This is a genomic window from Rhodococcus sp. 06-235-1A (assembly GCF_002258785.1).
GTDB lineage: Bacteria > Actinomycetota > Actinomycetes > Mycobacteriales > Mycobacteriaceae > Rhodococcoides.
This window is the reverse complement of sequence record NZ_NOYI01000012.1, coordinates 56102-113772: the sequence shown is the minus strand read 5'-3', so window position 1 is coordinate 113772 and position 57671 is coordinate 56102. Positions and strand designations below refer to the sequence as shown.

Annotated in this window: 55 protein-coding genes and 1 riboswitch (2 of these 56 running past the window's edge); of the genes, 39 read left to right on the top strand and 16 right to left on the bottom strand. The window is 65.5% G+C overall.

All coding sequences use genetic code 11. The features are described 5' to 3' along the window. Positions 1-63, top strand: partial view of a carboxylesterase/lipase family protein gene (locus CH275_RS10940; RefSeq protein WP_094677977.1) — the 3' end only. 1413 nt of this gene lie to the left of the window's left edge; only the last 63 of its 1476 coding nucleotides appear in the window; its start codon lies off the left edge, out of view; its stop codon occupies positions 61-63. 101 nt (positions 64-164) lie between these two features. Here CH275_RS10940 and CH275_RS10935 read toward each other — a convergent pair whose 3' ends face one another. From CH275_RS10935 to CH275_RS10910, 6 genes are all read right to left on the bottom strand, one after another. Beyond that, the gene (locus tag CH275_RS10935; protein WP_094677975.1) at positions 165-2006 is read right to left on the bottom strand and encodes a flavin-containing monooxygenase; all 1842 of its coding nucleotides are present in this window, start codon (positions 2004-2006) and stop codon (positions 165-167) included. Between the two features lie 134 nt (positions 2007-2140). Further along, on the bottom strand, positions 2141-3463 hold the full coding sequence (locus tag CH275_RS10930) for a PucR family transcriptional regulator (protein WP_094677973.1): 1323 nt from the start codon (positions 3461-3463) through the stop codon (positions 2141-2143). Then, positions 3460-4893, bottom strand: a complete 1434-nt coding sequence (locus tag CH275_RS10925) for a phytoene desaturase family protein (RefSeq protein ID WP_094677971.1) — start codon at positions 4891-4893, stop codon at positions 3460-3462. The genes CH275_RS10930 and CH275_RS10925 overlap by 4 nt, the downstream gene beginning before the upstream one ends. Next, positions 4890-6767 (bottom strand): DUF3556 domain-containing protein, encoded by a 1878-nt coding sequence (locus tag CH275_RS10920; RefSeq protein WP_094677969.1) that lies wholly within the window; start codon positions 6765-6767, stop codon positions 4890-4892. Before CH275_RS10920 ends, CH275_RS10925 begins: the two co-directional genes overlap by 4 nt. Before the next feature lie 89 nt (positions 6768-6856). Then, positions 6857-8353 (bottom strand): class I adenylate-forming enzyme family protein, encoded by a 1497-nt coding sequence (locus CH275_RS10915; protein ID WP_094677967.1) that lies wholly within the window; start codon positions 8351-8353, stop codon positions 6857-6859. A gap of 153 nt (positions 8354-8506) precedes the next feature. Continuing rightward, positions 8507-9622 carry a hypothetical protein gene (locus CH275_RS10910; RefSeq protein WP_094678659.1) on the bottom strand — a complete coding sequence of 372 codons (1116 nt, stop codon included), beginning with the start codon at positions 9620-9622 and terminating at the stop codon, positions 8507-8509. A gap of 182 nt (positions 9623-9804) precedes the next feature. On the opposite strand from CH275_RS10910, the gene CH275_RS10905 reads away from it, so the two are divergent. The 11 genes from CH275_RS10905 to CH275_RS10855 all read left to right on the top strand — a co-directional run bounded on the left by CH275_RS10905 (position 9805) and on the right by CH275_RS10855 (position 19867). Next, positions 9805-10863, top strand: coding sequence for a 2,3-butanediol dehydrogenase (locus tag CH275_RS10905; RefSeq protein WP_094677965.1), 1059 nt, complete (start codon positions 9805-9807; stop codon positions 10861-10863). After that, the gene (locus tag CH275_RS10900; RefSeq protein WP_094677963.1) at positions 10860-11627 is read left to right on the top strand and encodes an acetoin reductase; all 768 of its coding nucleotides are present in this window, start codon (positions 10860-10862) and stop codon (positions 11625-11627) included. The genes CH275_RS10905 and CH275_RS10900 overlap by 4 nt, the downstream gene beginning before the upstream one ends. Before the next feature lie 46 nt (positions 11628-11673). Further along, entirely contained in the window at positions 11674-12966 is a 1293-nt protein-coding gene (locus CH275_RS10895) for a GAF domain-containing protein (protein ID WP_094677961.1), read from the top strand. Between the two features lie 21 nt (positions 12967-12987). Further along, complete coding sequence (locus CH275_RS10890; protein WP_094677959.1) at positions 12988-15045, top strand: FUSC family protein; 2058 nt, start codon at positions 12988-12990, stop codon at positions 15043-15045. A 34-nt stretch (positions 15046-15079) separates the two neighbouring features. Then, positions 15080-15739 carry a HEAT repeat domain-containing protein gene (locus CH275_RS10885; RefSeq protein ID WP_094677957.1) on the top strand — a complete coding sequence of 220 codons (660 nt, stop codon included), beginning with the start codon at positions 15080-15082 and terminating at the stop codon, positions 15737-15739. 9 nt (positions 15740-15748) lie between these two features. After that, the gene (locus tag CH275_RS10880; RefSeq protein WP_094677955.1) at positions 15749-16723 is read left to right on the top strand and encodes a HEAT repeat domain-containing protein; all 975 of its coding nucleotides are present in this window, start codon (positions 15749-15751) and stop codon (positions 16721-16723) included. A gap of 22 nt (positions 16724-16745) precedes the next feature. Further along, positions 16746-17096, top strand: coding sequence for a cupredoxin domain-containing protein (locus CH275_RS10875; RefSeq protein WP_256990973.1), 351 nt, complete (start codon positions 16746-16748; stop codon positions 17094-17096). 9 nt (positions 17097-17105) lie between these two features. Continuing rightward, positions 17106-17516, top strand: coding sequence for a DUF2752 domain-containing protein (locus tag CH275_RS10870; RefSeq protein WP_094677953.1), 411 nt, complete (start codon positions 17106-17108; stop codon positions 17514-17516). A 108-nt stretch (positions 17517-17624) separates the two neighbouring features. Beyond that, positions 17625-17822, top strand: a complete 198-nt coding sequence (locus CH275_RS10865; protein ID WP_094677951.1) for a hypothetical protein — start codon at positions 17625-17627, stop codon at positions 17820-17822. A 138-nt stretch (positions 17823-17960) separates the two neighbouring features. Continuing rightward, complete coding sequence (locus CH275_RS10860; RefSeq protein WP_094677949.1) at positions 17961-18617, top strand: GntR family transcriptional regulator; 657 nt, start codon at positions 17961-17963, stop codon at positions 18615-18617. Further along, entirely contained in the window at positions 18614-19867 is a 1254-nt protein-coding gene (locus CH275_RS10855; RefSeq protein WP_256990972.1) for an MFS transporter, read from the top strand. Before CH275_RS10860 ends, CH275_RS10855 begins: the two co-directional genes overlap by 4 nt. 52 nt (positions 19868-19919) lie before the next feature. Here the strand turns inward: CH275_RS10855 and CH275_RS10850 are convergent, their stop codons facing one another. Further along, positions 19920-20522: a DUF6518 family protein gene (locus CH275_RS10850; RefSeq protein ID WP_094678653.1), complete on the bottom strand. Its 603-nt coding sequence runs from the start codon at positions 20520-20522 to the stop codon at positions 19920-19922. 99 nt (positions 20523-20621) lie between these two features. Between CH275_RS10850 and CH275_RS10845 the strand changes: the two genes are divergently transcribed. Beyond that, positions 20622-21242 (top strand): hypothetical protein, encoded by a 621-nt coding sequence (locus CH275_RS10845; protein ID WP_094677947.1) that lies wholly within the window; start codon positions 20622-20624, stop codon positions 21240-21242. Positions 21243-21330: 88 nt separating this feature from the next. On the opposite strand, the gene CH275_RS10840 is transcribed toward CH275_RS10845, so the two are convergent. Further along, positions 21331-22668 carry a M1 family metallopeptidase gene (locus CH275_RS10840; protein ID WP_094677945.1) on the bottom strand — a complete coding sequence of 446 codons (1338 nt, stop codon included), beginning with the start codon at positions 22666-22668 and terminating at the stop codon, positions 21331-21333. A gap of 6 nt (positions 22669-22674) precedes the next feature. Beyond that, positions 22675-26604 (bottom strand): Pls/PosA family non-ribosomal peptide synthetase, encoded by a 3930-nt coding sequence (locus tag CH275_RS10835; protein ID WP_256991000.1) that lies wholly within the window; start codon positions 26602-26604, stop codon positions 22675-22677. A gap of 196 nt (positions 26605-26800) precedes the next feature. Continuing rightward, a riboswitch (SAM riboswitch) is annotated at positions 26801-26916 on the top strand. Positions 26917-26970: 54 nt separating this feature from the next. Here CH275_RS10835 and CH275_RS10830 point away from each other — a divergent pair. Continuing rightward, entirely contained in the window at positions 26971-28302 is a 1332-nt protein-coding gene (locus CH275_RS10830; protein WP_094677943.1) for an aminotransferase class V-fold PLP-dependent enzyme, read from the top strand. 155 nt (positions 28303-28457) lie between these two features. Next, positions 28458-28958, top strand: a complete 501-nt coding sequence (locus CH275_RS10825) for a hypothetical protein (protein WP_094677941.1) — start codon at positions 28458-28460, stop codon at positions 28956-28958. Positions 28959-28977: 19 nt separating this feature from the next. Here the strand turns inward: CH275_RS10825 and CH275_RS10820 are convergent, their stop codons facing one another. The 3 genes from CH275_RS10820 to CH275_RS10805 form a co-directional block, all read right to left on the bottom strand. After that, the gene (locus tag CH275_RS10820; RefSeq protein WP_094677939.1) at positions 28978-29451 is read right to left on the bottom strand and encodes a YbaK/EbsC family protein; all 474 of its coding nucleotides are present in this window, start codon (positions 29449-29451) and stop codon (positions 28978-28980) included. Positions 29452-29600: 149 nt separating this feature from the next. After that, positions 29601-30575 carry an allantoicase gene (gene alc / locus CH275_RS10810; protein ID WP_094677937.1) on the bottom strand — a complete coding sequence of 325 codons (975 nt, stop codon included), beginning with the start codon at positions 30573-30575 and terminating at the stop codon, positions 29601-29603. A gap of 4 nt (positions 30576-30579) precedes the next feature. Continuing rightward, positions 30580-31584, bottom strand: coding sequence for a hypothetical protein (locus CH275_RS10805; protein WP_094677935.1), 1005 nt, complete (start codon positions 31582-31584; stop codon positions 30580-30582). Between the two features lie 137 nt (positions 31585-31721). Here CH275_RS10805 and CH275_RS10800 point away from each other — a divergent pair, with 137 nt between their 5' ends. Together CH275_RS10800 and CH275_RS10795 are read left to right on the top strand one after the other, a co-directional pair. Continuing rightward, complete coding sequence (locus CH275_RS10800; RefSeq protein WP_094678649.1) at positions 31722-32300, top strand: TetR/AcrR family transcriptional regulator; 579 nt, start codon at positions 31722-31724, stop codon at positions 32298-32300. A 28-nt stretch (positions 32301-32328) separates the two neighbouring features. After that, on the top strand, positions 32329-32553 hold the full coding sequence (locus CH275_RS10795; protein ID WP_094677933.1) for a DUF6480 family protein: 225 nt from the start codon (positions 32329-32331) through the stop codon (positions 32551-32553). A 13-nt stretch (positions 32554-32566) separates the two neighbouring features. On the opposite strand, the gene CH275_RS10790 is transcribed toward CH275_RS10795, so the two are convergent. Beyond that, the gene (locus tag CH275_RS10790) at positions 32567-33064 is read right to left on the bottom strand and encodes a 2-oxo-4-hydroxy-4-carboxy-5-ureidoimidazoline decarboxylase (protein ID WP_094677931.1); all 498 of its coding nucleotides are present in this window, start codon (positions 33062-33064) and stop codon (positions 32567-32569) included. Positions 33065-33183: 119 nt separating this feature from the next. Here CH275_RS10790 and CH275_RS10785 point away from each other — a divergent pair, with 119 nt between their 5' ends. The 3 genes from CH275_RS10785 (at position 33184) to CH275_RS10775 (ending at position 35633) form a co-directional block, all read left to right on the top strand. Next, on the top strand, positions 33184-34011 hold the full coding sequence (locus CH275_RS10785; protein WP_094677929.1) for a crotonase/enoyl-CoA hydratase family protein: 828 nt from the start codon (positions 33184-33186) through the stop codon (positions 34009-34011). 1 nt (position 34012) lies between these two features. Then, positions 34013-34477, top strand: a complete 465-nt coding sequence (locus CH275_RS10780; protein ID WP_094677927.1) for a MarR family winged helix-turn-helix transcriptional regulator — start codon at positions 34013-34015, stop codon at positions 34475-34477. A 139-nt stretch (positions 34478-34616) separates the two neighbouring features. Beyond that, positions 34617-35633, top strand: coding sequence for a GGDEF domain-containing protein (locus CH275_RS10775; protein ID WP_256990971.1), 1017 nt, complete (start codon positions 34617-34619; stop codon positions 35631-35633). A 39-nt stretch (positions 35634-35672) separates the two neighbouring features. On the opposite strand, the gene CH275_RS10770 is transcribed toward CH275_RS10775, so the two are convergent. Further along, the gene (locus CH275_RS10770; protein WP_094677923.1) at positions 35673-36131 is read right to left on the bottom strand and encodes a PAS domain-containing protein; all 459 of its coding nucleotides are present in this window, start codon (positions 36129-36131) and stop codon (positions 35673-35675) included. A 63-nt stretch (positions 36132-36194) separates the two neighbouring features. Next, entirely contained in the window at positions 36195-36686 is a 492-nt protein-coding gene (locus CH275_RS10765; RefSeq protein WP_032380124.1) for an inorganic diphosphatase, read from the bottom strand. Positions 36687-36830: 144 nt separating this feature from the next. On the opposite strand from CH275_RS10765, the gene dacB reads away from it, so the two are divergent. The 19 genes from dacB (at position 36831) to CH275_RS10670 (ending at position 57148) form a co-directional block, all read left to right on the top strand. Beyond that, positions 36831-38234, top strand: a complete 1404-nt coding sequence (dacB, locus tag CH275_RS10760) for a D-alanyl-D-alanine carboxypeptidase/D-alanyl-D-alanine endopeptidase (RefSeq protein WP_179276104.1) — start codon at positions 36831-36833, stop codon at positions 38232-38234. Continuing rightward, positions 38219-39316 (top strand): zinc-dependent metalloprotease, encoded by a 1098-nt coding sequence (locus CH275_RS10755; RefSeq protein WP_373453698.1) that lies wholly within the window; start codon positions 38219-38221, stop codon positions 39314-39316. Before dacB ends, CH275_RS10755 begins: the two co-directional genes overlap by 16 nt. Next, the gene (tilS, locus tag CH275_RS10750) at positions 39316-40278 is read left to right on the top strand and encodes a tRNA lysidine(34) synthetase TilS (protein ID WP_094677917.1); all 963 of its coding nucleotides are present in this window, start codon (positions 39316-39318) and stop codon (positions 40276-40278) included. Before CH275_RS10755 ends, tilS begins: the two co-directional genes overlap by 1 nt. Positions 40279-40289: 11 nt before the next feature. Next, on the top strand, positions 40290-40841 hold the full coding sequence (gene hpt / locus CH275_RS10745; RefSeq protein WP_094678647.1) for a hypoxanthine phosphoribosyltransferase: 552 nt from the start codon (positions 40290-40292) through the stop codon (positions 40839-40841). A gap of 303 nt (positions 40842-41144) precedes the next feature. Beyond that, positions 41145-44012, top strand: a complete 2868-nt coding sequence (gene ftsH / locus CH275_RS10740) for an ATP-dependent zinc metalloprotease FtsH (RefSeq protein ID WP_094677915.1) — start codon at positions 41145-41147, stop codon at positions 44010-44012. A gap of 148 nt (positions 44013-44160) precedes the next feature. Beyond that, positions 44161-44829 (top strand): GTP cyclohydrolase I FolE, encoded by a 669-nt coding sequence (folE, locus tag CH275_RS10735; protein ID WP_094677913.1) that lies wholly within the window; start codon positions 44161-44163, stop codon positions 44827-44829. 19 nt (positions 44830-44848) lie between these two features. Next, positions 44849-45697 carry a dihydropteroate synthase gene (gene folP / locus CH275_RS10730; protein WP_179276103.1) on the top strand — a complete coding sequence of 283 codons (849 nt, stop codon included), beginning with the start codon at positions 44849-44851 and terminating at the stop codon, positions 45695-45697. After that, positions 45694-46098 carry a dihydroneopterin aldolase gene (gene folB / locus CH275_RS10725; RefSeq protein WP_094677911.1) on the top strand — a complete coding sequence of 135 codons (405 nt, stop codon included), beginning with the start codon at positions 45694-45696 and terminating at the stop codon, positions 46096-46098. The genes folP and folB overlap by 4 nt, the downstream gene beginning before the upstream one ends. Beyond that, entirely contained in the window at positions 46095-46604 is a 510-nt protein-coding gene (folK, locus tag CH275_RS10720; protein ID WP_094677909.1) for a 2-amino-4-hydroxy-6-hydroxymethyldihydropteridine diphosphokinase, read from the top strand. Before folB ends, folK begins: the two co-directional genes overlap by 4 nt. After that, positions 46601-47071 (top strand): DUF3180 domain-containing protein, encoded by a 471-nt coding sequence (locus CH275_RS10715; protein ID WP_094678643.1) that lies wholly within the window; start codon positions 46601-46603, stop codon positions 47069-47071. Before folK ends, CH275_RS10715 begins: the two co-directional genes overlap by 4 nt. 90 nt (positions 47072-47161) lie before the next feature. Next, positions 47162-48451 carry a DUF6779 domain-containing protein gene (locus CH275_RS10710; protein WP_179276102.1) on the top strand — a complete coding sequence of 430 codons (1290 nt, stop codon included), beginning with the start codon at positions 47162-47164 and terminating at the stop codon, positions 48449-48451. Between the two features lie 114 nt (positions 48452-48565). Then, a complete protein-coding gene (locus CH275_RS10705) occupies positions 48566-49480 on the top strand; it encodes a Rossmann-like and DUF2520 domain-containing protein (protein ID WP_094677907.1) in 915 nt (304 codons plus the stop codon). After that, on the top strand, positions 49477-50379 hold the full coding sequence (gene panC / locus CH275_RS10700; RefSeq protein WP_094677905.1) for a pantoate--beta-alanine ligase: 903 nt from the start codon (positions 49477-49479) through the stop codon (positions 50377-50379). Before CH275_RS10705 ends, panC begins: the two co-directional genes overlap by 4 nt. 9 nt (positions 50380-50388) lie before the next feature. Beyond that, positions 50389-50820: an aspartate 1-decarboxylase gene (gene panD / locus CH275_RS10695; protein WP_032380718.1), complete on the top strand. Its 432-nt coding sequence runs from the start codon at positions 50389-50391 to the stop codon at positions 50818-50820. Positions 50821-50824: 4 nt separating this feature from the next. Further along, positions 50825-51625: a type III pantothenate kinase gene (locus tag CH275_RS10690; protein ID WP_094677903.1), complete on the top strand. Its 801-nt coding sequence runs from the start codon at positions 50825-50827 to the stop codon at positions 51623-51625. Between the two features lie 159 nt (positions 51626-51784). Next, entirely contained in the window at positions 51785-52354 is a 570-nt protein-coding gene (locus CH275_RS10685) for a cysteine dioxygenase (RefSeq protein ID WP_094677901.1), read from the top strand. Next, the gene (locus CH275_RS10680; RefSeq protein ID WP_094677899.1) at positions 52351-52773 is read left to right on the top strand and encodes a rhodanese-like domain-containing protein; all 423 of its coding nucleotides are present in this window, start codon (positions 52351-52353) and stop codon (positions 52771-52773) included. Before CH275_RS10685 ends, CH275_RS10680 begins: the two co-directional genes overlap by 4 nt. A gap of 36 nt (positions 52774-52809) precedes the next feature. Further along, positions 52810-54333, top strand: coding sequence for a lysine--tRNA ligase (lysS, locus tag CH275_RS10675; protein ID WP_094678641.1), 1524 nt, complete (start codon positions 52810-52812; stop codon positions 54331-54333). 274 nt (positions 54334-54607) lie between these two features. Next, a complete protein-coding gene (locus CH275_RS10670; RefSeq protein WP_094632504.1) occupies positions 54608-57148 on the top strand; it encodes an ATP-dependent Clp protease ATP-binding subunit in 2541 nt (846 codons plus the stop codon). A gap of 199 nt (positions 57149-57347) precedes the next feature. Here the strand turns inward: CH275_RS10670 and CH275_RS10665 are convergent, their stop codons facing one another. Then, a protein-coding gene (locus CH275_RS10665; RefSeq protein WP_094677897.1) for a serine hydrolase domain-containing protein crosses the window boundary here: on the bottom strand, positions 57348-57671 show its end. 999 nt of this gene lie beyond the right edge of the window; the window shows 324 of its 1323 coding nt (coding positions 1000-1323); the start codon falls outside the window, past its right edge; the stop codon is at positions 57348-57350.

The following is a 57671-nucleotide window of genomic DNA, read 5'->3' as shown; positions in this document are numbered from 1 at the left end:
GAGCCGGGAGTCGTTCTGGACCCGAGGTCGGCGACACGCGAGGTATGGGACGGGGTTAGGTGAGCACCTGAGCGGCTGCGCCGCACGTGCACGCGGAGCCTGCGGTCGTTCCGCAGGCTCCACTCCGAACCTCGTATCAGGCTACGAAGTTCCGTGCACATGGGTCACCGAAGGTGATGCACTTCCTGCAGCCCGTAGACCGGGGTGTCGATGCCCTCATAGCGCGCCTTGATCTGCAGGGCCAGGTAGAGCGAATAGTGCCGTGACTGATGCAGATTGCCACCGTGGAACCAGAAGTTCTCCTGTTGCGTCGGCTTCCACATGTTGCGCTGCTCGCCCTCCCACGGACCGGGATCCTTGGTGGTGTCCGAGCCGAGGCCCCAGCACTTGCCTACCTTGTCGGCGGTCTCCTGATCGATGAGGTCGGCGACCCAGCCGTTCATCGAGCCGTAGCCGGTGGCGTACACGATGAGGTCGGCCGGCAGCTCGGTACCGTCTTCGAGCACGACGCCGGTCTTGCTGATCCGCTCCACCTGCCCGGCAACGAGTTTGATCTTGCCGTCCGCGACGAGCTCGGATGCGCCGACGTCGATGTAGTAGCCCGAGCCGCGGCGCAGGTACTTCATGAACAGTCCCGAACCGTCGTCGCCGAAGTCGTGTTGGAAGCCGGCCTTCTCGAGCCGATCGTAGAAGTCCTTGTCCTGCTCCGCGATCTGCTGATACACCGGAATCTGGAACTCGTGCATGATCCGGTAGGGCAACGACGCGAACGTGAGATCTGCTCTGCCTGTGGTCATCCCGGACTCGACGGCCCGCTCGGAGTACAGATCGCCGAGCGCGATCTCACACAGCGAATCGGACTTGACGATATGCGTCGACGAACGCTGCAGCATCGTCACATCGACGCCCGTCTCGTACAGCGCCTTGCAGATGTCGTGCGCGGAGTTGTTGGAACCGACCACCACCACACGCTTGCCGACGTATGCGTCGGGACCGGGGTGTTCGCTGGAATGGTGCTGCTCGCCCTCGAACTCGTCCATGCCGGGGAAATTCGGGACGTTCTTCTTGCCGGACATCCCGGTGGCCATCACCAACTGCTTGGGCCGCAGGATCACTTCTTCACCGTCGCGATCGACGACGACCGTCCACTCCTTCGCCGTCTCGTCGTAGGTGGCGGACTTCGCGGTGGTCTTGCTCCAGTACGGAACTTCCATGACCTTGGTGTACATCTCGAGCCAGTCGCCGATCTTGTCCTTCGGCGCGAACACCGGCCAGTTCGGCGGGAACGGCAGGTAGGGGAGATGGTCGTACCAGACCGGGTCGTGCAGGCACAGTGACTTGTAGCGCCCACGCCACTGATCGCCGGGGCGTTCGGCACGATCGACGACGATCGCAGGCACTCCCAGCTGCCGGAACCGAGCGCCGAGGGCGATACCGCCCTGGCCGCCACCGATCACGAGGGCGTACGGCTGCACGCTGTAGCCGAGTTCCTTTTCCTCGATCTCCTTTTTCTCCGCCCAGTTCTGGGTATCGGCGTTCGAGCCGTGCACCGCGCCCTTGATCCGTGATGCACCCTGGCGCTCCTCGTGCCCCTTGAGCTCCTGCATGGTCGTCAGCAGTGTCCAGGCCACGTCGTCGCCGGTGTCGGCGTCGACCGTCAAGCGCAGATGTCCCTTGCCTCGGCTCGTTGCGGTCTCGAAGTCGATCCACGCGGAGATGACGCCGTCGGCTTCGTCGGGAACCTCGGTGGTGTGAAAGCCCGTCGGATCGGTGTCGTCGAGCCGCTCGGAGAGCATGTCGCTGACGCCGTCACGGCCTTCGACGGTCTTCAGGTTCCAGGTGAACGTGACGAGGTCACGCCAGAAGCTGCTGACGGCGAACATGCCGGCCACGCGCGGAATGTCACGTGCGACCAGGGCCTCCTCGAACGACGACAGCCAGGCGTCGACCCGTTCCTGAGGGCTGCGCGTGCGGGTGATCTCGATCGGCTCGATGGTCTGGGTCATGGAAACTCCTCGTGGCGAAAGTGTGCTCGTTGTGTGACCCAGCACACTCCCGCGCCGTGGCGAAGTCGAGAGTTGCAGTGGGTTGCAGCGCGCCGAGGTATCGACCGCGTCGAGAAGGAACTCGGGTGACCTGCCTACGTCTGAGTGGGCCGGAGAACCAGGGCTCCCAGAAACTGACACACCTGCAATGCCAGCGCGAGATCGAGCTTGTCCCCGGTGGTCGTGTGTAGTTCGAGCGCTTTGGTCACTCGATACTTCACCGTGTTGCGGTGGACATTGAGTTCCTGGGCCGCGTGCAGATGACTCTCGTCGTGCGCGAAATATGCATGCAGGGTGTTCCTCAGCACGGCCGCGTTGGGCGTGTCGTCGGCGAGCGTGCCCAGCGTCTCCCAGACCCAGTACCGGGCCGAATCGAGATCCTGGGCGAGCAGCGACACGATGGCCACATTCTTGTCGCCGTAGCCGAGAACCTCACGCACCGGTGTCCCGGGTATCGACGCGATGGAGTACGCGGCGCGTGCCTGCTCGTGGGTCCGGCGGAACCCGTCGACGCCCTTGCCCGGTAGGCCGACGGCCATGCGGGTGGAGTGGTCGAGGCGAAGGGCCGCAGCAAGCTCGGGCGTATCGACCGTCGGCGTGCGGGTACCCAGGGGGATCCAGGCCCACGCGGTTCGGCGATCGATCGCGGTGACGATCGGCGGACCTGCGGAACGCATCGCTGCGGCGGCGCGGCGGGAAATGACGTCGATCGATCCGAGGGTCGTCGTCGAGTCCGATCCATCGCTCCACACGACGACACCGAGATGATTCTGGTTCAGCAGGTAACCGGTATGGGCCTCGAACGTCGTTGTGGTTCCGCTCCGGTCGGCCAGCAGTGTGTGAATGGTCGACGAATGAACGGTTCCCTTGGCACCGATCCACCGAATGCGTTCGGTCTCGTATGCGTCGAAGACGAACAGCGTTATCCAGTCGATGTAGTTGTAGACGACGTCCGAAATATGTTTCAGGACAGCGAAATCGAGCTCCGAATCGTGCGAGTTCTTCTTCACTTCCTCGAAGCAGATACTCATCATTTCGTTCTGGCCCAGGTGATAGGCCCGCACCAGCGAATTCGACGGAACGTCGCGTTGAGCAAGGCGCAGTGCGTACTCGACGGCTGCGGTGGTCGGCTGCAGGCGGTCGACCGGAATGTCGTTGGCCAGTACATGCACGATCGTCGAGATGTTGCCGTGGACAGAGGCTTCGAGAAGCTGCACGAGGACGGGGTCGTCGTCCAGATGATCGATATCGTGCGCCATGAGCGAGGTCATCGCCCGGACCATGTCGAGTTCTCGTGCCGACAGTGACCGCGCGACCTGTGCGACGGCGGCGAGAACGTCCGCGTGGGCCGTCGCAGGCACATGGGCAAGCCGGCTGCGGGCAACCGCCCGACGGTCCTCGGGTTCGAGGTTCGTCACCCCATGTCCTTCTTCTGCCGCCGTAGGTGCCGCAACGCGGACTCCGCTGCGTTGTACCCACACATTCCGTGTGCGCCGGCACCCGGGGGAGTCGACGCGGAACAGAGATACACGCCGGGAACTCCGATACTGTACGGATCCAACGCAATTCGAGGTCGAAGTACCACCTGAAGTTCGGTGTTCGCGCCCCCGATGATGTCGCCGCCGAGGTAGTTCGGATTCGAGGCCTCCAGTTCGGCGGGGGAGGTGACGACGGTGGCGACGACGATATCTCGGAATCCAGGTGCGAATCGTTCGATCTGGGCGATGATCGCCTCGGTCGCGTTGCCGGTGAATCCGTTGGGCACATGGGCGTACGCGTACAGCGGATTGATCGACCCGGCAGATCGCGTCGGGTCGGCCACGTACTGCTGGCCCACCAACACGAACGGCCGATCCGGCATGACGCCCAGATTGATCGCCTTCTCGCTCGCCGCGATCTGCTCGAAGGAACCTCCCAGATGAACGGTGCCGGCCCGCCCGCATGCGGCGTTCGTCCACGGTACGTGTCCGTCGATCGCGAAATCGATCTTGAACGCGGCCGGAGCTCGACGAAACTTGCGGTAGGAGCGCGCGATACGAGAGGGCACCGCATCGCCGTAGATGTCGAGAGCGCCGCGCGGTGATGTATCGAGCAGCACCACGTCGGATCGGGGAATGTCCGAGGCCGTCCGTACCCGAACACCGGTGTCGATCTTGCCGCCGTGATCGACCAACATCGACGCCAACGCCTGCGCTATCGCCCCGGAACCGCCCTCGGCCACCGGCCAGCCGTAGCGATGACCCGAAGCCGCGAGCATCAACCCGACGGCCGACGTCGCGGGTCGGTCCAATCGGTAGTAGGCGTGAGCCGCCAGCCCGCCGAACATCGCTCTCGCCTTGTCCGTTCGCCACCACTTCGCCGACACAGTGGCCGGTAGCAGTGCGCGTGGGCCGAAGGCCGCAAGGGCCAGCGGGTGCCGCGGCACGTTCGCGATCGGGCGCATCAAGTCGGCAGCGAGGACGTCGAAATTGCGGGCCAGGTCCCCGAACATCCGGTTCCAGCGCACCCCGTCGACACCCAGACCGTCGGCCGTTGCCTCTATCGACCGGTGGATCGATCCCGCATCACCGTTGTCGAGCGGATGTGCGCAGTCGATGTCCGCCAGTTGCCACCGCAGGCCGTAGCGCTCGAGGTCGAGCGTGCGCAGATACGGCGAACCCGCACCCATCGGATGGAACGCCGAACACAGATCGTGTGTCACACCCGGCACTGTCATCTCGGCGCTGCGCGTTCCCCCGCCGATGGTGTCCGCGGCCTCGAGAACATGAACATCGACCCCGGCGCGGGCGAGGCGTACCGCGGCAGCGAGCCCGTTCGGCCCGCTGCCGACGACCACTGCTGTGGTCATACCTGCTCGCCGCGTTGCGGATGGGGCGCGATGATGGAGTCGCCTGCGGGGCGTGCAGTGTTCTCGCGCATCTTCGGTTCCTTCACGGTGCCGGGATCGGTGGCGGCGCGGTTCGCGTCGATGTCCAGTGTCCATGTCACAGTCACCGGAATCGGGCCGTTCGGCAACCACGGCTGCTGCTCGATGGCATCGGAGACCTTGTACGTACCGCGTTCGATGACTCCCAGAGCCGCATCGATGACCTGATATTGCTGGTAGTTCCTGTGAATGGGCTGCGACTCGATCCAGACCACGAGAAATTCTCCCGGCGCGAAATTGCATCGGCGTTGGATCGCCGCGATCAGCTTGGCGTCGTGCAGATGGCCGTCACCGAAGTTGAACGCCACGATCGAATTGCACGAGAACTCGGCGTCACGCAACGTGTAGGTGTCGATGTCCTCGCCGAGGTGATTCATCATCAGAGAGAACAGTGCGCGACCCTGGCTGTGCATCGAACGCCAGCCGAGCAGCTGGTGCATCACCACGTCGGCGACATCGGCCGGATAGGTCGCCAGCAGTTGAGTGCGAGTGTTCTGGCTCGGCCTCTTGATGAACTCGTCGATCTTGTCCTCGCAACCGGGAGCGAACGCCCACGTCGCCGACGCCCAGTTACCGGCGTACTGACGCATCGACGGCAGGAACGAGACCAAATCGGGTCGGAGGTTGCCGACGATCGGGAAGAACACGAGCGCAACCACGATGACGGCCAGCAGCACCGGAGAGGAGAAGTTCCATACGGCGAAACCGTCGGCGTTCGGGAATCCGAGGAAGAGGAACACCGCCGCGAACGCGAAGAACAGATTCCATTCCAGCGGGACGGCGAGCGGGAACGTCGAGGTGATGAACAGGTGGAACGCGACCATCAGTGCGGCGGCAGCGAGAGCGACGACGGCATTGGTGGTGAAGAGCAGGACCAGCGGCGTCGCGACCTCGACCAACGTTCCGAGGACGTGACCGATGCCGCCGGCCATCGTGGACGGGCGAAGGTCGTCCGGGAAGTTGCGGTAATGCGCGCGCTTGAGACGGGTCGAGGTGATCCACGGGGTGTTCGAGAGCATCGGCGGAATGACCATCGAGAAATGGTGGCCGAGCTTGGAGATTCCGGCACCGACCCACACCGAGACCATCAGCAGTTTGAGGGCGATGATCATGTCGACGAACGGCAAAAGGCCGAAGAACAGCACGGCTGGGAAATACTGCTCACCACGGGCGGCGATGAAGATGACCTTGTCGCGCAACCCGATCACGACGAGAAGGGCTGCGAGGGTGATCATCAGTGCGGGCCGCACCAGGCCGTTGTTGTCCGCGATCGCAGCGTCGACAGAGCTGCTGTGCACGCCGGGAAGGATCAGTGCCGCAACGATGTTGACCACGATCGCGGCGTAGACGATGACATCGAAGACCGTGCGGCTGTCACCGGAGGTGAAGGGCACCTTTCCGGGCCACGGTGGCAGACGAATCGTGTTGGGGCGCAACCAGAAGAGCGCGCCGCCCATCATCGGCTCGAAGTGACCGGCGAGCGGGCCCCACGATCCGCCCAGGCCGAGCGTCTCGAGGAGCAGCGTCCACAGCAGGATCTTCTGGTAAACGATCGGTTCGTTCCACCACGCCGAGAAGTCGAGAGGATTGTGCCCGGAGGTCAAAGTGGCTATCGACACGCCGATGGCGAGGTAGAGGACCACGAGTTTGAGAATGTAGATGGTGTGCACCATCTTCGGGGTTCCGAAGCCGTGGTCGGCCCAGTGGGTCGACATCGCCCGCAGTCGGTCGCGGAACGGTAGATCGAGGAAGGTGGCCGGGTCGACCGGCGGGAAGCTTCCTTCTTTGAATCCCATGTCGTTACTCCTGTGTGGGTGGTGTGGGTACGGGTGATCGCCTCACCGGCATCGGACGCTGGTGAGTGAGATGTTCGGAGCTGGAAATGTCAGCCGACGGGTGCGGCGGTGGAGCGGAGTTCGGTGCGCAGACGGGCCTTGTCGATCTTGCCGACGGGGTTCTTCGGGAGCGCCTCGACGAAGTTAATCGCAACGGGCAGTTTGACTTTCGCGACGAGATCACGGAGGTGGTCCAGAAGGTCGGCGGATCCGACGGTTGCGGCCGGGTAGGTCACCACGTACGCGACGGGGACTTCGCCGTACACCTCGTCCGGTGCGCCCACGACGGCAACTTCGAGCACGTCGGAATGGGTGGCGAGGGCATTCTCGATTTCCTTCGGATAGATGTTCTCCCCACCGCGAATGATCATGTCCTTGATGCGATCGACGAGGGTGAGGTAGCCATCGACGTCGAGGTGTCCGACGTCGCCGGTGTGCAGCCATCCGTCGACGACGGTCCGCTTCGTCTCCTCCGGGCGACCGAAATAGCCGCGCATGACGTTCGGGCCAGAGATCAGCACCTCACCGACGGTTCCGACGGGCAGGTGGTGGCCGTCCTCGTCGACGATGGCGATGCTCTGGCCCGGCAGTGCCGGACCGACGGTTCCCAACTTGCGGACTCCGGTGGGGGGATTGCACGCCGATGCGCAGGTCCCCTCGGTGAGGCCGTATCCCTCGACGAGGGCGAAACCGAATCTCGACTCGGCGCGGTCGAGAAGTTCCTTGGAGATCGGTGCGGCCCCGCACACGCCGAAACGGACGGACGAGAAGTCCGACTCGAGGTCCGGTGGCTGCGCGGCCAGCAACGCGTAGATCGTGGGGACAGCCGAGAAATAGGTCGGGCGAAGCTCTTTCACGTCCTCGAAGAATCTCGTTGGACTGAACCGTCCGGTGATGCTGACCTGGCCTCCGGCGATCAATGGAGCGAGAATGCTGACGCAGATGGCATTGACGTGGAAGAGCGGCAGGACGAGCAGGCAGTGATCGTCGGCGGTCAGATCCAGATGTAATGCCATCGCCGACGCCATGTACTGCAGATTGGCGTGGGTCAGCTCGACGCCTTTCGGGCGCCCCGTGGATCCGGAGGTGTAGATCAGTAGCGCAAGGTCGTCGGACTCGGGTTCGACCGAGCCGAGATCATCGAACGATGGTGTGGTGGAGCCGAGTTCGTCGCCCGAGATGTCGTCGACGGTGAGGCAGACGATGCCGTCGAAGCGCGGACGGCCGCTGTCGGTGATCGCGATGACCGCACGCGAGTCCGTGATCTGATGATGGGCCTCGGACGGCGTCAAGGTCGGGTTCACCGGAGTTGCGACCGCACCGATACGCCACGCGGCCATGATTGCGATGATCAGTTCGACTCGATTGGGAAGTATCACGGCAATCACGTCGCCCGTTCGTACCCCGTGTGCAGTCAACTGTGACGCGAAAACATCTACGCGCCCGGCGAATTGGGCGTATGTCAATTCGGAGTGATCGTCGCGGACGCACGGTCGATCTGCTCTTTCGGCCGAAGAACGCCACGGGAAGTACCCGATGACCGTCATGTGTGGATCCCCTCGCTAGTGCTGTGATCCACGACACTAGTGACGGAAGATGGCTGTCGATAGAGCTCGCGAGGCCAGAGATCGGCTCATCTGTTGTTCTCGGAGCATAAACACGACCGACGTCGATCGCCGGTCGTGTCTCGGCTGTTCGTCTCAGGCCGGCGAGAGCTTCCTCAACCCCAACGACTGGAATCCGACGACGTAGATCAACGTCCACAGCACCAGCCAATCGATGAATCCCAGTGCGTTCCCGGAGATCCCGGCCGCAACGACGGGCTCGTGCAGCAGGTGGTCTGCGACGAAGAAGTAGTAGGCCAGAAACGTCCCGATGGCCAGGGCGAAGGTCAGTAGCGCACGCGCCGCCGCCGGGAATCGATTGCCGAAACCGTTGGCCCAGAAAATCATCCAGAAAGCCCAGCAGACGCCGATCTGAGCGGGGAACTGGTTGATGACGCTACCGAGCTCTGCGGTGGCGTCGGAGCCGACGAGCAGCTTTGCCAACGGCACCAGCAGGAAGTAGATCGCGGTACCGACAACCGCGTTGCCGATGGTCGCCGCCAGTGCGGTGCGACCACCACCGCCGGCCAGTTTCCAGGGCCAGTTGTCGAGGGTCTGGCCGGTGAGGATCACCGAGACGACGATCGAGTAGAACCAACCCAGTGCGGTGTCGACGGACATGAGCGGATCGGTGGCCGAGAGCGAGACCGACGGCAGGCCGAACACGAAGTACAGCGCCAACGTAGGTACGGCGACGAAGGCGATCTCGCACAGCCCGATCAACGGTTGCTTCATGCGCAGCACGGTCCACGGCCAGTGCTGCCAGTTCAGGACCACCATGACCCAGGTTCCGAAGCCGAACAGCACGAACAGTGCTCCGGCGAAGTAGCCCAGTCCGCCCTCCCGGGAGCCGGCGAAATCCGGATACAGCGCACCGAGGCCGCTGCCGAGTATCCAGGTGACGGAGACGGCGAATACAGCGGTCGAGACCAGAATGGCGAGCCCGCGGACCGGTTGCTTCAGAGAATCGAATCCAGCGAATTCGCAATCGAATCCGATGAACACGATGAACAGAATCGCCCAGAACAGCGCGGCATCGAACGGCAGTGGATAGAAGCTCCACGGGCTGATGGTGGGGTCCGCCAGCAGATACCAGGTCGCCAGAGAAACGACGACTACGACGGCGAGGTTGGCGATTCCGAACAGGAGCCAGTTGCCCTGTGGGGTATCGATTTTCGGCTTGCTCACAGGTCGATCTGCGGTTGCGGTCATGTGGTGCTCGTTTCCGTGAGGCGACAGTGTCGCCGTCACTATGAGCTCGATCACAACCGCGCGTCAGGGTTGCGGCAGGTTGCAGCTCGGCCGCGGCACTGCAACGCGCTGCAACCCTGGCGCTTGTGCTCCGGGTCACATAGACCTGTGTGCATATCCGATCCAGTCAGGAGTGAGAACCGATGCGCGCAGCTGTGTATTACGGCCCCAACAAGGTGGAGATCACCGACGTACCCGAGCCGAATCCCGGTGAAGGCCAGGTCAAGATCAAGGTCGGGTTCAACGGAATCTGCGGAACAGACCTGCACGAGTACTACGCGGGCCCCATCTTCATCCCCACCTCGCCGCACCCTCTGACCGGTCAGGAGATGCCGCTGGTACTCGGCCACGAGTTCTCGGGAACCGTCACCGAGCTCGGGAAGGGCGTGACCGGCATCGCGGTGGGCGACCGCGTTGCCATCGAGCCGCTCTACCGCTGCGGCCACTGTGGACCGTGCCGGGCGGGCAACTACAACATCTGCGCGCAGATCGGCTTCCACGGACTGATGTCCGACGGCGGAATGGCCGAGTACACCGTGGTCCCCACCGACATGATCCACGCCTTGCCCGACAACGTCTCGCTCGAACTCGGAGCCCTCGTCGAACCGATGTCGGTTGCCTATCACGCTGCGACACTGGGCGAGCCGAAACCCGAGGACACCGCGATGGTGTTCGGAGCCGGCCCCATCGGTATCGGCCTGTGGTTCGCGTTGCGAGGCAAGGGGCTGGACAACGTCTACGTCGTCGAACCGTCGCCGACGCGTCGGGCATCGATCGAAGCTCTGGGCGCGAAGACTCTCGATCCGACGGCCGTCGACGTCGCTGCGTTCATCGCTGACCTCACCGACGGCAACGGTGCCGACGCCATCTACGACGCGGCCGGTGTGCAACCTGCCGTCGAGACCGCGCTCGGGTGCATCGGTGCGCGTAAGCCGTTGGTCAGCGTCGCGATCTACGAAAAGCCTTTGACCACACCGCTGCAGAAGCTCGTGATGAACGAATCCCGGATTCAGGGCTCGCTCTGCTACACCTCCGCCGACTACGAGGCCGTCATCGATTTGATGAGCCAGGGCCACTACGACACGACGGGCTGGGTGGACAAGATCACGCTCGACGGCGTCATCGACGACGGATTCGAGGCGCTGCACGCGGGCACCAAGATGAAGGTCCTGGTCGACCCTTCCACTGGAGCAGCATTGTGAGCGCGGTACTGGTGACCGGGGCGGGTCAGGGCATCGGCCGGGCGATCGCGTTGCGGTTGGCGAACGACGGTCATGACATCGCGCTGGCGGACCTCAACGAGGACAAGATTGCCGGCGTCGCCGACGAGGTGCGTCGAACGGGCTCGAAGGTAACGACATTCGTCGCCGACGTCAGTGACCGCGACCAGGTGTTCGCGGCCGTCGAACACACCCACGAGGCACTCGGCGCCTTCGACGTCATCGTCAACAATGCGGGAATTGCGCAGGTGGCCCCACTCGACGATGTTCGCCCCGAAGACACGAAGAAGATCTGGGCCGTCAACGTCGACGGTGTGCTGTGGGGAATCCAAGCTGCCGCAGCAAAATTCAAGGCACAGGGCTCGAAAGGCAAGATCATCAACGCGTCCTCGATCGCCGGTCACGACGGGTTCGCAATGCTCGGGGTCTACAGCGCAACGAAATTCGCGGTTCGGGCACTGACCCAGGCTGCGGCCAAGGAATACGCATCGGACGGCATCACCGTCAACGCCTACTGCCCCGGAGTGGTCGGTACCGACATGTGGGTCACCATCGACAAGCGATTTGCCGAGTTGACCGGTGCCGCGGAGGGCGAGACGTACGACAAGTTCGTCGGCGGTATCGCTCTCGGTCGGGCGCAGACGCCCGAGGACGTGGCGGCGTTCGTCTCGTATCTCGCCGGACCCGACTCGGACTACATGACGGGCCAGGCACCGTTGATCGACGGTGGTCTGGTCTATCGGTAACCCCCCCGTCGACGCTGATCTGTGAGCTGGAGCACAATTGACTGTGATGACGCAGTCGACAGGTCCTGAACCTGCGCTGGCGGCCGGCGAAGACCCGCGCCGCTACGCGCAGATTCTCACTGCCGTGTACGACGCGACCATGACCGGAGGTAAGTCGCCCGCGCGTCCCCGTGAGGTGATCGGTGACTCGTGGCGACGGTTGCAGACCCTGGGTATCGACCCCGAACTGGGCAACCCCGCCGAGACCCAGATGGATGTCTCCGACCTCGAGCTCACGCGTCGAGAATCGGGTTTGTTCGACATCCTCGACGACCTGGCCCGGGGCCTGGAATCGGTGGTGCAGGACGGCGACAACATCCTCGTCGTCGCCGATCGGCACGGCCGGGTGCTGTGGCGCAGCGGATCGACGGCTGTCCTCGACCGCGCCGACAACCTCGGATTCGTCGAGGGTGCCAACTGGGCCGAGGATTCGGTGGGCACCAACGCCATCGGAACGGCGCTGGTCTCGGGACGCGCGGTGCAGATCTTCTCGGCCGAACACTATGTGCGGAGCCATCATTCGTGGACCTGCGCCGGAGCACCCATTCGTGATCCGCGAACCGGTCAGGTACTGGGAGCCATCGACGTCAGCGGTCCGGCCAAGACGGTGCACCCCACCACCATCGCGCTGGTCGACGCCGTCGCGAGACTGGCGGAATCCCAACTGCGCGAACTGCATCGGAGCACCCTGGACCGGCTGCGGTCGGTGGCCGCACCGATGCTCGCGCGGCTGCGTTCGCCGGCACTGGCAGTCGACGCGAACGGCTGGGTCGCGGCCGTCGAATCGGTGGCGCTGCGCAATCGCATCCTGCTTCCCGAGGACCTGGCAACGGGACGCTTCTGGCTGCCGACCCTCGGCGTGTGCGACTTCGAACCCCTGCCCGGTGGATGGCTCGTCCGACCCACCAGCACAATGGATTCCGGCGTTGCCGAGGTCGGATCGACGAGAGTTCGCATCGACCTGCGCAATTCACAGAAACCGCGCATCGAGGTGCGCAGCGAAGTGGGGGAGTGGACCCACGAGCCGACTCCCCGGCACGCCGAAATTCTGTACCTGCTCGCCACCCATCGCCAAGGACGCACCGCGGCCCAGATGGCCGCAGATCTGTTCGGCGACGACGGCCGTGCGATCACCGTGCGGGCCGAGATGTCGCGGCTGCGCAAACACCTCGCCGGCATCATCTCCACGCAGCCGTATCGGTTGGACGAATCCGCGACCGTAGAGGTGATCACGCCGTCGGACATGAGTCGGTTGCTACCGCATTCGTCGGCCCCGGCGATCCGAGCGGCACGCGGCTGAGCCGTAGCGCAGAATCGTGGAATGAACCGCCTCGCCCGAATCCTCGACGCCTCGGATCCGGGGCAAGTACGGCTCCGCAGCGCGTCGGCGACCACGCTGACGGTGCTACTGGCGATGGTGACGCTGGTGTCGATCACGCGCGCCATCGGGCAGCCGGTGACCGTCGCAATGCTCGGAACCGTCGTGGCGATGCAGGCATCGGCGGCGGTGAAGGACAAGGACCAACACAGTCGGCTCATCACCACTGCACTGATGGCGCTGCCGGCCTCGGCGGCAGTGACGTTGGCGGCGTTGCTCTCCGAGCTCGGCAAGGTGGCCGACGTCGGCTTCATTGCGGTGTTGTTCGCGGCCGTGTGGGTCCGCAGATTCGGTCCTCGCGGCACGGCGCTGGGGATGGTGGCGTTCATCTCGTACTTCTTCGCACTGTTTCTGCGCGCGACCCCGGGGCAGCTGCCGATGCTCATCGCGGCGATCCTCGGCGGTTTGGCGATCGCGCTGTTCGTGCGAGCGGTGATCTTCCCGGATCGGCCGATCGTGGAAGTCCGTCGGTTGCTGTTCGCCATGCGAGCGGTGTCGGTATCGGTGTTGGAGGCGGCGTCGAGGCGGGAAGACCGTGACTTGAACCTGTTGCGCCGCAGACTCGACCGGCTCGGCACCACCGCGCTGATGATCGACGACTGGCTCGACCGACACGACGCCGGTCAGTTGCTCAGTGTCACCAGCACCGATCTGTCGCTCCGCGTGTTCGATGCCCAGATCGCAACCGAACAACTCGTCAGCTCTCTGTGGGCTCTGGATCCGGCCAAGCCATGGCCGACAGCGCTGGGCCAGGCGACAACGGCACTCGGGTCGGTCCTGCAGAACACGCCGTCCTCGGAACAGCTTCGAGCCGCCCGTCGGATGGCCGCGACAGCCGCCGAACGTGCCGATCCGTCGACCCCCACAGGCATCGCTACGGTCTCCGCGCAGCGAGCCGTGCAGGCGCACATCGCTATTCATCACATCACCACCAACGCAGTCTCGGTTGCTGCGAGCCCCGCGCCCGAATCGACCGAGCCCGCGACCAAGGACGAGCCGAGCGGACTGAACCCCAGCACCAAGGCCGCAATTCAGGTCGCCGTGGCCACCAGCGCGGCGACCGTGCTGGGTGAACTGGTCTCGCCCGACCGCTGGTACTGGGCGGTGCTGACGGCGTTCCTGGTGTTCACCGGGGCGTCGACCCGGGGCGAAATCCTCACGCGCGCAGGCCAACGCGTCCTCGGAACCATCGCAGGCGTGCTGGCCGGAGTGGTGATCGCCGCACTGGTGGGCAACAACCAACCCTTGCAGTTGGTGTTGATCGTCGTCTGCGTCTTCTTCGCGTTCTACTTGGTGACGGTGGCGTACGCGTTGCTGTCGTTCTTCGTCACCATTCTGCTCGCCATGCTCTACGGGCTGCTGGGCACCTTCAGTATCGAGGTGCTCGAGCTTCGTATCACCGAGACCGCCGTCGGCGGCGTGGTCGGCATCGTCTCCGCCTACTTCATCTTCTCGACCGGAACTCGAAAGACGATGGTGGACAAGGTAGATACCTACCTCGAACAGTTGGACGCGTTGATTCAGGCCAGTGTCGAATCGGTTGTGGCACCTGGAGGAGAGACCGACCTGGTGGCGTCGACCCGCGCGCTCGACAACGCGTTGAAGGACGTCGTGACGGCCGGAAAGCCACTCGTACTGGGGCCGACGACCCGCAGCAGGCGAGGTGCGAAACGACTGCTTCGAGTGTTGGCCGTCAGTAGCCGATCTGCCCATGCATTGGCCCGAGCAGGCGTGCTGGCCTCTCGCGCCGATACGCGGACGGCCCCCTCGGACGACACGGCCCGGGCTCTGCGCGATGCTGCGGCTCTGGTGCGCGAGACCGTACGACACGTCGAGGCGGCCGCGGCGGGCAAACACGTCGAGCCGCCGGAGAAGGTCACCGAGACGACGGTCCTGGATGTCATGCTCACCTCGACCAACGCGCCCGGTCCACTGCGGGGTGCGGTGCGCGCACTGAACACGATGAACCGAACTCTCGCGGACGTGCTGAGTCGGGGTTGACCTTCACACGGTGACAAGGTCTTGGCTGGGCCGCATGAACTCGATGAATTCGGTAAACGGGGCACTCCAACACAGCAATCCGTCGGCCCGGCTGCGGGCCGCGCTCGATCTCGGTACGACACCGGATCTGCAGTTCCTGGACACACTGCTGCAGCGATGCGCCGTCGAACCGGATTTTCAGGTGCGGGAGATGTTGACCTGGGCCCTGATACGGCTACCCGCGTCGTCGACGGTTCCGCGGTTGATCGAGGAAGTGCGATCCGGCGGGGCACAGGCTCGCAGCCAGGCGTTGCACACGTTGTCCAAGATCAAGGATCGGGCGGCATGGCAGGTCATCACCGAGCCGTTGATCTCCGATCCCGACGACGAGGTGGCGCGCAGCGCGTGGCGGGCCGCGGTGGTTCTGGTTCCGACCGGAAGCGAAGGGCAGCTGGCCGCATTGCTGGGCACGCAACTCGGACGAGGTGGGTTCGAGGTGCAGCGCAGTCTCAGCCGCGCGCTGGTTGCGCTCGGATCGGTGATCGAGCCGATGCTGCTGCGGGGCGCGTCGAGCAAGGATGATTCCGTTCGTGTCCATGCGCTGGCCACCGAGGCTCTGCTCCGAGACCCGGATGCCGGGTTCGCGGCGCTCGAAGCCACACGAGCCGAGGCCAAGCGTGTCGATGCCCTTGGCGTAGTCGACACGGCGGGGTGAGATAGGACGATGTTGATCGGTGAGGTGGCGCAGCGCTCGGGAGTCAGTGCGCGCATGCTCCGGCACTACGACCGGCTCGGACTGGTGCAGCCCACCACGCGGAGCAGTACCGGCTACCGCGAATACTCCCCGGAGGACGTTCGACGCCTGTTCCACGTCGAATCCCTGCGTTCGCTGGGTCTGTCGCTGAACGATGTCGGGCGCGCGCTGGACGATCCGAGTTTCGCGGCGTCGGGACTCGTCGACCAGCTCGCGGCACGAGCCGAGGAGCGCATCGCGCGAGATACCGAGTTGCTCACCCGGCTTCGTCGCATCGGCAATGCCCGACCCGACGATTGGGAGGACGTACTCGGCACTGTCGCGATGCTGGGCGATCTGCAGTCGGTGAGCGCAGGAAAGCGGCAGTCGGCGGCGCTGGCGTCCGTCGGAGATCGAACCGTTCCGGCGGACGCGTTGGCCGAAGCAGTACTGCGCGAACCCGCAACCAATGTGGCCGGCGCGCTTCGATGGGCACTCGCCCAGACAGGCGGCGAAGCGATGGGGCCGCTGCGGGAAGGTCTGCGTTCACCGGACTCCGATGTCCGACGCCGCGCCGTCGACACCGTCGTCGAGATCTCTCACCCCGACGCCACCGACCTGCTGGCAGAGGCGTTGGTCCACGACGACGAGCAGGTCAGGCGGGTCGCTGCGCTGGAACTCGCGGCCCGGGGAGTGGCCGACGCGTTCCCGACGCTGATCGAGATGGTGCACGACGGAACGAACGACGTGGACGCCGCAGATGCACTCGGGATGCTGGGATCCGACTCTTCTACAGTGGCGGATCTGCTGGACGGGCCCGACGACGTCGCTGTGAGACTGCGAGTGACGCAGGCGTTGGCGAGCATTCCGGGTCCGGCAGCATTGCAGGCGCTGCAGGAACTGACCCGGGACTCGGACCGGTCGATCGCCCTGACGGCCCAGTACATCCTCGGCCGGAGGGAATGAGCCCTTTCGGTACCGTCGAGGTATGAAGGCATTCGGAATGTTCGCGGCACTGATGATCACGTTGACTGCCTGCTCCACCGCCACCACTCCGGCCGCGTCCACCGAACCCGTTGCCGAGAATCAGGTCACCGTCGCCGACCGGATGTACTCGCCGAAAACGCTGACGATCTCCGTGGGAGACACCGTCACGTGGGTGTTCGCCGACCGAGGCATGGCCCACAATGTGGTCGCCGACGACAAGTCGTTTCGAAGCGAGCTGATGGAGACCGGACAGTTCACCCACACCTTCGACACCGCGGGCACCTTCACGTATCACTGCACGCCGCATCCGGACATGACGGCAGCTATCGTCGTCGAGGCCCCGACCTCCTAGGCTCATGGCATGACGGCACCGCCCCGATCGCCCAGCATCGCCGCACCCCTCGGTGTGGCCGCTGCGGCTCTCGGTGGTGCAGTGCTGCTGCACGTTCGCGACCCGCGGACCTCGATGTACCTTCCCTGCCCGTTCCACGCTCTCACCGGACTGTGGTGCCCCGGATGCGGAGCGACCAGAGCTTTCGGTGACCTGACCCGCGGAGACATCGCGGCGGCCGCGTCGAGCAATGTCCTTGCGGTTGTCGTTGCCGCGGGTGCCGTCGCAGTGTGGGCGCTGTGGCTGCGAGCTCGCTGGACCCGCCGGCCGCTGTCGCTTCCGCGATTCAACCGTCCGACGGTGATCGTCCTCATCACTGTTCTCGCCGTATTCACCGTGTTGCGCAATACCCCGTGGGGCAGCGCAATCGCCCCGACCTGACCAGGGAGTGCCTGTGCTGCTGGAAATCTTCTCGATCATCGTGCTGCTGGGCGTGCTCATCGCGCTCATCCCCACGGCCCGCCGCGTCTTCAAGAAGGGTGACGACGAATGAGCGACACACTGAAGGATCGAGTGCGAGCCAAACTCCTCGCGCAACTGGCCGACGACGGTGGCACCGCCGCCGAACAGGCCGAGGGTGACGACCCACGGCTCAACGCCCTGCGCGACGACCTGGAGGCACTGGAGGCGGCGCAGGACGGGGATCCGGTGGTCGACGACATCGCCGCGAGGCACTGGGTGCCCTGACCGACCCGCCACCCTCCCCGCCCCTCGGGGGAGTCAATGTGACGTTCGGTGGCCTTTTTGGGGGTCGATGTCACGTTGAGTGGACTTCTTCAGGGTCCGGAATGCAGAGACAGTTGAGGTGCATCTAGTATCTATGTTGTGTCCGAGATCAGATCTGCCGCCGATACGGCGTACGCGACGGTCAAGGAGCTCATCGTCTCGGGGGAACTTCCCGGCGGTGAGCTCGTCAGTGAGGGCGAGATCGCGTCGCGCCTCGAGATCAGTCGCACTCCTGTCCGTGAGGCGTTTCTGCGGCTTCAGGTCGAGGGATGGATGCGCCTGTATCCCAAGCGAGGGGCGCTCGTGGTGCCGATCGCGGTCGGCGAAGCCGAGAGTGTCGTCGACGCTCGCAGACTGGTCGAATCGGGCAGCGTCCGTGCATTCGTAGACAACGCGAGAGCCCGAGAATCCGTGGTGGCCGCCCTGCGGGAGAACCTGCAGCTACAAGAACGACTGGCCGTCGACGGCACCGCCGCACAATTCAGCGCCGTCGACGCAGACTTCCATCGCACCGTCGTCCATGCCGGCGGCAACCCATTGCTCGACGCGTTCTACGACGGACTTCGCGAGCGTCAGCGCCGGATGACCGCGGCGTCCGTGACGCGTGATCCGGGCCAGATTTCGCGCATCGTCGACGACCATCGCCGACTGACCGACCTGATCGAGGCCGGCGACGCAGACGGATTCGAGCGGGCCGTCGAACAACACATGCTCGGCGTCCACGGACTACGACCGGACAGAGGGGGAACACGATGACCGAACACGCGGTGGTCAACGATCGAGACATCGAGATGACGGCGCGACGCTGGCTGCTGGTGGCGTCGGGCATGTTCGCCGTGGCCTGGGGCGGTAACGAGTTCACGCCGTTGTTGGTGATGTATCGGCTCGATCATGGCTTCTCGGCCGTGGTGGTCGATACGTTCCTGTTCGCCTACGTCCTGGGCATCATTCCGGCGATGCTGATCTGCGGGCCGCTCTCGGATCGACTCGGCCGACGCCCGATCATGTTGCCCGCTACCGCAATTGCCGCGGCGGGTTCCATTCTGATCGCACTCGGACCCGACAACGCCTACATGCTCTTCGGTGGCCGTGTGCTCAGCGGAATCGCACTCGGAATCGGCATGGCCGTGGGCGGCAGTTGGGTCAAGGAACTCTCGAGCCGCGACGCCACCGCCAAGCCCGGTGCCGGAGCGCGCCGTGCCGCGATGTCGCTGACGGCGGGCTTCGCCCTCGGTGCCGGAGTTGCCGGTGTGCTTGCGCAATGGGCCCCCTGGCCGACGCACCTCGCCTACGGCGTGCACGTGCTCATCTGCATCGTCGCCGGCGTCGGCATGCTCTCCGTGCCCGAAACACGCCCTGCCACAGCAGCATCGAAGAACAAGCGGTTGCTCGACGATCTGAGGATTCCGTCCGCATCCCATCGCCGGTTCCTGTTCGTCGTGCTGCCGTTGGCACCGTGGGTGTTCGGTGCCGCGAGCGTCGCTTACGCGGTGCTGCCGTCACTGATGGCCGACGCATTGGCCGACGAGCCCGGTGGCGGCTATCCCGTCGCGCTCTCCGCGGCGATGGCGGTGATCGCACTCGGCTCCGGCTTCGCGATTCAGGCCGTCGGGCGACGGATCGACACACCCGCCAATGCGCGAGGCGCTCTGGTTGCGCTGTCCCTGTTGGTGGTCGGCATGGCTGTCGCGGCGTGGGCTGCATCGGTGCTCACCATTGCCGCAGCGCTGATCGCGGCGGCAGTGCTCGGATGCGGGTACGGCATGGCGCTGGTCTCCGGTCTGCAAGAGGTGCAGCGCATTGCGGGCCCCGACGATCTCGCGGGCCTCACCGCGGTGTTCTATTCGCTGACGTACCTTGGCTTCGCGGTGCCCGCCGTTCTGTCGGCGCTCACCGAGACCTGGCCCGGCGTGGTGACCTATCCGATCATTTTCGGATTCGGCGCGGTGATGGCCGGAATCTGCGGCCTGGTGGTGCGGTCGAAGACGTCAGCGCACCTGCCCTAGGGTCGTGCGCGTTTTGCGTAGGCCTGAGTACGCAAAACGCGCACGACGGGGGTCAGGACCGAGTACGCGGTCCGAGTCGCTGTCGTCGCTGGCGGGTCATCACCGCGGCACCGACAATTCCCGCTGCGACGAGGACCACGCCTGCGGTGCCACTGGCGACGCGCTCGGGCCACGGCAGTGTCGTCGGCACGCTGAACATGCCCCGAAAGAACGGCTCGAGCATCGCCCCGGCGGGCACGACCAGACGCGCGAGCAGGCCTGACGGGCCGCCGCCTCGCGCTACCACCCCGACCAGACCCAACGGGCCGCCCATGACAAGGGCGAAAGCGAACCACATCCGGTTTGCCGCCCACACGGTCTCGTCGAACATCCCGAAGAGCTGACCGACACCGTAGTGCACCACCAACGCCAACAGTCCAGCGACGATCCCCGCCGCGAATGCGTGCAGCGGACGGCGGACCAGCCAGCCGGACAGGATGGGCAGGCCGGCCCACACGGCACCCGAATTCACCAACTTGCTGAAGGTCGAGCGGACGGCCAGCAACGTGTTTGCCTCGGCGGACAACTGGCTTTCGCTCGTGACGTTCGAGGCGAGCGACACGAGAGCGACGGTGATCGCGGCTGCAATGACAAGTCCCCACCACCGTTTCGCCATCAGTGGATGGTACGCAGGCATCGCGCCTTTCTCTGCAAAGGCAGAGCTCTCCGCGAGTGGGTGCGCGCCGACCGGTTCGGCTCTAGGATCAGCGGCATCATGCTGCAGTCCGCGCGCATTGCCCCGCCGCACCGAGTTCCTCCGACGGCGGCGCTCGCGGGTGCAATCGTGTGGAACCGACGCGAGGCGTACTGGTTTCTGATCGCCGTGATCGTGCCGGCTGCCTGCTGGTCGAGGTACCCGGAGCTGGTGCCGTACATGTTCGTGATCGTTCTGCTCGGGGCCCTAGGGTTTCGCTGCCGACGGATTGCCCAGTGGGTGTCGATGCTGCGCTGGGGAGTGATCGCAGACGTCGAGACCGTGGACACGGCACTGCGCGGCGACCGCAACCTTCGGCTGGCGCACGCCGCCGGATGGAACGTCCAACGGCGTTGGTACACAGGGGTTGTCACCGAATCTGCGGTGCGGTACCGGGCCGGGGAGGCGCGCGGTCACCTGTTCGTTCGGGGTCTGCCGTTCACCACCGGGGTGGTGCTCGCCCACTCGAAGCAGCCGTCGTCTGCCATGGCGATCAGCGATTTCCCCTGCGATCTGCAACTGGACGGACGAGGACGTTGGGCGGCGTCGTTCCCGCAAGGTTTCTGGCGACAGGCGTTGGCGACGGTCGCGCTGTACAGCTACGCGATCGCTGGGTTGTTGGTATCGCTGGGGTATCGCTGACGACGGCAATCGGCTCCCCGGACTTGGAAATACGCCTCCAATCGGAGGCTGGAATCCGAAACTGGGGAGCCGATTCGCGACGCTGGACCTACGGCAACGACGGCAGCTGCGTGTCGATCAACCATGCGTCCCACAGATTTCGGGGGCACCCGAAGCGGGAGGCGAGATCGGTGAAGTCCGCGGTTGCGACCGTCGAGTAGCGGTACTTGGAGGTCCATTCCTGGATCAGTCCGAAGAATCGCTCGTCCCCGATGGTGCGCCGCACGGCGTGCAGTGCGAGTGCACCGCGCTTGTAGACGCGGTCGTCGAAGATGCGTGCCGGCCCGGGATCGCTGAGCTGTAGGTCCATGGCCAGCCCGCGCTGAATGGTGTGCGCCCGCTTGGCCTTGTCGTGAGCCGTTGCGCCGCCAGAGTTCTCGGCCCAGATCCACTCGGAGTAGCAGGCGAATCCCTCGTGCAGCCAGATGTCGGCCCACTTGCCGAGGGTCAGCGAATTTCCGAACCACTGGTGCGCCAACTCGTGCGCGACGAGGCGCTCGTAGTACCGGGAACCGGAACAGTGGTTCGCTCCGAAGATGGACAGCCCCTGCGCCTCGATCGGAATTTCGAGATCGTCGTCGGTCACCACCACGGTGTACGACGCGAAAGGGTAAGGGCCGTAGAGCCGTACGAACGTATCCATCATCTGCGGTTGACGACCGAAGTCGTGATCGAATTGCGTGCGTAGCCGCGGCGGAGTGATGGCCTTCATCGGCACCGGACCCGGGCTGACGATGCGATGCTCGTACGGGCCGATCTGGATGGTCGCGAGGTAACTGGCCATCGGCTCGGGCTGCTCGTACACCCAGGTGGTGCGGCTGGCGCGAGTCTGCTTGCGCACCAACGTTCCGTTGGCCACCGCGTAGTACGGCGAATCGGTGGTGATGGTGATGCCGTAGCTGGCCTTGGACACCGGATGGTCGTCGCACGGGAACCACGACGCGGCCCCGTTGGGCTGGCTCGCGACGATCGATCCCTCGGTGAGCTCGTCCCAGCCGACCTCACCCCAGAAACCGTTGATGGGCTTGGGTGTTCCGCCGTACGCCACCGTGACCACCAGTGCCGCGCCCGACGCGATGGGCTTGGCGGGCGTGATCTTCAGCTTGCCGCGCTGGTGGCTGAACTTCACCGAACGTGAGCCGTTGACCGACACCTTCGACACGTTCATCGCCGGTCCGAGATCGAGAGCGAACTTCGACACCGTCGCGGTGGTGACGGCCGTGATCTTCGCCTTGCCGGTCAACCGGTTGCTCTCGACCTTGTACTCGAGATCGAGTTCGTAGCGCGAGACGCGGTAGCCGCGGTTACCGTTCTGCGGGAGGTATGTATCGATCGGATTGTCGCTGGCATCGACGTCGAACACCGGTGCCACCAGCCTGTCTGGCACGAACGATCACCCCTCGTTTCGGTCGTCGCGGATGCGGGGAAAGGGGTCACCCTTGGCCCAGGGCGCGATCGGATTGCCCTGCCAACGAGTATGCGCGGGAACCGTATCGCCGCGCATCACCAGGGAGGCAGGCCCCACTGTCGCACCGTCACCGATTCCCGATGCCGGCAACGCGACACAGTGTGGTCCCAGTGTTGCGCCTCTGCCGAGATCGACCGTGTCCATGGACATGATCCGATCATGGAACAGGTGCGTCTGCACAACGCACCCTCGATTGACGGTCGCACCGTCGGCCAACGTCACCAGATCGGCCTCGGGAAGCCAGTACGTCTCACACCACACACCTCGGCCGATGTCCGCGCCGAGCCACCGCAGCCACATGTTCAGCACCGCGGTGCCCTCGGCCGCGCGCGCGAACCACGGCGCGGCGACGGTCTCGACGAACGTGTCGGCCACCTCGTTGCGCCAGACGAACGAACTCCACAGCGGATGGTCGGTCTTGCCGATCCGGCCCACCCACAGCCACTTCGCCAACGCCGACACCGCCGCAGCAACGAATCCGGCGACGAGCAGCACCAGGCCGCTGACCAACGCCGCCAACCAGTATCCGACGGCGTCGGCGACGGCGGTGAGTGCGAACAACACGGCCAGACCGATACCGAACGTCACGACGACGGGAATCAGCCGGCAGGTCTCGACGAGCGACCGGGCGATCTTCAGCTTGCGCGGTGGGTCGAACGTGCGCGACGAATCCGCACTACCGGCGGCCCGGCGCAGCCGCACCGGCGGACTGCCGAGCCACGACGAGCCGGATTTGGCTTTGTCCGGCGTAGCCGACAGCACTGCGACGAGGCCGTTCTTCGGGACGGTTCGCCCCGGACCGGTCATACCGGAGTTGCCGAGGAACGCCCGCTTGCCCACTTTGGCGTCGCCCAGATGCATCCAGCCGCCGCCGAGTTCGTAACTGGCGACCATCGTGTCGTCGGCCAGGAACGCGCCGTCGGCGACGGTGGTGAACTTGGGGATCATCAGCACCGTCGACGCCTCGACGTCCTTGCCGATCTTCGCGCCCAGCAGCCGCAGCCAATGCGGAGTCAACAGCGATGCATAGAGCGGGAACAGGAACGTGCGCGCCGAGTCCATGAGGCGTTCGGTGGCCCATACCTGCCAGCCGATGCGGCTGCGCACCGGGTGGTAGCCGCCGACGAGTCCGATGCTGAGCAACCGCACCGCGACGACGGTGATCAGTGCGAACACCGCCAACGACACCAATGTCGCGACGGGCAACATCACCAGGCCACGTTCGAAGGCGTCGAGCACGGAGTCCGCGGTGTGAATCCACCAGCCCATCAACACCAGGCTGACGCCGATCGAGAACAGCGCCATACCGGACAGGAACAGCGACGCGACGCCGTACGCGAAGACCCAGTGGGTGGCGCGCGGCGGCGTCTCGGCCGGCCACGGATGATCTGCCTTGCCGACCTTCTGCGCGGGCGAGCCGGACCACATCTGGCCCGCTTTCACTCGTCCGACGACGGCGGAGCCTGCCGTGACGACCGCGTTCTTGCCGACCCTGGTGCCCGGCAGCAACGTCGAGCGGGCACCGACGGTGGCGCCGGCACCGATCTCGATGCCGCCGATGTAGACGAGGTCGCCGTCGATCCAGTGCCCGGACAGATCCACCTCGGGTTCGATGGAGCAGCCGTCGCCCAGTTCGAGCATGCCGGTGACCGGCGGCAGGGTGTGCAGGTCGACGCCCTTGCCGATTTTGGCACCCAGAGCGCGCGCGTAGTAGACCATCCACGGTGCACCCGACAGGTTGGACGCGCCACTGGCATCGGTCAATCGCGTTGCGGCCCACAGTCTTATGTGCATGCTCCCGCCGCGCTCGTACGCGCCGGGTTTCAACCCGGCCAACAGGATGCGCGATCCGATCACCGAGATCGCCATGCGTCCGACCGGAGTGATGAACAAGACGAAGGCCAGAAGGATCCACCACCACGACAGCGTCGGAGCCCAGGCGACGTCGCCGAACCAGGCCATGACGTTGAAGAGCAGTCCGAGCCAGGTGACCCACTGCAGTCCGGTGAGGGTGGTCAACGGAACCGTCGCCAGGATCTGCGCCCATTGCGCGGTGCGTGAGGTGGGGGCGACCTCGCGGGGAACGGCCTCGACGACCGGCTTCAGGTCGTCGAGATACTGCGCGAGCGAACCCAGCCGCGGGTGGTCGTACAGCTGCGCGACGGTGATCTCGGGGAACCGTTCGCGAAGTGCCGTCACCAATTGGGCGGCCGACAGTGAACCGCCGCCGTTGGCGAAGAAATCGGCGTTCTCGTCCGAGACCTGCGCCCCGAGGATGTTGGTCCACAGCTCGGCAACCCAGCCCGCCGTCCCACCGAGCGAGGACGCTCCGGCCATGCCGGGCAGGGGCCACGGCAGCGCGTTGCGGTCGACCTTGCCCGAGGTGCGCGTGGGCATCTCATCGACCAACGCGAGGCGGGGGACAAGAGCCGCGGGCAACTGTTCGGCGAGCAACTCGCGAGCGGCTTCGAGATCGAAATCGGGGTTGGTGCTGGCGAGATATCCGACCAGCACGGAGTTTCCGGCAGCCGTCTTGCGGATGGCGGCCGCCGCACCGCCGACGCCCGGAAGTGCTTGCAGCGCATTGTCTATCTCGCCGAGCTCGATGCGTCGACCGCCGAGCTTGACCTGATCGTCCGCGCGACCCTGGAACAACAGTCCTTCCAGCTCCAGCTTGACCAGATCGCCGCTGCGGTACGCCCGGTCCCACCCGAGAGACGGCATGGGCGCGTACTTCTCGGCGTCCTTGGCCGGGTCGAGATACCGTGCGAGTCCGACGCCGCCGATGACCAGCTCACCGACTTCACCGACCTGCACCGGGGTGCCCGAGCCGTCGACCACCGCCAGATCCCACCCGTCCAACGGCAATCCGATGCGGACGGGACCCTTGCCGTCCATGATCGCCGCACAGGCGACGACCGTTGCCTCGGTGGGGCCGTACGTGTTCCACACCTCGCGGCCCTCGACCGCGAGCCGCTCGGCCAACTCCGGCGGGCAGGCTTCGCCGCCGAAGATCAGCAGTCGCACCGCTTCCAGAGCCACCGCGGGCCACAGCGACGCGAGCGTCGGCACCGTCGAGACCACACTGATGTCGCGGGAGACGAGCCACGGACCGAGGTCGAAACCGGACCGCACCAACGACCGCGGCGCGGGCACAAGGCACGCACCGTGCCGCCACGCCAGCCACATCTCCTCGCACGACGCGTCGAACGCCACCGACAGGCCGGCGAGCACTCGGTCGCCCGGACCCAGCGGATCCTTCTGCAGGAACATGCGGGCCTCGGCGTCGACGAACGCCGCCGCATTGCGATGGCTGACAGCGACGCCCTTCGGAGTGCCCGTCGAACCCGAGGTGAAGATGACCCACGCATCGTCCTGCGGGGTGGGTAATTCGGCGTCGTGCTGCGGTATGTCCTGCTTGGGGGCGGTACCGGCCGCGATACCGCCGGCAGTGACGATGGCCGTCACCTTCGCCTCACCGAAGACCAACTCGGCCCGCTCTTCCGGATCGTCCGCATCGACCGGTACGTATGCGGCACCGACCTGCAGGATCGACAGGATTGCGACGTAGAGCGAGAAGGAGCCCGACGGCATGCGGATGCCGACGCGATCGCCGCGCCGGACACCGGCGTTGGCGAGCCACTGAGCGCCCTCGGCGATGTCGTCCAACAATTCCGAGTAGCTGACCGACACGGCACCGTCGTCGATGGCGGGGGCGTCGGGGAAACGACGGGCTGTCTCCTGCAGGACATCGATCAGTGTGCGGGCCGGTGCGGCCAGGGGCGAGCGAAGAAACGCCGCCGGTGCAGGTGCGCTGTGTGCGCTCGAACCCGGCAGATCGTTCTCGTGATGCACAGACAACCGGGCGTCCTTATCGATTCGTTGGCAAATGATTCTGTGGTGCTGGCGAGCAGCAGCGCCGTTGGTTATCTCACGTTCTGTTTGCCAGCAGGTGAACGAGCGCGCCTTCCCACCGCGGAAATCCTACTGCTGCCGACGGTCGAGATTCGGCTTGACAAAACCGCGGCGGGTTTGAAAGTGTCTTGTCCACGGTCACGAGTACCAGCATCGAGCCCCGGCTTGCTGGTCGGCAACCCTCCTTCGCGGTGGGGTGCTCCGGGTGACGACCAGGCTGACGCCGGAGATCCGGCGCGGCAAGCGCGGACTCGTTCACGAACCTCTTCGGTTGCGGGTCCCTCGAACGTGAGGGCTTGATCTGTCATGACATCTGTACTGTCCCGTCCCTGTGCTCCTTTTGCCCCTGTTTCGGGCACGGAGTTACAGGTTCCGCTGGTCCACGGCGGCACGTGCACCTACGCCAACTTCGATTACGCGGCCAGTGCGCCTGCGTTGGCCGCGGTGACCGATCGGATCGCAGAGCTGCTGCCGTTCTACTCGAGCGTGCACCGCGGGGCCGGCTACGCCTCTCGGGTCTCGACGGCGGCATACGAGAAGGCTCGGGTGACCGTCTCCGATTTCGTTGGTGCGCAGACGGATTCGGTGGTGGTGTTCACGCGGAACACCACCGACTCGCTCAACCTGTTGGCCGCATGCGTGCCGGGGGAGACGGTGGTGCTCGACATCGAACACCACGCGAACCTGCTTCCGTGGCGTGATCGCCGAGTTGTGGTGGCGGCGTCGACCCTGCCCGAGACCATTGCGCGTCTCGACGCGGAGCTTGCCGCGAAACCTGCTGCGCTGCTGGCGATCACGGGCGCATCGAACGTCACCGGCGAAGTTCTGCCCATCGCCGAACTCGCAGCACTGGCGCATCGGCACGGCGCGCGCATCGCGGTGGACGGAGCCCAGCTGGTTCCGCATCGACGGGTCGACATCGCCGCTCTCGGCGTGGACTACCTCGCGTTCTCGGGGCACAAGCTGTATGCCCCGTTCGGTGCGGGAGTGCTTGTGGGAAAGCGTGATTGGCTCGACTCCGGTGAGCCGCACCTGGCCGGCGGCGGCGCCGTGCGCAGCGTGAGCATCGACCACACCGACTGGGCTCCGGCGCCGCAACGGCACGAGGCGGGCACGCCCAACGTGCTCGGGGTCGCCGCGCTGGCCGCGGCCTGCGAGACCATCGCCGGATTCGACGACGCAGAGCTGCAGCAACACGAGTACGAACTGTCGTCCCGCTTGCGCGACGGTCTGGCCGCACTCGATGGCGTCGAGCAGCTACGGGTGTGGGACGACGCACCCGACACCGTGGGCATCGTGACCTTCACGGTGGCCGGACGCGACCCAGGCGAGGTGGCCGCGTACCTGTCGGCCGAACACGGCATCGGTGTGCGAGACGGAAAGTTCTGCGCGCACCCACTGCTGAGCAGGCTGGGGCACGCGGCAGGAGCGGTTCGAGCCAGCATCGGGCTCGGCAGCTCCTCGGCCGATGTCGACCGACTCGTCGACGCCCTCGCCGCCCTGGTCGAGTCCGGGCCGAACTGGCACTACGAGGAGGATGCAGGCTGGTGGAATCCCGTGCCGGACCCGCGCCCCTTCCCCGAGCTGGCCGATGGCACCGCCGGGGTTGGATCCCCGTGCGCCCCCGCAGACAGTTAGCATGGCGTCATGACCGTGAGTGTCGTGTGGACGGGCAACCGCCACTGGTGCAACAGATACGTGGATCTGTGCCGCACTGCGTCCGGGTCGTGTTCGAGTTCGGCTCCGCTCCGACCGAATGCGTTCACCGACTTCTAGAACCAGGACCACCACTCATGTCGCACAAGCACACCCGCGTTGCCGTCGAATTCGATGCCGTGTGGACCGAACTGACCGTGGCACCGGACGCGGAGCCGATCCGCATCCAGGCCTCCGACCTGCGGGAAGCTCAGCAGCACACCGCTCGACTGCGCGCCGAAGCAGTCGAGCGGGGCGAATCCGCAGACAGCACAGCAGTATTCCTCGACCTCGAGATCCACATTGCCGCAGATGCCAGAACTGCCCGTCGTGAATTTGCCGGACTGGACGCGCCGACCAGCCCGTCGTCCATCCGCTACGTCGGTACCCCGGCGGGCCTGGCCAGTTTGATCTCCGACGTCACCGCAGCCGATGTCGCCGACGGCGTGACGTTGCAGGTCCACGACGATGTGGCTCGCCAGTCGACGTTCTTGAGCTCCGGGGTACTGCCGCTGCTGGGATCGCGCGGCACACGGTTCGACATCGATGCCGTCGACGAGGTCCTCGGCGCACCGATCGCGCCGACTCTCGCGTCCTGAGCCCAGCGGTGAGGCGAGGTCAGGTGACGTCGATCGCCAGGCCCGCGGTGATCCGCAGCAACTCGGTGAACGTCGACCGAAAAATGGTGTTCGTGTGACCCGCGGCCGCCCACACCTCTGCATGGCCGGCCAGATCCTGGTCGACGAACGTATCCAGATTGGTGGGGTGGCCGACCGGGGCGATGCCACCGATCGGCTGCCCGGTCGCATGCTTCGCGGTGTCGAGGTCGGCACGCATCAACGTGCCGCCCAGACGAACACCGGTGTGCTCGAGATGAACGTTGTGCGCTCCCGACACCAGGAGCAATACCGGCTCGTCGTCGAGGAGAAACACCATCGACTTCACGATCGCACCCACATCGACGCCGAGCGCCGCGGCGGCATCGGCGGCAGTGTGCGTGCCCTCGGGGCTGTTCACCACCACCCCGTGATGACCACGAGAAATCAGAGTGTCGGCAACATGGGCTGCATTCGGATGAAGTAGCCGGGACATGGACCAACCCTATTGCCCCAGCCTTGTTTACGCAGATACTTGCTCATCTGGTCATTCCGCAGGCTCCACTCCCGCCCTACTGGGTCATTCCGCAGGCTCCACTCCCGCCTATTGGGTCATTCCGCAGGCTCCACTCCCGCCCTACTGGGTCATTCCGCAGGCTCCACTCCCGCGAGATCACCGAACAGTCTCAATCGCGCCATGCCGCCGTCGGGAAAGATGTCCATCCGTACTTCCGAGACCGGGGTGTCGTGGTCGAGCACGAAGCGATGACGCGTGTCGGGCTGCAGCGTCGTTCGCGGCAACAGCTCGATCCACTCGCCGTCACCGAGCCGCCCACGCAGCGATGCGGCACCCGGCGCGTTGCCGAGGAAGCAGGTGGTGTCGAGCTCGGCCAGACGGATGTGCCCGGCACCCGCCAACTGAACCTGCACCCAGTCGTTCGCGTCGTTGCGTCGACGTGAGGTCTCCCAACCCTCACCCATCGACCGCGGAGGGCCGGGGAACAGAAGATTGTTGGGGGAGCTGTAGAACATGTTGGAGCACGCCGAGACGTGGGCACCGTTCTCCAGCGCAGCCAGATCGACCGGCCCGGCAGCGAGGAACTTGGGGTCGGGCTTGCCGCGGCCCAGTACCCGCAACCGCGCCACTCCGCCGTCGGGGTAGATCGACAGCTTCACATGCGTCCAGCGCTCGTCGGACGCGACCTGGAATCTGTTCTCGCTGTCACCGTTGACCGGACTGCGGGCGACGATGGTGGTCCACTCGGTCTGCGTGCGCAACTCCTCGGGGGAGGGAAAGCCCTCCACCTCGGCGGCCTCGACCGAAATCTCCGGCGGGTAGTTTCCGGTGAACCACGAGGTGTCGACGACGATCGCCGAGACGACGCCGGGTGCTCCGAGACGCACGATGGCCTCGTCGTACCCGTCTTCGCGTCGGCGTCGCGTCTCCCACCCGTCGTAGATCTGACCTTTGTGCCCGAACGTCGCCGTCGAATAGTCGGCCTTGCCCGGACTGACGAGATTCTCCTTCTCCGCGAACGTCTCGTCGTTCGCCCACACGACTGCGCCTCCGAGCGTGCGGACGGCGAGATCGGGCAGTGGCAAGGGGAAGTTGGCGGTCATGGAATCACACTTTACTGGTTGCACGTGGGGCCACCGGGTTGTGCGCGGACCGACGACGCAGGGCTGCCGCGCCCATCAGCAGTGAACCGATCAGGATGTAGAGCGCGAGTCCGAGCGCAGGCTGGCCCAGCCCGGTGCCGGAGAAGTACACGATGCTGCGCACACCTTCGGTGCCGATGCCCGGGGTGATCCAGCGACCGATCGAGGCGTAGAGCGACGGGAGGACGTTCGTCCCGAAAGCGCCTCCAGCACTGGGATTTCCGAGGATCACGAACAGCACGATTGCGGCCGGCACCGCGGCGACACCGATCAGTGCCCGAAGGCCCATGGTGAACAGTCCGGTAGCGAAGACCACGCCGGTGCCCAGCAAGGTGAGCGGAAACCAGTGGCCGGCAAAGGTTTCCAGTACATGTGTGGTGAGGAAGGCACCGAGTGCACCCGAGGCGACGGCGTAGGCAGCAAGAATTCCGACGTGCGAACAGGTTTCGCGACGCGACTGTGGCGCCCCGATCAGCAGTCCGAATGCTGCCGCCAGCAGGTAGCCGCCGACCACCCAGCCGACCGAGAGGTAGAAGCCGGACAGCCCTCGATTGTCGTGTACGCCGACCGGGATCTCGTCGCGCACCACGAACTGGCGACCCTGCGCGGCGTCGACCTCGGTGAAGATCGATTCCAGCGCAGTGGCCACGGAACTACCTGCAGCACTCGCGGTGATCAGGGTGTCCGTTCCGTTCGCGCCGACGACGTACGCCCCGAGAATGTCCCGATCGCGGAGCAGCGAACGGACCTCAGCGGTATCGGCTGCGGTGCGCGCGTCGAGCGGGGTGCCGTCGATGGCGTCGAGGCGATCGACGGTCTGCTGGTCCAGTCCCTCGGGGAGTCCGGCCTCGGTCACCACCGCGATCGGGATCGCGTGCGGCGTCGGCTGATGGAACGCCGAGACGTAGCTGAGGATGAAGCCGAGCTGCAGTACCAGGACTGCGGCGGCGAGCAGTGACATCTTGCGCATGGGTGACTCCTGAACCTTGTCGATCCCCGTGAGTCTTGTCGATACCCGAGGTATTCAATACTCTAGGTATCGTGAATGCCGAGGAGCAAGAAAAGTGGGGGTCGACACAGTCGCAGCGGCGACCACAGCGCGCCGATGTGCGAGACCGACTGCTCGGTGCCGCCGCCGACGAGTTCACCGAACGTGGTTATGCCGCAGCCAAACTGACCGACATTGCGGACCGCGCAGGCTTCACCAAGGGTGCCGTCTACTCGAACTTCGAATCCAAGCAAGCGCTGTTCGCCGAGTTGCTGGCCAAGCGTTCCCTCGACCTCGCGGCCCGGGTGCTGGCGCACATCTCCGATTTGGACCCCGGCGCGGCAGCAGGAGCAGGCGGCGGAGAGATCGCGTCGTGGGTGGTCGCCGAACCCCGCTGGCCGCTGTTGACAGTCGAGTTCGGCGTCCTGGCCGGACGCGACCCGGCCGTTGCCGAGCGCTATCGAACCGACCGTCGAGCACTACGGCGCGAGCTCGAACGCCTCATCGCCGAGCGTGCGCACGACTGGGGTGTCGGCGAGAAGTTCGATGCCCGACGCCTCGCGACGTCACTGGCGGCGTTGATCTCCGGATTGGCCGTCGAACATTCGGTGGATCCGGAGGACATCGACGAGGGAGTCATCGCGGACGCGGTGTCCGAACTGTTTGCGGGAGCGATAGCTAGAGCACATCTCGATTGAGGGACACCGCACCGGGTAACCGCAGAAGATGAATGCTCAGAATCCGGATCCGGACGTCACTGCAGGACTCGAAGCGGGAGGCGGCGTCACGCCAGGAGACACCCCGCCCGCCGAAACCGGAATCGGCGGCCCGAACCACGAGCCCCCGCAGCGCAGCCGGGTGATGCCGATCGTCGTCATCTGCATCGTGGCGTTGCTGGCGATCCTGATCGCCGGTGGATTGATCGGTCGCGTCGTCGGCCTGTTCGGCTGAACTGCGGTCGGTGTCAGTACGGAGGCCAACCACCCTCGGGACCCAGAAGTCGGTTCAGTCGAATGTGGTTGATCTCCGCCAACTCGTTCCGCATGACCTTGCGTTCGGTCCGGTCATCGTTGTCGAGTCTGTGGCCCAGGTCTACCAGAATCTCGCGCGGATCGAAGCCCTCGGCCTCGAACAACCGGCTCGCCACGTACGGATAGTCGAACCGCTCGCAGTACGCGCGTGCAGCGGTCCCCAGAGCTCCTCGGGTGTTCGCGTCCATGGCGGCGCACACCTTGCTCGGCTCCGGGAGCGTCGCGGCAAGAGCATCGATGTCGCCGTCCGACAGCTCGGCCAGTTCGGCGTCTGCTGCGCGGAAGAGCTCAGCGCGGGAGCGATAGCTGCGGCCGTCGGCGACCCGTGACGCCCACGCCACCGAGCAGCAGCATTCGTACAGTGCGTGCACCGCTTTGCGACGCGGCAGGTCGTTGAACGTGTCGAGTCCGAGCCCCTGATGCATCAGCATGTGTCGATGATGGGCCCGGTCCGTTGTATGTACCAGAGCTGAGCGGGGTCTTAGCGCAGACGTTACGAGCCGTAACATGCGGTGCGGCCATCGGTGTCGCTGCCGCTAGGCTCGCAGGCATGACGGAACGTACCTGGAATGCTTTCTCCGTGGAGATCGCGGACCACATTGCGCATGTGACACTCCTCGGACCCAACAAGGGCAACGCCATGGGCCCGGACTTCTGGAGCGAGAGCCCCGAGCTGTTCGCGCAGCTGGACGCCGATCCCGAGGTTCGGGCAGTCGTGCTCGCCGGCTCCGGCAGGAACTTCACGTACGGACTCGACCTGGCCGCAATGGCAGGCACGTTCGGTCCGCTCATGGCCGACCAGGCGTTGGCCGCTCCTCGGACGACATTTCACGACACCATCAAGACCATGCAGAAGGCGATCAACGCGGTTGCGGACTGCCGCAAGCCCGTCGTCGCAGCGGTACAGGGCTGGTGCATCGGCGGCGGCGTCGATCTGATCACGGCCGCCGACGTGCGATACGCCAGCGCCGACGCGAAGTTCAGCGTGCGAGAGGTGCGGGTCGCGATCGTCGCCGACATGGGTTCCCTGGCCCGACTCCCCGCGATCATCGGCGACGGACATCTGCGTGAACTCGCGTTGACGGGCAAGGACATCGACGCGGCCCGCGCCGAGAAGATCGGCCTGGTCAACGACGTGTTCGAGGATCACGAAGCCACTCTCGCCGCCGCCCGCGAGTGCGCAGCGGCCATCTCTTCGAATCCGCCGCTGGTGGTGCAGGGCATCAAGACGGTGTTGGACCATTCCCGCTCCTCCGGCGTCGACGACTCGCTGCGGTACGTCGCGGCGTGGAACGCCGCGTTCCTCGCCTCGCACGATCTGACCGAGGCGGTCACCTCCGTGTTCGAGAAGCGGCCGGCTCAGTTCACCGGTAGCTGACGTGGTCGAGTTCGCCGAGGAGTTGGGCACGCAGCTGGTTCGATTGCAGCGCCTACGCGAGCGGAACATCGCTCAGATCTCGTCGTCGGGAGGTGTCGACGGTGCTGCTTACGTATGCTTGTTCCGCCTGCTGCGGGACGGGCCGATGAGGTCGAGCGAGCTGGCCACCGTGGTGAACTCGGATCCGTCGACGGTGAGCAGGCAGGTGGCACAACTCGTCGACCGGGGGCATGTCGAGCGTGTGCCCGACGAGAGAGACGGAAGGGCCTTCGTTCTCGCCGTGACGCAGTCGGGTCAGGACGTGGCCGCGGCAATTCAGCAACGCCGCACCGAATCTCTCGGTCGAGTGATCGAGGGGTGGGATCGCGAGGATCGGGCATCGCTGGTGGCATTGCTCGATCGTTTCTTGACCGATTACGAACAAATGAGACCGGACATTCCAGGCCGACGCGCAGGTAGCGTCTGAGCAGCCGACAATCGACAACGGATCGTGTCGTCGAGGTGCGCGACGAGTCGGATCAGCCAGTTCGGACGGAGGGGGCGCGGTGTCACACGATCGCGATCGACCGCCGCACAGTCGAGCGAGCGGGCCGCGAACAGGCTCGGTGAGGCTCGAACGTCGCGTAGCCCTCGGGATCGCTGCCTTGGTTCCCTCGTTCGGTCTGATCGGGGCCATCGCGATGTTCTCCGCCGACGGACCTGCATGTACGACGGCGAAGGTCGTCTGTTTGCTGGTGTTGATCTCGACCGTCCCAGTGGGGGCGTGGTGGCTTCGTCGTTCGCTGGATGCATCGCACATGCCCGGGTGGTTCGTGGTGTACGCCGATGTGGGCGTTGCATCGATGCTGCTCACCTTCGCCGGCCGCGACCTGGCTCTGAACGGGGCGGCTCTGTTCGCGGTGATCGGCATCTACATCGTTTACTTCGCCCGGCGGCGAGTGCTCGGATTCCACATGCTGTTCGTCAACGTGGTGGTCGTGGTTCTGGCGGCGCTGGCATTGGCGGAGGACTCGCACGATCTGGCGTCGACCGCCGCCAGGACCCTGGTGACGCTGCTGGTGGTGAATTCCGTGCTGGTGTTTCGCGCAGTGATTCAGCGCCAGCTCGATCTCGCCAACACCGACTCGCTGACCGGCCTGCTCAACAGGCGCGGCCTGGAACTTCGGCTCGAACGCATGATGGCCTCGCTCGATTCGGAGCATTCGGTGGCGTTGATGGTGGTCGACCTCGATCAGTTCAAACAGGTCAACGACACGTACGGCCACGCGGTGGGCGACCACGTGCTGCGGCGCACGGCTCGTCGTTTGAAGACCGCCACGGGCACGCGGCCGTGTGTGGCCCGCACCGGCGGTGAGGAGTTCACCATCGCGCTACCGGTCACGGAAACCGCCGCGCACCGAATTGCCGACGACATCCGCGGATCCGTCCACGATCCGGTCGACGAGGTGCCGGTGACGGTCAGCGTCGGCGTGGCGATGATCGACGGCGGCCGCTGGTCGGCAGCCGCGGTGTCAGGTTGTGGTGCGGACCTGCTGCACAACGTTCTGCTCGATGCCGACACGGCGATGTACGAGTCGAAGAACGCGGGCGGAAACAGAACGACGGTGTATGTCGGCAACTGATTCGCCGACATACACCGTGTCTCGTCCGGGGAGAAACGATCAGCGCAAGGCGCTCTTGGGGTCGTTCCACAACTGATCGGTGAAATCCTCCAGCGCGACCAGCACGATCGTGTCCTCGGTGCGCCGCAGAATGGACTTGCTGGCACGCACCTGAACGACATCACCGGTCTTGTCGGTCATCCGCCACAGGGAATCCGCGCGGGTGGCCACGGTCGTGAGGAACATGTCCGCGACATTGACACCCTCCGGTGCCCGGTCGGGAAAGATGTCGTGCAGGTGGAAGTCCACGCGTTCCGTGCGGTCGAGACCGAACAGGTCGTCGAAGGCCTCGTTGGCGAACACGATGACACCGCCTGGGTCGACAGCGAGGATCGGCACCGGAATCCGGTCGAGCACAACCGTCACCGGCAGATCGGGAAACTGCGTCGGATCCGAGATCGGCCGCGAGTCGAGATTGCGCCGATCACCGGCGGTGCCGTTGGAACTGCTGTCGGTCATAGGTCTCCCCAAGCTGTGTTTCGTCGGCGCGTGGCCGAGACGAGTTGTGTGGTGCCGAAACGATCAGTGACCCGGATTGTCCGTCAAGCGCTTGAATGATGCAGCGATTTCGGCCTCGGCTTCTGCACGCCCCACCCAGTCTGCCCCGGTGACGTGCTTGTTGGGTTCGAGATCCTTGTAATGAACGAAGAAGTGCTTGATCGCGTCGAGCTCGAACGTCGAGACGTCGCTCAGATCCTGGATGTGATCCCAACGGGTGTCGCCGGCCGGGACGCACAGCACCTTGTCGTCGCCGCCTGCCTCGTCGACCATCTTGAACATCGCCACTGGGCGTGCCTCGACGATGACACCCGGGTAGACCGACTCGGGCAGCAGGACCAGTGCGTCGAGTGGATCGCCGTCCTCGCCGAGCGTGTTCTCGATGAAGCCGTAATCGGCTGGATACGCCATCGCGGTGTAGAGGTAGCGGTCGAGTCGAACACGTCCGGTGACGTGGTCGACCTCGTACTTGTTGCGCTGCCCCTTGGGGATCTCGATGGTGACGTCGAACGGCACGTGCAGTCCTCACTGTCTTCGTCCGAGCCCGATCGGGCCCGAACCGTTGCGAATGTGTCGATGGTGGCGGCGCAAGGCTACCGGACCCGAGGATACTGTTGACTGAACGATCGTGGGTACGACCACGGCAGATACGGAGGAACAGTGGCGGGGCTGACACGGCGGTTCCTCGGCCCCACAGCGGGCCGACGGCGCAGGAAGAAGCGCGTGATCCTGACGTTGTGTGCCCTGTTCGTGGTGATCCTCGCCGCGACGACCGCCGCGCTCGTACTGCCGTCGGTATCCGACGGTGCCGAGACCGCGATCGAGCCCCCACCCGAGACGGTGATGCCGAACCCGTTGATCACCCCGTTCCCCGAGACGGCCCCATCGCCCAGCTCCGCCGGTCTGGCGGGTGCCCTGGCCCGAGTCATCGACGATCCCGACCTCGGCACGTTCACCGGAACCGTCGCCGATGCGCAGACCGGCGAGGTCCTGTGGTCCCAGAACCCCGATACGCCGATGACGCCCGCCTCGACCACCAAGGTGCTCACCGCGGCGGCGGCAATGCTCGAGCTCCCCGCAGACCACCGCGTCACCACCCGCGTGGTTCGCGGCAGCGGTGAGGGCAACATCGTGCTGATCGCCGGCGGCGACCCGACTCTGACCGCCCTGCCGGTCGGTACCGACGGCTTCTATCCCGGTGCTGCGCGTATCGACGACCTCGTGGAGCAGATCCGCCGCAGCGGAACCGACGTGCGCAGCATCAGCGTCGATACCTCGATCTACTCCGGTGACACGATGGCGCAGGGCTGGTTTCCGGCGGACATCGCCGCCGGATCGATCACGCCGATCGAACCGATCATGCTCGACGGCGGACGGTCACAGCCGCTCGTCGACGAGTCGCCGCGCAGCACCACCCCGGCACTGGATGCGGGCCGTGCACTGGCCGCGGGCTTGGGCGTCGACCCGGCCGCGGTGACGACGGGCACGGCCACCGAGGGGGCCGACCAGCTCGCCTCGGTGCAGTCCGCTCCTCTGCGAAATCGCCTGCAGCAGATGATCTATCGCTCCGACAACGTGCTGGCCGAGGCCGTCGGACGTGAACTCTCGATCGAGATCAACACGGCGGCAAGCTTTTCCGGAGCGGTCGCGGCGATCGGTCAGACCCTGTATTCGGCCGGCTTCGACATGTCCGGTCTGATGCTGCAGGACGCCAGCGGCCTGTCGGTGGACGGCAAGATCCCGGCCAGACTGCTCGATCAGGTACTGACCTCGGCTGCCGGAACGGAGCAGCCGACGCTACGTCCGATGCTCGACTATCTTCCTGTCGCCGGTGCGACCGGAACGTTGTCGGATCGGTACGCCTCGGGGGATCGAACCGGAGCGGGTTGGGTGCGGGCCAAGACCGGAACCCTCTCTGCCGCAAGCGCACTGGCGGGATACGTCGTCGATGTCGACGGCCGTGTACTGACCTTCGCGCTGATGTCGAACGACCGGCCGCCCGAGGCCAGTCGCCCCGCCCTCGATGCCGTGGCATCGACCTTGAGATTGTGTGGTTGCCAGTGAACTCCGCAGCAGCAACGAGCGCCGACGAGAACGAAAGCACGTCCGGCTTTGCCGGTGCCGTCGATTGGGCTGTTGCGGCCAAGACCGGAGCCAAGCTGGCCCGCAAGGGTCCTGCCACCTCGCGCTACACCGCCGACGCCGCCGTGGAAGAGCTTGCTGCCGCATCGATTCGAGCCGAGGGGCCGGTTCGCGAGACCACCGGTCTGGCCGACGGACTTCCCGTGCCCGACGCCCAGGTGGTCGATCGCGCAGGGTGGATCGCCGCGGCTGCGGCGTCGATGAAGCACCTCACCGGAGACAAGGACGGTACGCCGCCCACCGGGCTGCTCGGCGGAAAGCCTGCGGGATTGCAAGCCGGAGCGATGCTGGCGTTTCTCTCCAGCGCCATCCTCGGACAGTACGACCCGTTCACCGGCGAGAACGGAACGTTGCTCCTCGTCGCTCCGAACGTGATTGCCGTCGAACGTGCACTTCGGGTGTCGCCCAGCGACTTTCGCTTGTGGGTCTGCCTGCACGAAGTGACGCATCGAGTGCAGTTCTCCTCTGCGCCGTGGCTCGGCGGCTACATGCGCGAGAACGTGGGGGTGCTCTCCGCCGGCACCGACGAGCCGCTCTCCGAGGTCGCCAACCGCCTGACCGGTGCACTGAAGGCCCGCAAGAATCCGAGCGGGACCTCCAGATCCGAGGATGCCGGCATCGTCGGCCTCCTGCGGGCCACCCAACCGCAGCCGCAGCGCGACGCCATCGACCGGCTCCTGGTGCTCGGCACCCTGCTCGAAGGCCACGCCGACCACGTGATGGACGCCGTCGGACCGGCCGTCGTGCCGACCGTGACGCAGATTCGCAGCGCGTTCGACCAACGGCGTCGACGCAAGGTCAGCCCGCTCCAACGCGTCATCCGGGCATTGCTGGGTATGGACGCCAAGATGGCGCAGTACGTCCGCGGCAAGGCGTTCGTCGATCACGTCGTCACCGCGGTGGGGATGGAACGGTTCAACACCGTGTGGACGGGCCCCGACACGCTGCCGCTGCTGTCGGAAATCGAGGACCCGGACGCCTGGATCGCCCGAGTTCTGGGCTGATGCCCACGCTGCTGCCCGAGGGCCCCGCGCTGCTCGAGATCCGGCACATGGTGCGGGCGTGGCTGGCGGCCCATCCCGGTCCGGTTGCCGTCGGGCTGTCCGGCGGCGCGGATTCGTTGGCCTTGACGGCAGCCACGGTGGCCGAGGCTCCGAACGTGCGTGCGCTGATCGTCGACCACGGCCTGCAGGACGGCTCGGCCGAGGTCGCCGCAACCGCCGCGGTACGAGCTCGCGATCTCGGCGTCGAGGACGCTCGCGTGCTGCGGGTGCACGTCACCGGTTCGGGTGGGACGGAAGCCGCCGCCCGCAGGGCCAGGTACGACGCCTTGAATCGCGCGCGCGGCGACGCGTCGGTGCTGGTGGCGCACACCCTCGACGACCAAGCCGAGACGGTGCTGCTCGGGCTGGGCCGCGGATCGGGGCCGCGGTCGATTGCCGGTATGACGGCATTCGACGCCCCGTGGGGACGGCCGCTGCTCGGAGTTCGGCGAAGCGTGACCAGGGCTGCCTGCGCCGAGCTCGGGCTGGAACCGTTCGAGGATCCGCACAACACCGATACCGATTTCACCAGGGTGCGGTTGCGCCACGAGGTGTTGCCGTTGCTCGAGGACGTGCTCGGCGGTGGCGTCGCCGCTGCGCTCGCGCGAACGGCGGAGCAGCTGCGTGAGGACGGTCGGGTGCTCGACGCGCTCGCCGAATCCGTCGTCGGGGTAGGTGCATCGGAACTGGAGGTGTCCTCGGTCGACTCGCTCGACACCGCGATTCGCCGCCGCGTGCTGCGTCGTTGGTTGCTCGGCCGAGGTGTGACGTCGCTGACCGATCGGCAGATTCGAGCCGTCGACGCCCTCGTCGGACGGTGGACCGGGCAGGGCGGAGTCGCGCTGCCAGGTGGAACGCCCGACGCCAGGTTGGTGTGCTCGCGTCGACATGGCAGGCTGAGCGTCGGCCTGGAGAACGAATGAAGGGAAACCCCGTGTACGAGGGCGACATCGAATCGGTTCTCATTTCCGAGGAACAGATCAAAGCGCGCACTGCGGAACTCGCAGAAGAGATCGCCGAGCGGTACCCCGAAGGTGCGCCGGAAGGCGACCTGTTGCTGGTCGGCGTCCTCAAGGGCGCGATCATGTTCATGACCGACTTCGCCCGGGCCCTGCCGATCCCCGCGCAGCTCGAGTTCATGGCAGTCAGCTCTTACGGGTCGTCGACGTCGTCCTCCGGTGTCGTCCGGATTCTCAAGGACCTCGACCGCGACATCACCGGACGCCACGTGCTGATCGTCGAGGACATCATCGACTCCGGTCTGACGCTGAGCTGGCTCAAGCGCAATCTCGCGACCCGTTCACCTGCCTCGTTGTCGGTGGTGACGCTGCTGCGCAAGCCCGACGCCATCAAGGTCGACGTCGAGGTCGCGAACGTGGGCTTCGACATCCCCAACGAGTTCGTCGTCGGATACGGCCTCGACTACAACGAGCGTTACCGGGATCTGCCGTACATCGGCCTGCTGGATCCCAAGGTCTACAGCTGAGTCCGTTCTTCTGGTCCGCCCCGTCCGCGTGAATGGACCCGCGTGAATGGACCATTGCCGCGCCGAGACGTGTGCAAGGGTCCATCGATGCGGATAGTGTGCCCGACAGGCGGGGAACTGCCGGGGGAGTGCGGTCGTTGGAGGGGAAGAAGCGTCGACGCCGACAGGTGCGTGGACGCAGAGCGCCAGGTATGAGCGAGTCCGATGTCCGAGTCTCGCGGTAGCCTGGAGCATCCGGCGGGCAGGGAGCAGCCAGCGCGCTGGAGCGGACTGAAAGGACACGGCCGACTCGGCTGAAGCTGTATGAATCGGAAGACAGTAATACGAAATCTTGCCATCGTTTTCGGCATTCTGTTGGTGATCTATGCCTTCAGTTACTTCGGTAACGACACGCGGGACTGGAAGACGGTCGACACCTCGGTGGCGATCGCCCAGCTGGACGACCGCAACGTCGAGTCCGCGCAGATCGACGACCGTGAGCAACAGATTCGGCTGACGCTCAAAGAGGCGTCCGACGCGACCGGCAACGAGACGAAGATCATCGCGAAGTACCCGGACTCGGCGTCCGAGCAGATCTTCGACAAGGTCGACTCGCAAGGCCTGACCAGCTACAACACCACCGTCACCCAGGAGAGCTGGTTCAGCTCGTTCCTGCTGTTGATCCTGCCGATGGTGCTGATCCTCGGCGTGATCATCTTCGTGATGAGCCGTATGCAGGGTGGCGGCCGCGGCGGCGTCATGGGCTTCGGCAAGTCCAAGGCCAAGCAGCTGACGAAAGACATGCCCAAGACCACGTTCGCCGATGTCGCAGGTGCGGACGAGGCAGTCGAAGAGCTCTACGAGATCAAGGACTTCCTGCAGAACCCGGCCCGCTACCAGGCGCTCGGTGCCAAGATTCCGCGCGGCGTGCTGCTGTACGGCCCTCCCGGAACCGGCAAGACGCTGCTCGCTCGCGCCGTCGCAGGCGAGGCGGGCGTTCCGTTCTTCACCATCTCTGGCTCGGACTTCGTCGAAATGTTCGTCGGTGTCGGTGCATCCCGTGTGCGCGACCTCTTCGAGCAGGCCAAGCAGAACAGTCCCTGCATCATCTTCGTGGACGAGATCGACGCCGTCGGCCGTCAGCGCGGCGCGGGTATGGGCGGCGGGCACGACGAGCGCGAGCAGACGCTCAACCAGCTCCTCGTCGAGATGGACGGCTTCGGTGAGCGCACCGGCGTCATCCTCATCGCCGCCACCAACCGACCCGACATCCTCGACCCCGCCCTGCTGCGTCCGGGCCGGTTCGACCGCCAGATCCCGGTCGGTGCCCCCGACCTGGCCGGCCGTCGAGCGATCCTGAAGGTGCACTCGGCAGGCAAGCCCGTCGCGCAGGACGCAGACCTCGAGGGACTCGCCAAGCGAACCGTCGGAATGTCGGGTGCCGATCTGGCCAACGTCATCAACGAGGCGGCACTGCTCACCGCTCGCGAGAACGGCACAGTGATCACCGAGGCCTCGCTCGAGGAATCGGTGGACCGCGTCGTCGGCGGTCCGCGCCGCAAGAGCCGCATCATCAGCGAGCACGAGCGCAAGATCACCGCGTACCACGAGGGTGGACACACCCTCGCCGCGTGGGCGATGCCCGACATCGAGCCCGTCTACAAGGTCACCATCCTCGCTCGCGGCCGTACCGGCGGCCACGCGATGACCGTGCCCGAGGACGACAAGGGCTTGATGACGCGGTCGGAGATGATCGCTCGTCTCGTCATGGCCATGGGCGGACGCGCAGCGGAGGAGCTCGTTTTCCACGAGCCGACCACCGGTGCGTCCTCCGATATCGACCAGGCCACGAAGATCGCCCGCGCGATGGTCACCGAGTACGGCATGAGCAGCAAGCTCGGAGCCGTCCGATACGGGCAGGAGCAGGGCGACCCGTTCCTCGGCCGTTCGATGGGTCAGCAGTCCGACTTCTCACACGAGGTCGCCCGTGAGATCGACGAGGAGGTGCGCAAGCTCATCGAGGCGGCGCACACCGAGGCGTGGGCCATCCTCAACGAGTACCGCGACCTGCTCGACACCTTGGCCTCGGAGCTGCTCGAACGCGAGACGCTCACCCGCAAGGACCTCGAGAAGATCTTCCACAGCGTCACCAAGCGCCCGCGCATCACCTTGTTCAACGACTTCGGTGACCGCAAGCCCTCGGACAAGCCACCGGTGAAGACTCCTCGCGAACTCGCCGCCGAGCGCGGCGAGCCGTGGCCTCCGGTACCGCCGGCACCGAAACAGCTTCCGCCGCAACAGGTTCCGCAGCCCAGCTACTCCGGTTCGCCGCAGCTGAGCAAGGGTGGCTACCAGAACGGAAGCAACGCGTACAACGGCAGCCCAACCAACGGCGGCCCGGTCAACGGTGCACCGAACACCGGAGACGTCAACGCACCGAACACCGGCAACGGTCGGCGCAGCGCTCCTGCCACCGGTGAATACAACGGCGGCGGCCACAACGGTGGGGTCCCCAACAACGGTGGTCCCAATGGGAGCTACGGCGGCCCGGTCAACGGTGGTGGCCCATACGGTGGCGCTCCCAACGGAGGCGGACATTCCGAAGGCTATCGCCGACCGGAACCTCGTCCGAGCGGACCCGGTCAGGGCTCGCGGCCCGATTACGGCGCTCCGGCCGGATGGTCGGCCCCGGGCTGGCCGCCGCGCGATCAGCCGTCGGTTCCGCGCTACCAGGGTCCGACCACTCCGCCGGTCCAGAATCAGCCGAATCGCGAGCAGCCGGAGTCGGATCGACCGGACCAGAACCGGTACGAGCCGCCGCAAGGTCAGCCGCCGGCCTACCGGCAGCATCCGACGTACCAGCAGCCGCAGTCGTATCAGCCGCCGACCGGCCAGCAGGCGTACCAGCCCCCGCAGTATCAGCCGGATCCGTTCCGGCCGGACACGCGGGACCAGGGGCGGGCGTCTCGGCACGAGCCTCCGTACGCAGACAACCCGGACGGTTCTGCGCAGGACGAACCGTCGGCTCCCACCTGGGAGGTGCCGAGTCCGTCGCAGAACTACCCGCTTCCCGGCGACGGCCGGTCGGAGGGTGCACCGTCCGACTCGCAGCGCGACGATCGAGACGAGTCCGACGGCGGCGAAGGTCCGCAGACGCAGCGCTGGGAAGGGCCGGGCGGCTCTTACCGCTAGGCCGATCATTAGGCTTACTGGGTCGACCGTCATGGTCGGCCCAGTACGTTTTTCGAATCATGCTGCGCCGACGCGACAGTCCTTGCAGGACCGTTGTACGGGCGGCGCAGCTGTCACATTCGTGGAGCCCAACCGGAGGTACGTTCACGTGTCAGTCAATCGGACCGACGAGTCGACCAGCGACTCGGCAGAAGTCCCGGCAGTCGACCAGCGAGCAGTCGAACAGACGGTTGCCTATGCCACCGGCGCTGTCTTCGATCAGCCTCGCGCCGAGGCGGCCGTGCGTGAGTTGTTGATCGCCGTGGGTGAGGACCCCGATCGCCCGGGCCTGCTCGATACTCCGGCACGCGTCGCGCGCTCGTACCGCGAGATCTTCGCCGGGCTCTACACCGACCCGGATACGGCGCTGAACACGACGTTCGACGAGGGACATCAGGAACTGGTGCTCGTCCGCGACATCCCGATGTTCTCCACGTGCGAGCACCACCTGGTTTCGTTCCACGGCGTCGCACACGTCGGATACATCCCCGGCAAGAGCGGCAAGGTCACCGGCCTTTCGAAGCTCGCCCGGGTGGTCGACATGTACGCCAAGCGCCCACAGGTACAGGAACGTCTGACCAGCCAGATCGCGGATGCGTTGATGCGCAAGCTCGATCCGCGCGGGGCGATCGTCGTGATCGAGGCCGAGCACCTGTGCATGGCCATGCGCGGAATTCGCAAGCCGGGTGCCAGCACCACCACCTCGGCCGTGCGCGGTTTGCTGCAGTCCAGCGCGGCATCGCGTTCGGAAGCACTGGACCTGATTCTCCGGAAATGACGCACGCGGTCGATTCCCGATGAGCCTCGCGCGGAGTATCCCTCCGGCCCCCGTCGTCATGGGCGTTCTCAACGTCACCGCCGACTCCTTCTCCGACGGTGGTCGGTACCTCGACGTCGATGCTGCCGTCGAACACGGATTGGCGATGCATCGTCGCGGAGTCGACATCGTCGACGTCGGTGGCGAGTCGACGCGTCCCGGGGCCGACCGGATCGATCCGACCGTCGAGGCTCGGCGTGTGGCACCGGTGATCAGCGCGCTGGCTGCCGAAGGCGTGGTCACCAGCGTCGACACGATGCGCGCCTCCGTCGCTGAGGCCGCTATCGAGGCCGGGGTCTCGATAGTGAACGACGTCTCGGGCGGCCGGGCCGATTCGGCGATGGCACGGGTGGTCGCGGACGGCCGGTTGCCGTGGATCCTGATGCACTGGCGCGCGGCCGGGTCCGAGTACCGGCACGCCGGTCCGGCGGATCGGTACGACGACGTGGTCGCCGACGTGCGCAGTGAGCTGCTCGAACAGGTCGACCATGCGATGGCCGCGGGGGTCGACGAATCGGCGCTCGTGCTCGATCCTGGCCTCGGCTTCGCCAAGAACGCCCAGCACAACTGGCAACTGCTCCGCGGGCTACCCGAGCTGGTGGCGGCCGGGTTCCCGGTACTCGTCGGTGCCTCACGCAAGCGATTTCTCGGATCGCTGCTGGCCGAAGAAGACGGTTCTCCGCGGCCGCCGGACGGACGCGAGATCGCTACCGCCGTGGTGTCGGCGCTCGCCGTCGCCGGGGGAGCGTGGGGTGTGCGGGTACACGACGTCCAGGCATCACTCGACGCGGTCGCCGTCGTCCGGGCATGGCAGGGTGATCGGGCATGAGCGAGAGCAGTGGACCCGACGGCCTCGGTACGCGTCGCGGCGACCGCATCGAACTGCGCGGCCTGACGGTGCGCGGCAACCACGGAGTCTTCGACTTCGAGAAGCGAGACGGCCAGGACTTCGTAGTCGACATCACCGTATGGATGGATCTGCGTCCGGCAGCCGAGACGGACGATCTGACCCGGACGCTGCACTACGGCGAACTGGCCGAGCGGGCTGCGGCAGTGATCTCGGGACCGCCTCGGGACCTGATCGAGACGGTGTCGGCCGAGATCGCCGAGGTCGTGCTGGCATACGACTCCCGGGTCGACGCGGTGGAGGTGGTGCTGCACAAGCCGTCGGCCCCCATCCCGCTGACCTTCCGAGACGTTGCCGTGGTGGCGTACCGGGAGCGATCGTGAGCCGGGCGGTGCTGTCCATCGGCAGCAACATCGGCGATTCGCTGAGTCACTTGCGTTCTGTGACAGCAGAACTGGGATCGCGGGTGGTGGCCTGCTCGCCCGTCTACCGATCGGCTCCCTGGGGTGGCGTCGAGCAGCAGGACTTCCTCAACGCCGTCGTGGTGGCCGAGGACGATGCATACGACCCCTGGGATTGGCTGCACCTGGGACAGCGGCTCGAGGAAGCGGCCGATCGCGTTCGGGTGCAGCGATGGGGACCGCGCAGCCTGGACGTGGACGTGGTGGTGTGCGACGACGTGGTGAGCGAGGATCCTCGCCTGATCCTTCCCCATCCCCGTGCGCACGAGCGGGCGTTCGTCCTGCTGCCGTGGCTGGACGTCGAACCCGACGCCACCCTGCGCCTCGACGACGACGACGTGCCGGTGACCGAGTTGCTCGCGCGACTGAGCCCGGAGGAGCGCGCGGGAGTGATCGAGCAAGAAAGCGTCGGTGATGGGTCGTGGTGACCAATCCCACGAAGTTCTGGGATGTTTTGGGTCTTTTCCTGGTCGCCTCGGTCGGCACGTGGCTGCTCGTACGGGTTTTCTACGGTTCGTTGCCGCCGATTCCGGTGTACGCCGGGGCGTCGTTGTATCTGGTGGCAGTGGTGGAAGTGGTGACGGCGGTGATCGTTCGCACTCGCATCGCCGAACATCGGGTGGGCACCGGACTGCACGATCTGCATCCGCTGACGGTCTACCGGGCCCTGGTGCTGGCGAAGGCATCGATGCTGGTGGGGACCGCCGTCGCGGGGGTGTGCGTGGGGTTTCTGGTGTACGTGATGCCGCGTGCGGCGACGGTGCGTGCCGCGTCGTCGGATCGGGCCGGAGCGATCGTGGCGCTGGTCGCTGCGGTGGCCGTCGTCGCTGCTGCAGTGTGGTTGGAACAGTGCTGCCGTACTCCGAAAGAGCGGGACGACGAGCGTTCTCGGTAACGCACGAAACATTTGATTGTTACCTCGGTTGTGTAAGTGATCGGTCGAGGATGACTATTTGCGAACGATTTGCCGGTTACCCTTGTGAACATGACAGATCAGACTCGCGCAAAGAAGGGGCGCCGTAACAGGCGTAGTGCGAGCCAGCTGTTTCTCGCGGCGCTCGTCGTTCTGGGGATCGTCGCCAGCGTGTTCCTGCTGTTCACCGAGAGCGTCCAGTGGATGAGGGTCGGTGTTCTGTCGGCTCTGTGGGCCGCGGTGATCGGTGCCTTCGCGATGACGAAGTATCGCCGCGAGGCGGCCGCCGACCAGACCAAGGCCAAGGATCTGCAAACGGTCTACGAGCTGCAGTTGGCCCGGGAGATCTCGGCACGACGCGAGTACGAGATGAGCGTCGAGGCTCGGGTACGCAGCGAATCGCAGATGGAGATCGACGAAGTCGCAGCACTGCGCAACGAACTCGCCGCGCTCCGCCAGAATCTGCAGGTGCTGTTCGACGGCAATTTGCCGACCGAGCGCGTCGCGCTTCGGGCAGAGGCGATGAGAATGCAAGAACTCGGCGGTCGACGCTACGACAGCTATCAGCCCGCCCCGTCCGGCCTGTACGTGCCGGGTGGTGGCAACGGCAACGGTCCGATGGCTCCGGGACACGGCCTCAACGGCGTCGGAACTCCGTACGACGAGCCGGTCACTGCCGAAACATCGGTGGTGTACCCGGACGATCCGGAAGAGATGCCGCAGGCAACGGCCGCGTCGACGGCACCAGGGGTGCAGGATGCGTACGCCGAGAACTCGTTCGAGTCGGAGGAGCCGAGGTACGAAGCGGATTCACCGGTAGCGGACGAGAGCGACTCGTACGAGCGTCCTGCAGCGCAGGCGCGCCCGTACAGCGCACCGAGGCCTGCCGCGCGTGTCACACCGCCCAGCTCGCCCTTCACCGCGTACAACTTCGAGCAGGCGCGCCCGCCGGCGGCGGAGGCGGAACCGGCGACGGACTACGAACCGCAGCCCGCCGAGACCTCCCAGGCCGATACAAACCCATTGGAGGCGTATTCGGAACCGGCCGAACCCCACGAGCCCGAGCCTGCATACGGATCGGAATCGGCCCAGGACGGCGACCAGTACCCGGCATCCCGTAATTCGTTGCGCGAGTCGGCAGACGCATTCTTCTCGACCGAGCGCGACTACGAGACACCCGCCGAGGACGTCACGCCCCGGCGCGGTCGTCGGCGTGCGGAGTCGACCGACGAGGATGCCACCGGCGCACACTCGAACGGCCGATCCGTCGCAGAGATCATGGCCGGTCTGGCCGGCGGCGACTCGGCCGACACCACGACCACCGATGCAGGCACGCGTCGCCGTCGCCGTCGCGCAGACTGAGAACCAGATCACACCGCTCATCCATGGCCCGCGAGGGCTCACGGTCGCTATTGTTCCCTGCAGGACGTCTGGTACCCGCCGCGCGGGACTGGAACGAACGAGAGGAAGTTTTCGGTGACCTCATCAGGGTTCACTGGTGGTCTGTCTCCGGCTCGATTGACGGTGGGTGTCGTCTCGGCCGGTCGGGTGGGTACCGCATTCGGTGAGGCGCTCGAACGCGTCGGGCATGTCGTGGTCGGTGCTGCCGCTGTGTCGGACGCATCGCTTGCTCGGGTGCGTGACCGGTTGCCCGAGTCGCAGGTTCTGCCGGTCGACGAGGTGGCTCGCCGCGCAGAGTTGCTCGTTCTCGCCGTCCCGGACAACGAACTGGCGTCGATCGTCGCCGGATTGGCGGCCACCGGTGCGGTGGCGCCGGGGAAACTCGTAGTGCACACCTCCGGTGCGAACGGAGTCTCGGTGCTCGAACCGCTGACCGCCCTCGGAGCCGTGCCACTGGCGATCCACCCGGCCATGACGTTCAGCGGCAGAGCCGAGGACACCGACCGGATGACGGCGGCGTGCTTCGGCATCACCGCGGGTGACGAGATCGGCTACGCCGTGGCACAGGCTCTCGTGCTCGAGATCGGCGGCGAGCCGGTGCATGTGGCCGAGAACAATCGGGCGCTGTACCACGCTGCCCTCGCGCACGGTAGCAATCATCTCGTCACACTGGTCGTCGACGCGGTCGAGGCACTTCGAGTCGCATTGGCCGGTCCGGGTTTTCCCGGTTCCGACGCCGAACGTGGTGTGCCCGAGCGTGTTCTGGCTCCGCTGCTCGAAGCAGCATTGGACAACGCATTGCGCAACGGGCAATCGGCACTCACCGGTCCGGTGGCCAGAGGCGATACCGCAGCCGTCGGTAAGCACCTCGAAGTGCTCGGGGCAGTGGATCCGCGGATCGCCGCCGGGTACCGGGCGCTGTCGCTCCGGTCTGCGCAGCGCATCGGTGCGGCAGCCGAACTGATCGAGATTCTGGAAGGAAAGCAATGACCCTCGCGGGCAGCTACACGAAGGGGCAGTTGACGGTTCATCACGATCCCACGGTGATCACGTCGGTGTCGAAAGCGCTACGAGGCGTCGGCAAGCAGGTCGCTCTGGTGCCGACCATGGGTGCATTGCATGCCGGTCATCTGCAGCTGGTGCGGCAGGCCAAGCTCACCGGTGCCGTGGTGATCGTCTCGATTTTCGTCAACCCGTTGCAGTTCGGTGTGGGCGAGGATCTCGACGCGTATCCGCGCACCCTCGACGCCGATGTTGCACTGCTGCGTGAGGAGGGCGTCGAGCTGGTCTTCGCGCCGTCTGTATCGGATATGTACCCGTCGGGTCCGCGCACCACCGTCCATCCGGGACCACTCGGGGCCGAGCTCGAAGGGGGAAGCAGGCCAACGCATTTCGCGGGCATGCTCACGGTGGTGGCCAAGCTGCTGCAGATCGCGGCTCCGCATCGCGCGTACTTCGGGGAAAAGGACTACCAGCAGCTGACGCTGATCCGGCAGATGGTGCGTGATCTGAACTTCGACGTCGCCGTCATCGGGGTTCCGACGGTGCGTGAGCAGGACGGTCTCGCACTGTCCTCGCGTAATCGCTATCTGGACCCCGAGCAGCGTGACGCTGCGATGGCGCTGTCGGCCGCGCTGGTCGCCGGGGCGCACGCCGCGGCCGGGGGAGTCGAGGCCATCATCGCCACAGCGCGTGCCGTTCTGGACGAGGCTCCGCTGGTGCAGGTCGACTACCTGGAGGTGCGCGACCCGCATCTCGGTCCGGCTCCCGAACGTGGGGACGGCAGGCTGCTCGTGGCGGCCAAGGTGGGTACCACGAGACTGATCGACAATGTCGGTGTCGCCGTCGGCACCGGCTTCTTGGAGTACCCGGACGATCCGAAGAGCTGAGGACACAACATGTTTCGAACGATGATGAAGTCCAAGATCCATCGCGCCACCGTCACGCACGCCGATCTGCATTACGTGGGCTCGGTGACAGTCGATCAGGATCTGATGGAGGCAGCCGACCTGCTCGAAGGCGAGCAGGTCACCATCGTCGACATCGACAACGGTGCTCGGCTCGAAACGTACGTGATCACCGGTGAGCGCGGCAGTGGTGTGATCGGAATCAACGGCGCTGCAGCCCATCTGGTGAACCCGGGTGATCTGGTCATCCTGATCGCCTACGGCGTGATGAACGAGCAGGAAGTTGCCGACTACGCGCCGAGGGTCGTGTTCGTCGACGAGAAGAACCGGCCCGTCGAGCTGGGCAGCGATCCGGCTCATGCGCCCGCGGGCTCGGGACTGATCACTCCACGCGATCTGCGGGCCGATTCCGTGCTGGTCTGATTCGATGCTCCTCGCGATCGATGTGCGCAACACCAGCACCGTGGTCGGCCTGTTCACCGGCACCGGTGATCACTCGAAATTACTGCGGGACTGGCGCATTCGTACCGACCCACACGTGACGGCCGATGAATTGGCACTGATGCTTCGGGGATTGCTCGGAGTCGATGCGGAACAGATCACCGGAATCACCGCACTGTCGACCGTTCCATCGGTGCTGCGCGAGATGCGCACCATGCTCACGCGCTACTGGGATCACGTGATGCACGTGGTGGTCGAACCGGGCGTGCGGACCGGCGTGCCGCTGCTGGTCGACAACCCCAAAGAGGTCGGTGCCGATCGGATCGTCAATACCCTTGCCGCACACGACTTGTACGACTCGGCATGCATCGTGGTGGACTTCGGTACCACCACCTGCGTCGACGTCGTTTCGGCCAAGGGAGAATTTCTCGGCGGTGCCATTGCGCCCGGACTCGAGATGTCGGCGTGGGCGATGTCGACCCGAACCGCCACGCTGCGCGAGGTGGAGATGGTCCGGCCGCGGTCGGTGCTGGGCAAGAACACGGTCGAGTGCATCCAGTCGGGCACCATCTTCGGGTTCGCGGGCCTGGTGGACGGCCTCGTCGGTCGGATCCGGCGAGAGGTTCCCGAGCTGACCGGGACGGACGTCGCAATCATCGGTACCGGGGACATCGCCGCGCTGATCCTGCCCGAGTCGACGACCATCGAGCATCACGAACCCGACCTGACCCTCGAAGGTCTGCGCCTGGTCTACGAACGCAACATGGCAAAACGGCGGCCACGCTGAATGTTTCAGCGGCAGCCGCGCCGACTGTTTCGGACCAGCGCTAGCGAATCCGGCGTTCGTGTGTCAGAATCGTCGGCGTGATGACGTGCATGGCCACCCAGGAGTGTTGTCGAGGCTGAATCCTGCCTCGTTCGTTACACACCCCTGGAGTAGAGCTTCATGCTTTCCACACCTGTATTTTCTGCACCCTCGCGCCCCCGATTGTCCTCGCGGTCGGTCTCGACATTGCCGACGCGGCTGCGTCCTCCCGACCTTCTTCGGATCACCGATCAAGGCGCATCGGACGTTCTCGAAGGTCGCTTCGACCACCTGCTACCCGGCGGGGGTCGCTGGCCGACCGACGAGCGCTGGGCCGCCCGCCTGCATTCCGACGACGACCTCGATGTCTGGTTGATCAGCTGGGTTCCCGATCGGTCCACCGAACTGCACGATCATGCCGGATCCCTCGGTGCTCTGACTGTTCTGAGTGGGTCGTTGCTCGAATATCGTTGGGCAGGAACCGAACTGAGGGAGCGGCACCTCGACGCCGGAGATCAGGCATCGTTCCCGCTCGGGTGGGTGCACGACGTGATGCACGATCCGGCGTCGACCACGACCGGTCCCACTCTCAGCGTGCACGCCTACTCGCCGCCGCTGACGGCGATGTCTTACTACGAGGTGACCGAACGGTCCACGCTGCGTCGTACCCGTAGCGAGCTCACCGACGAACCCGAAAAGGCAAAGAAATGACCATCGTCGAAATGCTCGAATCCGCGCGCGAGACCATCGACCGGATGACCGTCTTCGAGCTGCGCGACGCCGTCGACCGCGGTGCCGTTGTGATCGACATTCGTCCGCAGGCCCAGCGCGCAGTCGAGGGAACGCTGCCCGGGGCTCTGGCCATCGAACGCAACGTCCTCGAATGGCGTCTGGACCCGACGAGCGATGCACGCCTGGCGATTGCCGTCGACCACGAAGTGGAGTGGATCGTCATCTGCTCGGAGGGCTACACCTCCTCGCTCGCCGCCGCGTCGCTCAAGTTGCTCGGTCTGCACAAGTCCACCGACCTGGTCGGCGGCTACCAGGCGCTGAAGTCGGCGGGACTGCTCGGAGTACTCACGCAGGCGAAGCATTGCGTCCGTGAGGCCGAGGCCGTCGCTGCGCACTGATCGTCCTTGCACGCTCGGACTGTAAAGTGTGTGCGCGTGAGTGACACAGCTTCTCCCCAGCAGGCCGACGACACCCCGGAGCAACTACGGATTCGTCGTGCCAAGCGCGCTGCGCTGCTCGAGCGCGGGGTCGAGGCATATCCGGTGTCCGTCCCGCGGACCCATTCCCTGCTCGAGATCCGCACCGAGTTCCCCGAGCTCGAGGCCGATACGACCACCGGAGTGATCGTCGGAGTCGTCGGCCGCGTCATCTTCGTACGCAACACCGGCAAGCTGTGTTTCGCGACCCTGCAAGAGGGCGACGGTACCCAGCTGCAGGCGATGATCAGCCTGGCCGGCGTCGGCGAAGAGGCGTTGGCTGAGTGGAAGGCCGATGTCGATCTCGGTGACTTCGTCTTCGTGCACGGCGAGGTGATCAGCTCCCGTCGCGGCGAGCTCTCGGTGATGGCCGACGCGTGGCAGATCGCGTCGAAGTCGTTGCGGCCGTTGCCCGTCGCGCACAAGGAACTGAGCGAAGAGACGCGCATCCGGCAGCGTTACCTGGATCTGATCACCAACCCGACCTCGCGTGAGACCGCCCGCAAGCGCATCGCCGTCGTCCGAGAACTGCGTAACGCGCTCGAACGTCGCGGTTTTCTCGAGGTCGAGACGCCGATGCTGCAGACGCTGCACGGCGGCGCAGCCGCTCGGCCGTTCGTCACCCATTCCAACGCCATGGACACCGACCTCTACCTCCGCATCGCGCCGGAACTGTTCCTCAAGCGATGCGTCGTCGGCGGCATCGAGAAGGTATTCGAGATCAACCGCAACTTCCGCAATGAGGGTGCAGACTCCTCGCACTCGCCGGAATTCGCGATGCTCGAGACGTACGAGGCCTACGGCACGTACGACGATTCGGCGAAGATGACGCGGGAGCTCGTTCAGGAAGTGGCCATGGCCGCGCTCGGATCCACGGTTGTGACGTTGCCCGACGGCACCACCTACGACCTCGGCGGCGAATGGACGACGCTCGAGATGTACCCGTCGCTGTCGGAATCACTCGGATTCGACGTCACCCCCGACACCACCGTCGACGAACTGCTCGCCATCGCCGACAAGGTCGGGGTCGAGGTGCCGCGCAAGGACGGCGTCCCGATCTACGGCCACGGCAAGCTCGTCGAAGAACTGTGGGAACACCAGGTGGGCGACGCGTTGACCGAACCGACGTTCGTCCGCGACTTCCCGGTCGAGACGTCCCCGTTGACCCGGCAGCACCGCAGCAAGCCCGGCGTCACCGAGAAGTGGGATCTGTACGTTCGCGGATTCGAGCTGGCTACCGGTTACTCCGAGTTGGTGGATCCGGTCATCCAGCGCGAGCGCTTCGAGGACCAGGCTCGTCAGGCTGCGGCAGGCGACGACGAGGCGATGGTGCTGGACGAGGACTTCCTGGCCGCGATGGAGCAGGGCATGCCGCCGACCACCGGAACCGGCATGGGCATCGACCGCCTTTTGATGGCGCTGACCGGCTTGGGCATCCGCGAAACGATCCTGTTCCCGATCGTCAAGCCCTCCCAGGCCTGATCGGTGGGTAAAGCGCTGTTCGCCAGCAGCGGACAGTGAATGGGAAACGTTTTGCATAGTGCCTGCGTTATGAACTGTAAGCAGGCAAGGCAGTCCGGATTCGCGGACGGTTGCGCAGCATTTCAGGGGTGGAGGGTCGGCGTTCGTCACGTCGGCCAACTACAGTGAGTACCAGTCTTACCTTCAAATGCACAAGCGACCTCAGCGTATGGACACTGCGGCGCTAGAAGAACTGGTGGGCGAGCTACCACCCACCAAGAAGTGAGGGAGAGCGATGTTCGAGAGGTTCACCGATCGCGCGCGGCGTGTTGTCGTCCTGGCTCAAGAAGAAGCCCGGATGCTCAACCACAACTACATCGGCACGGAGCACATTCTGCTCGGCCTCATCCACGAGGGCGAAGGCGTAGCCGCCAAGTCTCTCGAGTCGCTGGGCATCTCCCTCGAAGGAGTACGCAGCCAGGTAGAGGAGATCATCGGCCAGGGTCAGCAGGCTCCGTCCGGTCATATTCCGTTCACCCCGCGCGCCAAGAAAGTACTCGAGCTCAGCCTGCGTGAAGCACTGCAGCTCGGCCACAACTACATCGGCACCGAGCACATTCTGCTGGGACTGATCCGCGAAGGCGAAGGCGTCGCAGCTCAGGTTCTGGTCAAGCTCGGAGCCGACCTCAACCGCGTGCGCCAGCAGGTCATCCAGCTGCTCTCGGGCTACCAGGGCAAGGAGCCCAGTGAGTCCGGCAGCAGCCGCGGCGAAGCGGGCACCCCGTCGACGTCGCTGGTTCTCGACCAGTTCGGTCGCAACCTGACTCAGGCCGCGCTCGAAGGCAAGCTCGACCCGGTCATCGGTCGCGCGAAGGAAATCGAGCGCGTCATGCAGGTGCTCTCGCGTCGTACCAAGAACAACCCCGTCCTCATCGGCGAGCCCGGTGTCGGTAAGACCGCAGTGGTCGAAGGCCTGGCCCAGGCCATCGTCAACGGCGAGGTCCCCGAGACGCTCAAGGACAAGCAGCTCTACACCCTCGACCTCGGCTCGCTCGTGGCCGGCAGCCGTTACCGCGGCGACTTCGAGGAGCGCCTGAAGAAGGTGCTCAAGGAGATCAACACCCGCGGCGACATCATCCTGTTCATCGACGAGCTGCACACGCTCGTCGGCGCAGGTGCCGCCGAAGGTGCCATCGACGCAGCGTCGATCCTCAAGCCCAAGCTGGCTCGTGGCGAACTGCAGACCATCGGTGCCACCACACTCGACGAGTACCGCAAGTACATCGAGAAGGACGCCGCTCTCGAGCGTCGATTCCAGCCCGTCCAGGTCGGCGAGCCGACCGTCGAGCACACCATCGAGATCCTCAAGGGTCTGCGCGATCGCTACGAGGCTCACCACCGCGTGTCGATCACCGACGGTGCACTCGTTGCGGCCGCCACACTGGCCGACCGGTACATCAACGATCGGTTCTTGCCCGACAAGGCAATCGACCTGATCGACGAGGCGGGCGCGCGGATGCGCATCCGCCGGATGACCGCGCCGCCAGACCTGCGCGAGTTCGACGACAAGATCGCCGACGCGCGCCGGGAGAAGGAATCGGCCATCGACGCACAGGACTTCGAGAAGGCTGCGAACCTGCGCGACAAGGAGAAGACCCTCGTCGGTCAACGCGCCGAGCGTGAGAAGCAGTGGCGCTCCGGCGATCTCGACGTCATCGCCGAGGTGGACGACGAGCAGATCGCCGAGGTTCTGGGCAACTGGACCGGCATCCCCGTCTTCAAGCTCACCGAGGAAGAGACCACTCGTCTGCTCCGCATGGAGGACGAGCTGCACAAGCGGATCATCGGTCAGGTCGAGGCGGTCAAGGCCGTCTCGAAGGCGATCCGTCGTACCCGTGCAGGTCTGAAGGACCCGAAGCGTCCGTCGGGCTCGTTCATCTTCGCCGGCCCGTCCGGTGTCGGTAAGACCGAGCTGTCGAAGGCTCTCGCGAACTTCCTCTTCGGCGAGGACGACGCACTGATCCAGATCGACATGGGCGAGTTCCACGACCGCTTCACCGCGTCGCGTCTGTTCGGTGCTCCTCCCGGATACGTCGGCTACGAAGAGGGCGGCCAGCTCACCGAGAAGGTTCGCCGCAAGCCGTTCTCCGTCGTGCTGTTCGACGAGATCGAGAAGGCACACCAGGAGATCTACAACACGCTCCTGCAGGTGCTCGAAGACGGCCGTCTCACCGACGGCCAGGGACGCACGGTCGACTTCAAGAACACCGTGCTCATCTTCACCTCGAACCTCGGTACCTCGGACATCTCGAAGGCAGTCGGCCTCGGCTTCTCCTCGGGTGAAGGCACCGGCTCGAACTACGAGCGCATGAAGCTCAAGGTCAACGACGAGCTGAAGAAGCATTTCCGCCCGGAGTTCCTGAACCGTATCGACGACATCGTCGTGTTCCACCAGCTCACCAAGGACGAGATCATCCAGATGGTCGATCTCATGCTCAACCGAGTCGAGGGTGCGCTCAAGAACAAGGACATGGCGATCGAGGTCACCGAGAAGGCGAAGTCGTTGCTCGCCAAGCGCGGATTCGACCCCGTCCTGGGTGCGCGGCCACTGCGTCGCACCATCCAGCGCGAGATCGAGGACCAGTTGTCGGAGAAGATTCTCTTCGGCGAGATCGAAGCCGGCCAGATCATCCTGGTCGACGTCGAGAACTGGGACGGCGAAGGCGCAGGCGAGGACGCGAAGTTCACCTTCCGCGGTGAGAAGAAAGCCATCATCGTCCCCGACGAGGTCCCGGTCGATCTGGCCAAGGCCGCTGGAGATAGCGACAGCGAGTAAGTTTCACAGTGCACCCCAACGGGCGATCCTCTTCGGAGGGTCGCCCGTTGTCGTGTGTCCGCCCGGTCCCACCGACCCCCAACCCCAGCCCAGCCCGCCGCCCACCCCGTTCGCGTCAATGGACCACTGCACTCCTCAGACGTCTGCAAGGGTTCATTCACGCAGCAGCTGACTCGGCGTGAATGAACCCTTGTACCGCTCAGACGTGTGCAGTGGTCCATTGACGAAAAGCCCGAGGGACGAGGGCAACAGCGATGATCGCAAGTTCGGCGAGCACGATCCAGAACAGCAGAGTCACATCCGGAGCCCAGTGACCCAGCGTCGAGATCGGTGCCCCGGCGACCATCGGCAGCACGAAGTGCAGCAACAGCCCTGCGGCGGCTGCAGCGACGATGCGTGTGCGGGCCCATCGACCCGGGGCAGTTCTGAAGCGAAGCAGGGTTCGGCCCGCACAGAACGCCAGCAACACCGCGAGGAAGGTCGACGCGATCAGCGCTGTTTCGTACAGACCGAAACCGGCGGC

Excerpts from the sequence above, each read along its gene's own strand:
- CH275_RS10935 (WP_094677975.1), bottom strand. The coding sequence starts at position 2,006 with ATGACCCAGACCATCGAGCCGATCGAGATCACCCGCACGCGCAGCCCT.
- CH275_RS10925 (WP_094677971.1), bottom strand. The coding sequence starts at position 4,893 with ATGACCACAGCAGTGGTCGTCGGCAGCGGGCCGAACGGGCTCGCTGCC.
- CH275_RS10920 (WP_094677969.1), bottom strand. The coding sequence starts at position 6,767 with ATGGGATTCAAAGAAGGAAGCTTCCCGCCGGTCGACCCGGCCACCTTC.
- CH275_RS10915 (WP_094677967.1), bottom strand. The coding sequence starts at position 8,353 with ATGACGGTCATCGGGTACTTCCCGTGGCGTTCTTCGGCCGAAAGAGCA.
- CH275_RS10910 (WP_094678659.1), bottom strand. The coding sequence starts at position 9,622 with ATGACCGCAACCGCAGATCGACCTGTGAGCAAGCCGAAAATCGATACC.
- CH275_RS10905 (WP_094677965.1), top strand. The coding sequence starts at position 9,805 with ATGCGCGCAGCTGTGTATTACGGCCCCAACAAGGTGGAGATCACCGAC.
- CH275_RS10895 (WP_094677961.1), top strand. The coding sequence starts at position 11,674 with ATGACGCAGTCGACAGGTCCTGAACCTGCGCTGGCGGCCGGCGAAGAC.
- CH275_RS10890 (WP_094677959.1), top strand. The coding sequence starts at position 12,988 with ATGAACCGCCTCGCCCGAATCCTCGACGCCTCGGATCCGGGGCAAGTA.
- CH275_RS10885 (WP_094677957.1), top strand. The coding sequence starts at position 15,080 with ATGAACTCGATGAATTCGGTAAACGGGGCACTCCAACACAGCAATCCG.
- CH275_RS10880 (WP_094677955.1), top strand. The coding sequence starts at position 15,749 with ATGTTGATCGGTGAGGTGGCGCAGCGCTCGGGAGTCAGTGCGCGCATG.
- CH275_RS10875 (WP_256990973.1), top strand. The coding sequence starts at position 16,746 with ATGAAGGCATTCGGAATGTTCGCGGCACTGATGATCACGTTGACTGCC.
- CH275_RS10870 (WP_094677953.1), top strand. The coding sequence starts at position 17,106 with ATGACGGCACCGCCCCGATCGCCCAGCATCGCCGCACCCCTCGGTGTG.
- CH275_RS10865 (WP_094677951.1), top strand. The coding sequence starts at position 17,625 with ATGAGCGACACACTGAAGGATCGAGTGCGAGCCAAACTCCTCGCGCAA.
- CH275_RS10855 (WP_256990972.1), top strand. The coding sequence starts at position 18,614 with ATGACCGAACACGCGGTGGTCAACGATCGAGACATCGAGATGACGGCG.
- CH275_RS10850 (WP_094678653.1), bottom strand. The coding sequence starts at position 20,522 with ATGGCGAAACGGTGGTGGGGACTTGTCATTGCAGCCGCGATCACCGTC.
- CH275_RS10845 (WP_094677947.1), top strand. The coding sequence starts at position 20,622 with ATGCTGCAGTCCGCGCGCATTGCCCCGCCGCACCGAGTTCCTCCGACG.
- CH275_RS10830 (WP_094677943.1), top strand. The coding sequence starts at position 26,971 with ATGACATCTGTACTGTCCCGTCCCTGTGCTCCTTTTGCCCCTGTTTCG.
- CH275_RS10825 (WP_094677941.1), top strand. The coding sequence starts at position 28,458 with ATGTCGCACAAGCACACCCGCGTTGCCGTCGAATTCGATGCCGTGTGG.
- CH275_RS10820 (WP_094677939.1), bottom strand. The coding sequence starts at position 29,451 with ATGTCCCGGCTACTTCATCCGAATGCAGCCCATGTTGCCGACACTCTG.
- alc (WP_094677937.1), bottom strand. The coding sequence starts at position 30,575 with ATGACCGCCAACTTCCCCTTGCCACTGCCCGATCTCGCCGTCCGCACG.
- CH275_RS10805 (WP_094677935.1), bottom strand. The coding sequence starts at position 31,584 with ATGCGCAAGATGTCACTGCTCGCCGCCGCAGTCCTGGTACTGCAGCTC.
- CH275_RS10795 (WP_094677933.1), top strand. The coding sequence starts at position 32,329 with ATGAATGCTCAGAATCCGGATCCGGACGTCACTGCAGGACTCGAAGCG.
- CH275_RS10790 (WP_094677931.1), bottom strand. The coding sequence starts at position 33,064 with ATGCTGATGCATCAGGGGCTCGGACTCGACACGTTCAACGACCTGCCG.
- CH275_RS10785 (WP_094677929.1), top strand. The coding sequence starts at position 33,184 with ATGACGGAACGTACCTGGAATGCTTTCTCCGTGGAGATCGCGGACCAC.
- CH275_RS10770 (WP_094677923.1), bottom strand. The coding sequence starts at position 36,131 with ATGACCGACAGCAGTTCCAACGGCACCGCCGGTGATCGGCGCAATCTC.
- tilS (WP_094677917.1), top strand. The coding sequence starts at position 39,316 with ATGCCCACGCTGCTGCCCGAGGGCCCCGCGCTGCTCGAGATCCGGCAC.
- ftsH (WP_094677915.1), top strand. The coding sequence starts at position 41,145 with ATGAATCGGAAGACAGTAATACGAAATCTTGCCATCGTTTTCGGCATT.
- folP (WP_179276103.1), top strand. The coding sequence starts at position 44,849 with ATGAGCCTCGCGCGGAGTATCCCTCCGGCCCCCGTCGTCATGGGCGTT.
- folB (WP_094677911.1), top strand. The coding sequence starts at position 45,694 with ATGAGCGAGAGCAGTGGACCCGACGGCCTCGGTACGCGTCGCGGCGAC.
- CH275_RS10710 (WP_179276102.1), top strand. The coding sequence starts at position 47,162 with ATGACAGATCAGACTCGCGCAAAGAAGGGGCGCCGTAACAGGCGTAGT.
- panC (WP_094677905.1), top strand. The coding sequence starts at position 49,477 with ATGACCCTCGCGGGCAGCTACACGAAGGGGCAGTTGACGGTTCATCAC.
- panD (WP_032380718.1), top strand. The coding sequence starts at position 50,389 with ATGTTTCGAACGATGATGAAGTCCAAGATCCATCGCGCCACCGTCACG.
- CH275_RS10690 (WP_094677903.1), top strand. The coding sequence starts at position 50,825 with ATGCTCCTCGCGATCGATGTGCGCAACACCAGCACCGTGGTCGGCCTG.
- CH275_RS10685 (WP_094677901.1), top strand. The coding sequence starts at position 51,785 with ATGCTTTCCACACCTGTATTTTCTGCACCCTCGCGCCCCCGATTGTCC.
- CH275_RS10680 (WP_094677899.1), top strand. The coding sequence starts at position 52,351 with ATGACCATCGTCGAAATGCTCGAATCCGCGCGCGAGACCATCGACCGG.
- CH275_RS10670 (WP_094632504.1), top strand. The coding sequence starts at position 54,608 with ATGTTCGAGAGGTTCACCGATCGCGCGCGGCGTGTTGTCGTCCTGGCT.